The organism is Ruminococcus sp. OM04-4AA, assembly GCF_003462585.1.
Classification (GTDB): Bacteria; Bacillota; Clostridia; order Lachnospirales; family Lachnospiraceae; genus Mediterraneibacter; species Mediterraneibacter faecis.
Genome location: NZ_QTZH01000027.1, coordinates 1 through 44,995 on the forward strand (window position 1 = coordinate 1; position 44,995 = coordinate 44,995).

At 38.6% G+C, this 44,995-nt stretch carries 39 protein-coding genes, 1 tRNA gene and 1 pseudogene; 4 read left to right on the forward strand and 37 right to left on the reverse strand.

The features are described from left to right. Positions 1–238: 238 nt before the first annotated feature. On the forward strand, positions 239–1,090 hold the full coding sequence (locus DXB52_RS09105; RefSeq protein WP_117568780.1) for a formate/nitrite transporter family protein: 852 nt from the start codon (positions 239–241) through the stop codon (positions 1,088–1,090). Between the two features lie 25 nt (positions 1,091–1,115). On the opposite strand, the gene DXB52_RS09110 is transcribed toward DXB52_RS09105, so the two are convergent. The 3 genes from DXB52_RS09110 to DXB52_RS09120 form a co-directional block, all read right to left on the reverse strand. Further along, positions 1,116–1,187 (reverse strand) — tRNA-Cys (locus DXB52_RS09110). Between the two features lie 79 nt (positions 1,188–1,266). Next, entirely contained in the window at positions 1,267–3,015 is a 1,749-nt protein-coding gene (ade, locus tag DXB52_RS09115; protein ID WP_227159704.1) for an adenine deaminase, read from the reverse strand. Positions 3,016–3,182: 167 nt separating this feature from the next. Then, positions 3,183–4,754, reverse strand: a complete 1,572-nt coding sequence (locus tag DXB52_RS09120; RefSeq protein WP_181989187.1) for a sensor histidine kinase — start codon at positions 4,752–4,754, stop codon at positions 3,183–3,185. Positions 4,755–4,956: 202 nt separating this feature from the next. Here DXB52_RS09120 and DXB52_RS09125 point away from each other — a divergent pair, with 202 nt between their 5' ends. After that, complete coding sequence (locus tag DXB52_RS09125) at positions 4,957–6,231, forward strand: M18 family aminopeptidase (protein ID WP_118107041.1); 1,275 nt, start codon at positions 4,957–4,959, stop codon at positions 6,229–6,231. Positions 6,232–6,282: 51 nt separating this feature from the next. On the opposite strand, the gene DXB52_RS09130 is transcribed toward DXB52_RS09125, so the two are convergent. The 3 genes from DXB52_RS09130 to DXB52_RS17065 form a co-directional block, all read right to left on the reverse strand. Then, positions 6,283–7,179 (reverse strand): LysR family transcriptional regulator, encoded by an 897-nt coding sequence (locus tag DXB52_RS09130; protein ID WP_117541431.1) that lies wholly within the window; start codon positions 7,177–7,179, stop codon positions 6,283–6,285. 35 nt (positions 7,180–7,214) lie between these two features. Then, positions 7,215–7,811, reverse strand: coding sequence for a VanZ family protein (locus DXB52_RS09135; RefSeq protein ID WP_118107043.1), 597 nt, complete (start codon positions 7,809–7,811; stop codon positions 7,215–7,217). A gap of 285 nt (positions 7,812–8,096) precedes the next feature. After that, positions 8,097–8,189: a putative holin-like toxin gene (locus tag DXB52_RS17065; protein WP_227159702.1), complete on the reverse strand. Its 93-nt coding sequence runs from the start codon at positions 8,187–8,189 to the stop codon at positions 8,097–8,099. 560 nt (positions 8,190–8,749) lie between these two features. Here DXB52_RS17065 and DXB52_RS09140 point away from each other — a divergent pair. After that, positions 8,750–9,247, forward strand: coding sequence for a QueT transporter family protein (locus DXB52_RS09140; RefSeq protein ID WP_117541425.1), 498 nt, complete (start codon positions 8,750–8,752; stop codon positions 9,245–9,247). Positions 9,248–9,324: 77 nt separating this feature from the next. Here the strand turns inward: DXB52_RS09140 and DXB52_RS09145 are convergent, their stop codons facing one another. From DXB52_RS09145 to DXB52_RS09255, 24 genes are all read right to left on the reverse strand, one after another. After that, complete coding sequence (locus tag DXB52_RS09145) at positions 9,325–11,775, reverse strand: C39 family peptidase (RefSeq protein WP_118107045.1); 2,451 nt, start codon at positions 11,773–11,775, stop codon at positions 9,325–9,327. Continuing rightward, positions 11,775–13,022: a class I SAM-dependent methyltransferase gene (locus DXB52_RS09150; RefSeq protein ID WP_118107047.1), complete on the reverse strand. Its 1,248-nt coding sequence runs from the start codon at positions 13,020–13,022 to the stop codon at positions 11,775–11,777. The genes DXB52_RS09145 and DXB52_RS09150 overlap by 1 nt, the downstream gene beginning before the upstream one ends. Before the next feature lie 815 nt (positions 13,023–13,837). Continuing rightward, positions 13,838–14,380: a transcription repressor NadR gene (locus DXB52_RS09155; protein WP_330378649.1), complete on the reverse strand. Its 543-nt coding sequence runs from the start codon at positions 14,378–14,380 to the stop codon at positions 13,838–13,840. Between the two features lie 61 nt (positions 14,381–14,441). Continuing rightward, complete coding sequence (nadC, locus tag DXB52_RS09160) at positions 14,442–15,296, reverse strand: carboxylating nicotinate-nucleotide diphosphorylase (RefSeq protein ID WP_015528574.1); 855 nt, start codon at positions 15,294–15,296, stop codon at positions 14,442–14,444. After that, the gene (locus DXB52_RS16350) at positions 15,250–15,402 is read right to left on the reverse strand and encodes a hypothetical protein (RefSeq protein ID WP_207661754.1); all 153 of its coding nucleotides are present in this window, start codon (positions 15,400–15,402) and stop codon (positions 15,250–15,252) included. The genes nadC and DXB52_RS16350 overlap by 47 nt, the downstream gene beginning before the upstream one ends. After that, positions 15,389–16,636 carry an L-aspartate oxidase gene (locus DXB52_RS09165; RefSeq protein ID WP_118107048.1) on the reverse strand — a complete coding sequence of 416 codons (1,248 nt, stop codon included), beginning with the start codon at positions 16,634–16,636 and terminating at the stop codon, positions 15,389–15,391. Before DXB52_RS09165 ends, DXB52_RS16350 begins: the two co-directional genes overlap by 14 nt. An 88-nt stretch (positions 16,637–16,724) precedes the next feature. Continuing rightward, the gene (nadA, locus tag DXB52_RS09170) at positions 16,725–17,630 is read right to left on the reverse strand and encodes a quinolinate synthase NadA (protein ID WP_055157069.1); all 906 of its coding nucleotides are present in this window, start codon (positions 17,628–17,630) and stop codon (positions 16,725–16,727) included. A gap of 991 nt (positions 17,631–18,621) precedes the next feature. Continuing rightward, positions 18,622–19,479, reverse strand: a complete 858-nt coding sequence (locus DXB52_RS09175; RefSeq protein ID WP_118107050.1) for a TrmH family RNA methyltransferase — start codon at positions 19,477–19,479, stop codon at positions 18,622–18,624. Between the two features lie 397 nt (positions 19,480–19,876). After that, the gene (locus DXB52_RS09185; protein ID WP_118107052.1) at positions 19,877–20,863 is read right to left on the reverse strand and encodes a LytR/AlgR family response regulator transcription factor; all 987 of its coding nucleotides are present in this window, start codon (positions 20,861–20,863) and stop codon (positions 19,877–19,879) included. Positions 20,864–21,103: 240 nt separating this feature from the next. After that, on the reverse strand, positions 21,104–21,319 hold the full coding sequence (locus tag DXB52_RS17070) for a hypothetical protein (RefSeq protein ID WP_472520060.1): 216 nt from the start codon (positions 21,317–21,319) through the stop codon (positions 21,104–21,106). A 600-nt stretch (positions 21,320–21,919) separates the two neighbouring features. After that, positions 21,920–23,551: a glycoside hydrolase family 13 protein gene (locus tag DXB52_RS09200; protein WP_055157075.1), complete on the reverse strand. Its 1,632-nt coding sequence runs from the start codon at positions 23,549–23,551 to the stop codon at positions 21,920–21,922. Between the two features lie 76 nt (positions 23,552–23,627). Next, a complete protein-coding gene (locus tag DXB52_RS17075; RefSeq protein ID WP_472520065.1) occupies positions 23,628–23,837 on the reverse strand; it encodes a helix-turn-helix transcriptional regulator in 210 nt (69 codons plus the stop codon). Next, the gene (locus DXB52_RS09205; RefSeq protein WP_472520061.1) at positions 23,786–24,478 is read right to left on the reverse strand and encodes a cupin domain-containing protein; all 693 of its coding nucleotides are present in this window, start codon (positions 24,476–24,478) and stop codon (positions 23,786–23,788) included. Before DXB52_RS09205 ends, DXB52_RS17075 begins: the two co-directional genes overlap by 52 nt. 8 nt (positions 24,479–24,486) lie before the next feature. Then, positions 24,487–25,809, reverse strand: coding sequence for an MATE family efflux transporter (locus DXB52_RS09210; RefSeq protein ID WP_118107054.1), 1,323 nt, complete (start codon positions 25,807–25,809; stop codon positions 24,487–24,489). 251 nt (positions 25,810–26,060) lie between these two features. Then, the gene (locus tag DXB52_RS09215) at positions 26,061–27,254 is read right to left on the reverse strand and encodes an ABC-2 family transporter permease (protein WP_118107056.1); all 1,194 of its coding nucleotides are present in this window, start codon (positions 27,252–27,254) and stop codon (positions 26,061–26,063) included. After that, entirely contained in the window at positions 27,247–28,131 is an 885-nt protein-coding gene (locus tag DXB52_RS09220) for an ABC transporter ATP-binding protein (protein WP_118107059.1), read from the reverse strand. Before DXB52_RS09220 ends, DXB52_RS09215 begins: the two co-directional genes overlap by 8 nt. Further along, on the reverse strand, positions 28,115–28,894 hold the full coding sequence (locus tag DXB52_RS09225; RefSeq protein WP_117541380.1) for a hypothetical protein: 780 nt from the start codon (positions 28,892–28,894) through the stop codon (positions 28,115–28,117). The genes DXB52_RS09220 and DXB52_RS09225 overlap by 17 nt, the downstream gene beginning before the upstream one ends. After that, the gene (locus DXB52_RS17080) at positions 28,881–28,988 is read right to left on the reverse strand and encodes a hypothetical protein (protein WP_472520066.1); all 108 of its coding nucleotides are present in this window, start codon (positions 28,986–28,988) and stop codon (positions 28,881–28,883) included. Before DXB52_RS17080 ends, DXB52_RS09225 begins: the two co-directional genes overlap by 14 nt. 11 nt (positions 28,989–28,999) lie before the next feature. Beyond that, positions 29,000–29,419: an RNA polymerase sigma factor gene (locus DXB52_RS09230; protein WP_472520062.1), complete on the reverse strand. Its 420-nt coding sequence runs from the start codon at positions 29,417–29,419 to the stop codon at positions 29,000–29,002. Between the two features lie 141 nt (positions 29,420–29,560). Continuing rightward, complete coding sequence (locus DXB52_RS09235) at positions 29,561–32,110, reverse strand: ABC transporter permease (RefSeq protein ID WP_118107061.1); 2,550 nt, start codon at positions 32,108–32,110, stop codon at positions 29,561–29,563. A gap of 14 nt (positions 32,111–32,124) precedes the next feature. Beyond that, positions 32,125–32,805, reverse strand: coding sequence for an ABC transporter ATP-binding protein (locus tag DXB52_RS09240; RefSeq protein ID WP_118107063.1), 681 nt, complete (start codon positions 32,803–32,805; stop codon positions 32,125–32,127). Positions 32,806–32,971: 166 nt separating this feature from the next. Continuing rightward, a complete protein-coding gene (locus DXB52_RS09245) occupies positions 32,972–33,811 on the reverse strand; it encodes a sensor histidine kinase (RefSeq protein ID WP_472520063.1) in 840 nt (279 codons plus the stop codon). Further along, complete coding sequence (locus DXB52_RS09250; protein WP_118107065.1) at positions 33,808–34,464, reverse strand: response regulator transcription factor; 657 nt, start codon at positions 34,462–34,464, stop codon at positions 33,808–33,810. The genes DXB52_RS09245 and DXB52_RS09250 overlap by 4 nt, the downstream gene beginning before the upstream one ends. Before the next feature lie 239 nt (positions 34,465–34,703). Next, positions 34,704–35,465: a helix-turn-helix domain-containing protein gene (locus DXB52_RS09255; protein ID WP_117568736.1), complete on the reverse strand. Its 762-nt coding sequence runs from the start codon at positions 35,463–35,465 to the stop codon at positions 34,704–34,706. Between the two features lie 359 nt (positions 35,466–35,824). Between DXB52_RS09255 and DXB52_RS09260 the strand changes: the two are divergent. Beyond that, a pseudogene (locus DXB52_RS09260) lies at positions 35,825–36,280 on the forward strand (DUF4143 domain-containing protein); the annotation flags it as partial. A gap of 476 nt (positions 36,281–36,756) precedes the next feature. Here the strand turns inward: DXB52_RS09260 and DXB52_RS09270 are convergent. From DXB52_RS09270 to DXB52_RS09300, 7 genes are all read right to left on the reverse strand, one after another. Then, on the reverse strand, positions 36,757–37,776 hold the full coding sequence (locus DXB52_RS09270) for a virulence RhuM family protein (RefSeq protein ID WP_118107066.1): 1,020 nt from the start codon (positions 37,774–37,776) through the stop codon (positions 36,757–36,759). A 53-nt stretch (positions 37,777–37,829) separates the two neighbouring features. Continuing rightward, entirely contained in the window at positions 37,830–41,255 is a 3,426-nt protein-coding gene (locus tag DXB52_RS09275; RefSeq protein WP_118107068.1) for an AAA domain-containing protein, read from the reverse strand. 316 nt (positions 41,256–41,571) lie between these two features. Beyond that, the gene (locus DXB52_RS17085) at positions 41,572–41,691 is read right to left on the reverse strand and encodes an RNA methyltransferase (protein ID WP_472520064.1); all 120 of its coding nucleotides are present in this window, start codon (positions 41,689–41,691) and stop codon (positions 41,572–41,574) included. A gap of 10 nt (positions 41,692–41,701) precedes the next feature. Then, entirely contained in the window at positions 41,702–43,468 is a 1,767-nt protein-coding gene (locus DXB52_RS09285; protein WP_118107070.1) for a recombinase family protein, read from the reverse strand. Between the two features lie 69 nt (positions 43,469–43,537). Beyond that, positions 43,538–43,687: an SHOCT domain-containing protein gene (locus tag DXB52_RS09290; RefSeq protein WP_117944158.1), complete on the reverse strand. Its 150-nt coding sequence runs from the start codon at positions 43,685–43,687 to the stop codon at positions 43,538–43,540. Positions 43,688–44,074: 387 nt separating this feature from the next. Further along, positions 44,075–44,326 (reverse strand): helix-turn-helix domain-containing protein, encoded by a 252-nt coding sequence (locus DXB52_RS09295; protein WP_117944159.1) that lies wholly within the window; start codon positions 44,324–44,326, stop codon positions 44,075–44,077. Continuing rightward, positions 44,298–44,750, reverse strand: a complete 453-nt coding sequence (locus DXB52_RS09300; protein ID WP_117944160.1) for a sigma factor-like helix-turn-helix DNA-binding protein — start codon at positions 44,748–44,750, stop codon at positions 44,298–44,300. Before DXB52_RS09300 ends, DXB52_RS09295 begins: the two co-directional genes overlap by 29 nt. Positions 44,751–44,995 lie beyond the last annotated feature (245 nt).

Below are 44,995 nucleotides of genomic sequence, written 5' to 3' on the forward strand. Positions count from 1 at the left end.
TACTATTGCTTACGGATGCTTATAAACCATACAAATAACTGTCCTAAAGCAATAAAAATCCCGAATTTTGTATCTATATATAAACATACCTTTCCACTCTTGAAATCCAATATTTTCTAGTATAAAATATTCTCGTTAAATTCTTGACGAATAGCAATATAACAACGGCAGTTCTCTTACTGTGTTACCATTCAAAGCAAGAGGACTGCCGAATTACAAAAGAATAAGGAGTTATATCATGGACAATCATTTTAACACTCCCGCAGAAGTCATTGATCTTAGTATCAAGGCCTGCGAGAACAAAACCCGTCTTCCCCTTGGAAAAATGATTCTGCTCGGCATCATGGCCGGCGCGTTTATCGCTTTCGGCGGTGCTACAAGCAGCACGGCAGCACACGCAGTAGAAAATGTTGGCGTAGCAAGAGCTCTTGCCGGATGTATCTTCCCTGTCGGACTGATGCTCATCGTATTTCTCGGCGGTGAACTTTTCACTGGAAACTGCCTGATCATCATGGATGTATTTGACAAGCGTGTCACATGGGGCGGATTATTCCGAGATCTTTTCATCGTATTTTTCAGTAACCTGATCGGTGCTCTTTGCGTGGATCTGCTCATTGTATACAGTGGAAACCTAAACTACTCAGGTGGGCTTCTTGGTGCTTATACAATCAAAGTTGCTGTTGGAAAGATCGCAATTTCACCACTGCAGGGAATCACTTCCGGAATCTTATGTAACATCCTGGTATGTCTTGCAGTACTGATGGCTACTTCCGCAAGAGATATTGCCGGTAAGGTATGGGCAATTTTCTTCCCGATCTGTGCCTTCGTAGTCGGCGGATTCGAACACTGCGTTGCCAATATGTTCTATATCCCGGCTGGTATCCTTGCTTCACTTAATCCGGCTTACGTTGCGAAAGCAGAAGAAGCTTACGGAATTACAGCTGAACAGATTGCGACTCTGACACCACTTCACAGCCTTGCAAACTTTATTCCGGTTACACTTGGAAATATGCTCGGTGGTATGATTTTTGTCGGACTTCCGCTGTATCTGATTTATAAGAAAAACTGGGAAACGAAAAAAAGAACCTGAAACAAATCAGTTTCAGGTTCTTCAGAGGCGCAGACCGGATTTGAACCGGTGAATCAGGGTGTTGCAGACCCACGCCTTACCGCTTGGCTACTGCGCCGTATTTATTTAACTATTAAAGTATAGCAAAATACACGCAGTACGTCAATGGTGTTTTCTTTGATTTTTAACTTCTTTTATTATTCAACTTCTACAGGAATGAATGAAAATGTTGTCACATCAAATAATCCCATATCTGTCAGCTTAATCTCCGGAATTACTGCAAGTGACATAAAGCAAAGTGTCATTACCGGCTCAACTTCTCCACAGATTCCAAGTTCTTCGTATGCTTTTTCGTGAATGTCTGTTAATTTCTGATCTACCCATTCTCCACTCTGATCACTCATCAGACCGGCAATCGGCATTGGCATGCTCTCAATCACTTTGCCTTCCTTTACAAGAACGATTCCACCTTCCTGCTCAACCAAACTGTTTACGGCAAATTCCATCTCGTCATCATTCACTCCAACAACAATAATGTTATGAGAGTCGTGTGCCACTGAAAGTGCTACAGCTCCTTCTTTGATTCCGTATCCTTTCAAGAATCCGCAAGCTACATTTCCTGTCCCCTGATGACGCTCAACAACAGCTACTTTCACAAGATCAACCTCTGGATTTCTCACAAACTCTCCATTCGCATCCAGTTCAATCTCTGCTATATCTTTCGCTGTTACAACTCCACCCGGGAGAATCTGAATCACATTCACTTTATTGGATTTCAGATGCATTTTAAATTTCTCTTTTGAAAAATCTTTTACGATCACACTGCCTTTAACAGATGCAATATCACATTTCTTAATCTCCGGCAGATACTTTCCTTCTTCTGCTACCAGCTCACCTTCTACAAACACGCGGTTTACATGGAAATCTTTCAGATCATCCAAAAGTACTACATCTCCGCGATAGCCCGGTGCTATTGCTCCTCTGTCCTTCAGGTCAAAGCATTCTGCTGCGTTAAGTGTTGCCATACGGATTGCTGTCACAGGATCAAGACCTTCCTCCACACAAATGCGCAGATGATTATCGAGATGTCCTTCATGAAGAATTGTCTTCGGCTGACGGTCATCAGAGCAGAGCAGACATCTTCTACTGTTATCCGCTGTCACACCTTTGATCAGTGTGCGAAGATTGTGACATGCAGATCCCTGACGGAGCAGAATATACATTCCTCGCTCCAAACGATCATTCATTTCTTCTACTGTAGAACATTCATGATCTGCCGCAATTCTTGCTGACGCATATGCATTCAGTTCTTTTCCTGTAATTCCAGGTCCATGTCCATCAATAAACTTACCTTCCTGCTTTGCTACAACAATCTTATCAAGATCACTTTCTGCCGCATTGATCACACCTGGGAAATTCATAAACTCTCCAAGTCCGGCAATTCCTTCTCTTGTAATCGGCTCTTTCATAGCCTCTGCGTCGATCACCGCACCTGCGTGCTCGAACGGTGTAGCCGGTACGCAAGATGGAAGTTCATACTTCACATCAAGCACTGTATTCTCAGCTGCTCTCATCATATAGTCAAGGCCGGCGATTCCACATACATTTGCAATCTCGTGCGGGTCTGCCATAATGGTTGTTCCGCCGTGTGGAACTAACATGCGTCCAATCTCTTCAGGACTTACATAAGAAGATTCAATATGGATGTGACTGTCGATAAATCCAGGTGCCGCATATCTTCCTTCTGCATCAATGACTTTCTTACCTTCATACGCGCCGATACCTGCAATCTGATTACCTGAAAATGCAATGTCACCTTCCTGGATTTTTCCAGAAAATACATTTACAATCTTACAGTTTTTGATCACCAGATCTGCCGGAACTCGTCCTGCTGCCGTGTCAATAAGTTTCTTTAGTTCTTCCTTCATTGTTGCTACATCTTTCATATCAAAAATCCCCCTCTTTATTTGTAACTGTTCAGAGCCAAGCAAAATTTCATAAAACAGGTGTAAAATGCTTGCATTTTTAAGACTGTTTTTGAGATTTTATTTGGCGGATACGCCACACCGACGAAATGCGTAGCATTTTGGAGGTTGACTCTGAACAGTTACCTTTATTTTTCATCTGAATCCTCTTTGCCTTTAAATGGAATCACTTCGCATTCATTTGAAGCTTCTTCGTCTTCGTCTGAATCTTCTTCGTCATCTTCTTCCTCAAGAAAGCTTTTGATTTTAGATAAACAAATTTTGATTTTCCTAAACGGAATTTCACTCTTTACGTCTGTTTCATCTTTCTCTGCATCCGGCACAAAATTCTCTGACGACTGTTCCTCTGTGTCCTCTGTGTCCTCTGTAATCACAGGCATCGCGATTGTCTCACCCAAAGTTTCGGACTCTTCTGAGCTATCTCTGTTTTCGGTCACTGACTCTGTTTCAGTCGCCGCACTTATTTCTGTAACTCCTTCTGTCTCAGCCGTTTCATTTATTTCAGATGTTACTTCTGTCTCAGCTTCTTCTGTAGTTGCATCTGTCTCAACTGCTCCTTCTGCTTCTGTAGTCAGATCTGCATCCGTCTCCTCTTCTGTTATGTCCGTTCCAGCAATTCCTTCTAACAGCGCATCAACCGTCTTCTCTTCCTCAGTCACTTCTTCCGCTTCAGGCTCCGGCTTCGGTTCACACGGCATCCCCACTGTAAAGCAGCTTCCGGATCCCAGAATACTTTCTGCATCTACCCAGCCATCGTGTACTTCAGCAATCCATTTTACAACAGAAAGTCCCAGTCCAAAATGACCTTCTCCGGCACCTAAAGGATCTCCTCTGAAAAACCGATCCCATACGTGTGGCAGATCCGTCTCCGAAATTCCAATTCCCGCATCTGCAATCTTACAGCTAAACTCACTGCCTTTGCTTTCAACAACAACTTTGATCAGTCCAATCTCTCGACTATAATCAATGGAATTCTCCAGCAGATTTAACAGCATCTTCCGATAACAATTCTCATCCACTTCTGCGTAAATCTCCGGTTCAATCTCATATTCTATCTGCACCGGTTCATCTGCTTCCTGAAGTCTGCTGATCTGACCTTCTATAATTCCTGTTGTCAGTTCACTGATATTCATGCGTTTTTTATAAGCTGGCTGACATCCCTGATCCGCCTTTGCAAAAAATGAGACTTCCTGAATAAAATCTGAAAGAATCTGTGCCTTCTTCTGCACTAATTCAATCTGCCAACGCTGACGCTGGGACAGTCGCCAGTCGCCAAGACACCATGCGCTTCTTGTAAGAATCACACTGACCGGCATCCACATCTCCTGTACAACATTTTCTGCAAAATGTCCCTCTTCGCGCACATCCTCAAGTAATTCATTCAATGTCAGCTGCAGTCTCTCAAATTCCGCATCAGATTCTTCCAGTTCCAACTGTCTGGAGAAATCTTTTGTTCTACAGATTTCCGCCGCTGACTCTGCTAGATCTGCAGTCCGTTTCAGAACCTCTCTTACCAGAAAGTATCCAATTACAAGCGATGCGATGAAAACGATTGGAAGTATCACCTTCGCCATTGCTTTTGCTGTCTGCGCATCTGTTCCACTTATCATTGTAGCAAAAAACAACGCAATGCCTGTTGCCACAAATATGCATCCTGTATATTTTAGTGTTAATTTTATTTTCAAAGATATTTTTTTCATTCGTACTCCTCCAATGGAATCTCTGACATTCCAAATTAGATTATAGCACATTTTAAGACAGTATGTTGTGAAATTCTTCTTAAATAAAAAGTTTTTTATTATGCTTTTCCGCCTTGTATTTCTCTCTGATTTGCCCTATTCTAAAAAGTAAATATATCAGCAAAAAAAGATTTTTAAAACAATTTGAAAGAAGGAAATATCTATGAACAATTCAGTTTCTCAAGAACTATTAAAATTTCTTCAAAAGAGTCCCACAGCGTTTCATGCAGTTCAACAGATGAAATCAGAGCTTCTTGCAGTTGATTTTACTGAACTAAAGGAAAATCAGCGTTGGAATATAGAATGCGGCAAACACTATTTTGTTACACGAAATGACTCTTCCCTGATTGCGTTTACAATTCCGGAAAATGGTATTGACAAGATGCACATTCTGACAAGTCATAGTGATTCTCCGACCTTTAAGATCAAAGAGAATCCGGAGATCGAAGTAGAAAAACATTATGTGAAATTAAATGTAGAAAAATATGGTGGTATGCTCTGTGCACCCTGGTTTGACCGTCCGCTCTCTGTTGCCGGACGCGTTATAATAAAAGATAAGACAAACGGACAATTCACGAGCAAACTCGTCAATATTGACCGGGACCTTGTTATGATCCCGAATCTCGCGATTCACATGAACCGTGAGATCAATAGCGGTTACAACTACAACGCCCAGAAAGATCTTCTCCCACTTTATGGCTGTGGTTCTCCTAAAGGAACTTTTATGGAACAGATTGCTGAAGCTGCCGGGGTAGAAAAAGATGAAATTCTCGGTCATGATCTATTCCTTTATAACCGACAGGAAGGTTCCATCTGGGGGGCTTCTGAAGAATTCATTTCCAGCGGCAGACTTGATGACCTGCAGTGTGCCTTCGCATCACTTCAAGGTTTTCTTTCCGGTGAGAAAAAAGACTGTATGGCTGTACACTGTGTTCTGGATAATGAAGAAGTTGGAAGCGGTACGAAACAGGGCGCCGCATCCACATTCCTTTTTGACACACTGATCCGTGTTCACGAAGCACTTGGATATGATGGAGAAGATTATCGTGTTCATCTTGCAGACAGCTTTATGATCTCTGCGGATAATGCTCATGCGGTTCATCCAAACTATACAGAGAAAGCAGATCCGACAAACCGCCCTTACCTGAACGAAGGAATCGTGTTGAAATTCAATGCAAACCAGAAGTACTGTACGGACGCCGTATCTGCTGCCATGTTCCGTGACCTATGTAAGCGGGCAGATGTTCCGGTTCAAACATTTACAAACCGTTCTGATATGGCCGGTGGCTCTACCCTTGGAAATATTTCCAACACTCAGGTTGCGCTCAATACCGTTGACATCGGACTTCCGCAATTGGCAATGCATTCCCCTTATGAGACTGCAGGTGTGAAAGATACTGAGTATCTGGTACGAGCTGCAAAAGAATTCTTCTGCTAGTAAAGGAAGGAGCAGGGATTTCATTATGACGAAATTCCTGCTCTTTATTTTTTACAAATGCCTTCTCAGCGCCTCTACATAATAAGACGCATAACGACTGAAAATAATATTTTTCTTTTTAATAATACCGATCCTCATCGTTTTATCGACATCTAATGGCTTCGCTATAATACTGCTTCCATTTAATTTCTGGTCGATCACACCACTGCTTACTGTGAATCCGTTTAATCCGATCACCAGGTTAAATAAGGTCGCCCTGTCTCTCACCTGTATACTCTTCGGGAAATCAAGCATACTTATAAATTCCTCCGAAAAATAAAACGAATTATTATTTCCCTGTTCATAAACAAGATACGGATATGGTCGTAAATCTTCCATGGAAATCATTTCTTTTTCTGCCAGTGGATGATCTTTACAGATAAATACATGCGGTTCTGCAACAAACATTTCCTCAAATTTCAACTGATTATTCTTTATCAGCTTCAGAATCACATCTTCATTGTGTTCCGAAAGATAAAGAACTCCAATCTCGCTTTTTCCGCTCGCCACATCTTCAATGATCTCGCCCGTCTGTGTCTCTCTTATAATAAAACTATACTGGTCTGCATCATATTCTTTGATCAGATCAACAAAAGCATTTACCGCAAACGAATAATGCTGGCAAGACACAGAAAACTTCGGTGTTCTTCTCTCTCCATTTCCAAAATGTTCTTTCATATTGTCAGCCTGCTCTAGAAGCATCCTTGCAAAGGACAATAGCTCTTCGCCTTCTCTTGTAACAGTAACGCCTTTGTTAGACCTTGTAAATGCAGTCACTCCCATCTCTTTTTCAAGATTATGAATTGCTGCACTAAGCGACGGCTGTGAAATAAAAAGCTTTTCTGCAGCCTCCGTAATATTCCCACAATCCGCAACCGTAACTAAATAGGTTAATTGCTGTAATGTCATGTTCGCTCACTCCTTATTGAAACTGATATCCAGATTTATCGTAAAAGTATTCCCCATAACCAGGTTGAGACAAATGGCTGTAAGAAAAACATAATAACACCTACTGAACCACATATCAAATAAAAATCATTAATTTTTGAATCTGATAAAGTGCGCTTTGTAAAGTTTTCTGTCACAAAGCGTACGATAAGGTAGCCGATCAAAGTACCGATGCTATTTGTAATGATATCATCTATATCAGTTGCTCTGCCAGTAAAAAGTTGAGAAATCTCAATAAAAGACGTTGCAACAATTCCGGCCAGGGCAACACTTTTTATACTTCTGAACTCTTTCCATAACATTGGTAAAAAGAAACCAAATGGAACGAACAAAAGTACGTTCAAACACGCATTAACAATATCTGACAACATATAAATAAACGGAATCAGACTCACTGTAAACTCTATTTGCAACATCGTAATATTCGGGAATCCCACTAATGCTAATACTACTGCCAGATAAAATCCAAATATCATATAAACCATCGTTCGTTTCCAGCTCTGAAAGAAAATCTTCTCATATATGCACCAAAGCGGAATTATAAAAACTGCGGCTGCAACAAGTTCAATCAGGGCGTTGTATATTCTACTCATTTTCCCCTCCATGAATTATATTTTACACAACTCATAGTCTATCATATCAGGCCTGGTTACAGTAGCTTTATAATCCTTAATTAAATTTAATTTTTCATTAAGATGAAGTTACTGTTCACACGATGTGCGACCAGCAACGCATCTTGCAAGTTTTCATTATCCTCTTGCGTCCTGGTGTCAGATATGTTATATTGAAAATGCAAAGAGGGAAACCGCAAGCGGCTACCCGTAATATTGTATCAAACTATATTTTTATAGTCGTCAACTACTGCGAATAGTTGGCGGCTATTTTCGTCTACCCTTGAAAATCTCATAACAAAGACCAACAAGGGCAACAATGAATATACAAAACTGAATCAGATCAGAATATGTAATCATCTTATCGCCCTCCTTTCTTTCGTTTGGAGGGTGTTTTTATCCCTCCGTAAAAGAAGGGTAGCCGCCTGGCTTTGGTTTCCCTGTCTGTATATTATCACGTTGATACCGGACAGGCAACCGCCTTTTTCTCTTTATTCCGTTATGCGAACGTTCGGGGTTACTGTTCACTCCGTTCACAGCAACTTGGTCAAAATTCATTCCAAATCACCTTCGGTGATGGAATTTTGCCCCGTATGTCTCGGGATTTTGCCATATTCATGGCAAAACACCTCGCGGGATATTACCTGTGAACAGTAACCTCCTGTTTCCTTAGTTGGTACTTCCCTTGATTTTTTCCCCTTACCATGCTATACTATCACCCGTTACAAAACCCTAAAAAACAAGGTCTTATAAGGGGGTCGCCGATTTCCGGCGTAAGGTCATATACTTACTGTATATGACTTCCGCGGCATTCGTCAAATGTCCATGCAAGCATGGCCGCCTGACTCATTGCTGCGCGAAAATGAATCGTGTGTTCGTGACCTTCCACACGTAAAACAAAACTAAAGGAGAACTGAATAATGAAAAACTCAAGTAACAAAGTGCTTTACCTGGCACAGGCAGCTATGATCGCTGCCATCTATGTCGTACTGACTGTTGTCGGTGCATCACTGGCTTTTGGAGAGGTGCAGATCCGTTTTGCGGAAGCACTGACAATCCTCCCGGTATTTACTCCGGCTGCAATCCCTGGATTGTTTGTAGGATGCCTCATCGGAAACACACTTGGAGGTGCAATCCTGCCTGACATTATCTTCGGCAGCCTTGCAACACTGATCGGTGCCATCTTTACATGGTCTTTAAGAAACAAGAGCAAGTTCCTTGCCCCTGTTCCTCCGGTTGTTGCCAATATCATTGTGGTTCCATTTGTATTAAAATATGCTTATATGGTTCCACTTCCGATTCCTTTCATGATGCTGACAGTTGGTATCGGAGAAGTAATTTCCGCCGGTGTGCTTGGTCTGATTCTTTACGGAGCACTCAACAAATATAGAGGAATTATCTTTAAGAAAGCTTTATAAGATTTTTCTTATGCAACCTAAAAACGACAGGATCTTCATTTGAACTATTGAAGAACCTGTCGTTTTTATTTCACTTTCTATTTGATATAACCAATAAATGTATTTCCGCTTCCGGAAACCATTCCTTCCATCTCACTGATGGAAACTGTCTGTGACTCTCCATTTTCAGGATCGATATAAGTAATATCATTCTTCGTATATCCTGTCAGAAGAATTGCATGATCTGCACTTGTAAGTGCAATCACCGGACATCCTCTATTGATCACGTAGAGTACCTGATCCAGCGTACATCCTGTCAGATCTACTTTCTGAACATCATATGTCTTCATATAGCGCTCACATGCTTCAAGGGATGTCTCTTCTCCTTCTTTTGAAAGAGCAACATCCTCTATCGAATACGCAAGATCTCGATTTCCTTTCTCCCAAACATATTTCTGGTCAGAAGAGATCACAACTCCTGAAATCTTCTGTGCTTTCTGAATTGCATAAGAAGCTTTATCATAAATTCCTGCCAGTTCACCAACACCATAAACATAGTATTTCACACTTTCGCTGTTATCAGCAAGAACCATCTCAAGTTCATTCTTTGATGCCAGCTGATTCGGCCGGATCACTTTCACGCTCTTCTCTCCTGCTCCCTCTGCAAATGTAATCCGCATCTGTTTTTCCATCAGTGCTGTTGTGTATACTTCTATTTTAATCGCTGTATCTTTGCGTTCCTCATTATTCGTAATAAACTCCTGTGAAGTAACGTTGTAAATATCCCCGCTTTTCTCTACACGATTCAGTGTTACCATATTGTCATCGATTAAAATATCAGAAATATAAATGCCTTTATCAACAAAGGAATAGCTGGCAACTTTTTTGTTCTTAGAATTACGGATTTCCAGTTCATACATTGGAGTGATCGATTCTCCGGAAGCTTTCTTTCCTGCGTCCTCGGATTTCATTTTTCCATAAATAAAGTCACCATTGACAAATCCAAGTGGACTAATTTTTTCTCCGCTTGCTGCCTCAACAGTATTCGTCTCCAGACTGCTTAGATTCATTACCTGAATCACTGTTCCGCCACTCTTATCTCCTTCTGACTGATATGCCATCAGATGTCCATCATCAGAAACCGCATATTGTCCTTCTTTAAGATTCTCTGCAAGTGTTGTCTGTTTATTCTTTTTCAAATCTACCTGATACAAAGTTCCGTCTGCCAAAACATATAACTGCTCTTCCGCATGATTATAATAAACCATCTTGCCAAGCTCATCCGCTGCGATTGCATAGGACTTCTTACTTGGTATAAATGCTTTCTCCTGGATCAGATTTCTCTCAACATCAAAATAATAGATTCCGACACCGACTTCTCCTTCGTGTTCGCCACGATTCATATATCCATACACAGCAAATGCAAGATTACCACTATTGTCCATACTGATGATACGTACTGCATGTTGATCATTCAGATTCCTTTCATCTGTCGTATCTGCATCTGCAAATCCGAAAATATTTAATAATTCATTCGAACTCTTATTGTACATCCAAAGGTTTCTGGACTCCACAAATGCTGCAATCGTTTCTTTCTCATTTGTCTCATACGGAACATCTGAAGGTGTAACGCCGAGCAGAATTCCGTTTTCATCGATCACGCTTCTGTTCTCACTGAATACTTCCTGCATATCACGATTGTAATCCAACAGGTAAATTGTAGTCCCTGCGATTCTCACACGGAAAAATTCTTTAATATCATAAACTGCATTCTCACCGACATCATCCACGCAGGAAACTCTGTAATTCGCAAGGAGAGAGGTATACACACTATTACTTTCCTTTATGCTCCAACGCACATCACCAAGCAACTGTGGCTGCATAGTCCCCCACTGAATATGAGAAATATCTGAATGGATATTGACTGTCTGATAAGTTGTATTGTCACTTTCATCTCCAGGTTCCAAGTAAATATTCAATGAATCTACATCCGTCTTATTAAATGCTTTCGTATGAAAATCCTGTGCAAATGTAAGACATTGTGATGCTGTAATATCATCTGCTTTCTCAATTCTTGTATAAAAATTAACTTTCCTTGTCTCTTTCTCCTCACCGATTGCAAGCGAAACCTGAAGTACTGCCTCCTGGATTTTATATCCAAGTGATTTCCCCAGCTTTAATGTGACATCTTCGCTTTCTGCAGACTTTAGAGTTCCTTTATCATATGTCTCTGTTCCATCCAGAGAATATACACTGTAACTGATCTCACGGATCTGGTTATCATTTTTCTCAATCTGCATCTTCAGTGTACCATCACTCTCTAATGGTGTAATGGTATCTCGCATTGCGGCAATATCCATATCATCTACATAACCAGACAACGCATTTATCTTCTGTCCCCCCATCATAAATGAGACTCTAGGTAACGTGGCATCTCCCATATCCACAACCTGATCATCATTTCCACGGTTCAGTATCACATTACTGATCACCAGCACAGCCGCAAAAAGAACAACCAGTGCGGCAATCTTTATTACCCTTTTTTTCATTATTTATCTCCCTTTTGCTCTGCCAGAAGCATACCTAATGTTGGCTGAATCTTCAAAAATCTTTCACAATCCTCTGCCTCTTTTCTGCTCTTTGCTGCAAGACTCCCCTTTTTCACTGCACGCAGCAGAATATTCTTCGGCGTATGCTCCATATCAATAAATTCTAATACCTGAGTTTCATATCCCTCGCTTTCCAGACACTTTGCTCTAAGTCCATCTGTCACAAGTGTTGCAAAACGCTCTCGCAACAATCCATAATCCATAATTGGTCCGAGCACTTCTTCCATGGAAGCTAGTTGATCTCCCAGCATTTCTGAAACTTCCATAACTTCCGTCTTCGATTTCATCTTGCCTGAATGCAGATTTCTCTGCTTTTCAAGCTGCTTGTTCACCTCATGCTGACAACATGGAACAGACAAAATCACTTTCGCATTCCAGCCAACCGCTTTCGCAAGTGCATAATCTGTAGCTGTATCACACGCATGAAGCGTCACAACCATGTCAACCTGATCCACACCTTCATAATCCGCAATATCTCCAACAAGGAATGTCAACTTCTCATACCCATACTTCTTTGCCAGTTCATTACAATGCAGAATCACATCCGTCTTCAGATCTAATCCGATAATACGAATATCATACCCTTTCAACTCGTGTAAATAATAATACATTGCAAATGTAAGATATGATTTTCCACATCCAAAGTCCAGAAGTGTAAGCTCTCTGTCCTTGTCAAGCTGCGGCAGAATGTCCTCAACAAACTCCAGGAAACGATTAATCTGACGGAACTTATCCATCTTCGTCCGCACAATCTTTCCATCCTGTGTCATAACTCCAAGATCCTGAAGAAACGGAACCACAATCCCTTCCTCCAGAATATATTTTTTCTTCCTGTTATGAGACAGATCTGCCGCCTTCGCCTGCACCTTCTTGCGCTTTCTCTTAATCGTTGCTTTCCCTTTCTTACTGAGCAATACCGTGATATCCTCACTCACCGTCTCAACCTGAACCTGACGAAACTCTTCCAACAATTTCGCAAGCTCATCCTTCGTCTCTTCCACTGTCAGATTCTTATGAAATGCCTGCGTCTTTGTAAAAGACTCCAACTGAAACAAAAGCTCCCCCTTCTGTTCCATCGGTCGAAGCTTTGCCTTAACTACATTATCCTTTACTCGCGGGTTACTAAACACCGCACGAATAAACTCTCTATTCAAAATCCCAGCTAAAAACTGTATGATTTCTTCCATATAAATGACCTCTTTTTCTTCTATAATAAAGTAGAATCTTGAAAGACTCTTCTTACTATTTTGCAGAATAAAAAGGGAGATGTCAAGGGATATAGGGGACGAAAACTGAAAATATTATTTTAGGAAGTCGCTTGTTAGAAGGATGGTACAGGAACGCCGACTCAGGGTTACGCATACTGTTCATACTAGGAAAAACAACAGACTGCTAAAAGCAAAGAAAGGATTGACAAACTCGCTGCCGCTCAGACAGCTGTCAATCCTTTCTTTAACGCAATCCATTGTTTTTCAAGTATGAGCAAGCATGCTCCACATTCGTCTTGGTCCCTGTACCATCCTTCTAACATGAAACTTCTCGGACTTCATATTTTCTGTTTTCTGTTTATTGAAAAAGATGAATTCCTACGACAAATTTTATTAAATACAAACATGTTTGAGATATGGATATCATTCTATAGAATATCCGGTGCGTCTGCTTCTCAAGTAGAGTTCTTCTTTCGAGAAAGTAGAAATCAGATAGCGACGAAAAATCTACTGATAGACAGATGTTGAGGGATTGCTTCAGGTGACTGTTCTGTGTGCTTGGAAAGACTTAAAAAACGAAAGGTTACGCTAAAGCAATGTGAGGCAGCTGTCTGAAGCGGCAGCGAGTTTGCCGAGCATTGCTTTGTTTTTAGTAATCTTTCGTTTTTCTTAGTCTTTCCTGTATACAGAACCCGGAGCCTGAAGCAATCCCTCAATGTCTGTCTATTAGAATAAACTTTATAAGCGCTATCTGATTTCGTCCGAACTTGAAAAAGAATCCCTACGATAAATCTTTATTTTGCAAAAAGTTCTTTCTCCCACTCTTCTTGCTCCAGCAAAAATCCCTTTTCTTCCAGTGCTTCTTGAATCATATCCAATGTATTTTCACTATCTGCTTCTACCACATGATAATGATAATCGGATGTGATATTTTTCAGCGGAGTGGACTTTCCACTTCGGATGTCATCTATGAACTCTGCTGCATTTCGTCTGGAATTAATATTGAGTGATGCTTCCATATGACCGTAGACTCTATGATTCACCATCACATTACGAACTCTTCCACCAAGGTCTACGATTGTATAGAGTTCATCTTCAACCTGATCATCGGTATGTTTCACTTTGAAGATTCTTTCTACTAAATGTGATTCGTGCAAAATATATCCTCTGTTTGTAGATATAATGTCATGTCCTGCGGCACGGATGAGTGCGATATCCTGCACGATCACCTGACGGCTTACTTCATACTGTGCAGCCAATGCCTTTCCCGGCACCGGTGCTGAGCTTGTCTTTATCTGATTTATAATGGCAGTTCTTCTTTCTGGTCCTGTCATCATGCCTCTTCCTTTCTAAATTGAAATCCATACTAATAATTGTTCTTTAACAATTATATCACTTTTACTCTACAGCATGAAGGTTTTTCATCGAGATATCAAGAATCGGAGCGGAATGTGTCAGGGCTCCACTGGAAATATAGTCTACGCCAAGAGCTGTCAGGCGTCCGATGTTCTCTTTTGTTACATTTCCGGAACACTCTGTCTCAGCTCTTCCGTCAATGATCTTGATTGCTTCCTGCATCTCTTCTGTTGACATATTATCAAGCATGATGATATCTGCTCCGGCTTCTACTGCTTCTTTTACCATCTCAAGATTCTCAACTTCTACTTCGATCTTTCTTACAAATGGTGCGTAGTCTTTTGCCATCTCGACAGCTTTCTTTACGCTTCCTGCAGCTCCGATGTGATTGTCTTTCAGGAGTACCCCATCAGAAAGATTATATCTGTGGTTATAACCGCCACCAACACGAACTGCATATTTCTCGAAGATTCTCATATTAGGTGTTGTTTTTCTTGTATCAAGAAGTTTTGTTTTGCTTCCTTCAAGAAGTCCTGCAACGGAATGTGTATAAGTTGCGATTCCGCTCATTCTCTGAAGGTAGTTCAGTGCTACACGCTCACCGGAAAGAAGTACACGGATATCTCCTGTTACTTTTCCCATCAACTGGCCGTTCTTTACTTCGTCTCCGTCTTTACAGTAAAGTTCTGTCTTTGTATCTGCATCTAACAGTTCAAATACTCTGCGGTAAACTTCCAGTCCGGCAATTATACCGTCCTGCTTACAGATCAGTTCTACTTCACCTTTTACATAGTCTTTCATAACTGAGTTTGTTGTTACGTCTTCGCTTGAAATATCTTCTTTGAGTGCCTCAAGGATCAAATGATCTGCCTGAAGTGTCATTGTAATTTCGTTCATCTTTATATCTCCTGTCCCTGTCTCTATATTCTTTCTCTACTCTTCTCTTAACTTTTATTTTTTCAGCATAGATTAATATTATATCACTATTATTATGCCAATTCACGTACTTTTACTTCATTCTCTGTACCTGAGATTTTATTTGCCGCACGTTTGGCAAATACAAGGCTTTCCAGAAGTGAATTACTTGCCAGACGGTTCGCACCATGTACACCGTTACAGCTTGTCTCTCCTACTGCATATAAATGTTCCATGGATGTTTTACTGTCTGAATCTACCCAGACACCACCCATGAAATAATGCTGTGCCGGAACAACCGGGATACATTCTTTTGTCACATCATATCCCTCTTCCAGACAATGTTGATAAATGTTCGGGAAATGACCCATGATGGTTTCTTTTCCAAGTTTTTCCATAGACAGCCAGACATGATCTGTGCCTTCCTTTTCCATCTCTTCTCTGATTGCCTTAGTCACAACATCTCTTGGAAGAAGTTCATTTACAAAACGTTCTTTCTTGCTGTTAAGAAGAACCGCACCTTCTCCACGGACAGACTCTGAAATAAGAAAGCGTCTTCCTGGTTTCTTGGAATACAATGTTGTCGGATGAATCTGTACATAGTCCAGATGCTCCAGACGGATTCCGTGTTTTTCAGAAATTGTAAGCGCATCTCCTGTCAAATGTGGGAAGTTTGTAGAATGTTTATAACGTCCACCGATTCCACCGCTTGCCCAGATTGTATTCTCTGCATGGATTTTGAATTCATTTCCGTCTTTATCCTGTGCAAGGATTCCTTTGCATTCATCATTTTCTACAATGATATCTGTCATCGTTGTATATTCAAGCAATGTTACATTAGAAAGCTGCTTTACCTGTGCAAGCAGTTTACTTGTGATTTCTTTTCCTGTAATATCTGCATGAAACAGAATTCTCGGACGTGAATGTGCTCCCTCACGAGTAAATGCATAAATATCCTGAATCTCTGCCTTTTCACCACCGTTGTCTGCGGCTTCATTTCCAGACTCATCTGTCTCCTGTTTTTGGAAATCTACACCATAGCCAATCAGGTCATGAATGATCTCTCTTGAGCTGCGGATCATAAGATCAACAGATTCTTTTCTGTTTTCATAATGTCCCGCTTTCATTGTATCTTCAAAATAACTGTCATAGTCATCTTTGTCATGCAGCATGCAGATTCCTCCCTGAGCCAGGAATGAATCACTGCTCTCTAAATCTGACTTTGTAATCATAATGATCTTCTGATCTCTCGGAAGACTCAGTGCGCTGAAAAGCCCTCCGACACCTGTTCCGACAATGACTACATCTGCTTCCATTTTCATAATAAATATCTCCATTCCGACAGCATTAGTCGATTTGATCTGTATTTTCTATAATCTTCGATTGCTGTCAATCCTATCTGCCCTCTGTTTACTTGGCCAGTTCTAACATTCTCTCTAACGGTTTCTTAGATTCTTCGCGAAGCTTATCATCTACAAATACTTCATTCTTGCCTGTCTTTAATACGTGAAGAACTTTCTCAAGTGTAACCTTCTTCATATTTCTGCAGATTGGAGTTGTCTCTGTAAAGTAGAATTTCTTCTCCGGGTTTCTCTTCTGAAGTTCGTACAGAACTCCACTCTCTGTACAGATGATAAATTCTTTCGCGTCTGATTTTCCTGCCTGCGCGATGATTTCTGAAGTACTTCCAACAAAATCAGAAAGTTCCAGAACTTTTGCCGGACATTCCGGATGTGAAAGAACCTCTGCTTCCGGATGCGCTGCTTTCGCTGCTTTGATTTCTTCAACCTCCATATATTCGTGCACAATACAGAATCCTTCATTATATATAAAGTTCTTTTCCGGTACCAATCCTGCGATGTAATGTGCAAGGTTACGATCCGGGATAAAGAAAATATTTTTATTCGGAAGTGCTTTTACAATCTTCACTGCATTGGATGAAGTTACACAGACATCAGAATGTCTTTTCAGTTCCGCTGTTGAATTGATGTAGCAAACAACAGCAAGGTCATCATACTCTGAACGAATCTTCTCGATTGTCTCCGCAGATGCCATATGTGCCATTGGACAATCTGCTGCCATATCCGGCATAAGCACTGTTTTCTCAGGATTCAGGATCTTCGCACTCTCACCCATGAATGAAACACCGCAGAATACGATTGTCTTCTCTTTCAGACCAACCGCAACTTTGCTTAAGTAGAAAGAATCTCCTACATAGTCTGCAATCTCCTGAACTTCCGGTCTTACATAATAATGCGCCAGAATTACGGCATTTTTTTCTTTCTTTAACTGTTCTATCTCTTCTCTGATCGTCATAGCACGTACCTCTCTTATTCTCTCCTGACATAAAATTCTGCTGTAACACACTTTCATGTCTATTGCTCTGTTGATTTATTCTTGCCCATTATAACACTGTCGTTTACAGGTGACAAGACACTTGTTTTACAAAAACTTTACACCAGCAAGGTTTCTTTTGTGAAAAATGTAACATTTTATATGACATTGTTCTTTTTGTGGGGAAATGATGAAGGAATTTCCTCTATAAATTGCCAGGAAATAAAGATTTATCGTAGAAATCATTTTTCGGATATGCGGACGAAAACTGAAAATATTATTTTAGAAAGTCGCTTGTTAGAAGAATGGTACAGGAACGCCGACTCAGGGTTACGCATACTGTTCATACTAGAAAAAACAACAGACTGCTAAGAGCAAAGAAAGGATTGACAAACTCGCTGCCGCTCAGACAGCTGTCAATCCTTTCTTTAACGCAATCCATTGTTTTTCAAGTATGAGCAAGCATGCTCCACATTCGTCTTCGTCCCTGTACCATCCTTCTAACATGAAACTTCTCGAAGTTCATATTTTCTGTTTTCTGTTTACTGAAAAAGGATCGTCTTCTACGCTAAATTTTATTAAAGTAAACACGCTTAAGAGATGGGAATTATTCTATAGAACATCCGGTACGTCTGCTTCTCAAGTAGAGTTCTTCTTTCGAGAGAGTAGAAATCAGATGGCGCTGAAAACTTACCGATAGACATACATTGAGGGATTGATTCAGGTGACTGTTCTGTGTGCTTGGAAAGTCTTGAAAAACGGAAGGTTACGTTAAAGCAATGCGAGGCAACTGTCTGAAGCGGCAGCGAGTTTGCCGAGCATTGCTTTGTTTTTAGTAATCTTTCGTTTTTCTTAGTCTTTCCTGTATACAGAACCCAGAGCCTGCATCAATCCCTCAATGTCTGTTAGAAGAAACTTTATAAGCGCTATCTGATTTCGTCCGAACTTGAAAAAGAATTCCTACGATAAATCTTTATTTTCTCAACTGCCAAAACGCCACTGCGCTTGCTGCTGCCACATTCAGAGAATCCACACCATGTGACATTGGAATCTTCACAGTATAATCGCAAGCTTTAATTGTCTCCTGCATAAGTCCGTCCCCCTCTGTTCCAAGAATCACTGCCAGTTTTTCTTCGCTCATAAGTTGCGGATCGTCAATACTTACGGAATCATCTGTCAATGCAAGTGCTGCTGTCTTATACCCAAGTGCTTTCAAGTTCTCGATCGCCTGAACCGGCCAGATTTCTTTCCTGTCACATCTGCGTTCTTTATCATCCTGAATAAATGTCCATGGAATCTGAAACACCGTTCCCATACTCACTCTGGATGCTCTTCGATACAATGGATTGCTGCATCCTGAAGTCAGTAACACTGCATCCATATGCATTGCTGCTGCCGATCGAAAGATTGCTCCGACATTCGTTGGATTCATCACGTCTTCCAGAATGGCAATCCTGTTCTTTCCCTCGCAAAGTTTCCTGAAATCTTCCAGTGGTCGGCGTTTCAATGCACAAAGCATTCCTCTCGTCAGCTTAAATCCTGTCAATTGCGTAAGGACAGCAAACTCTGCTGTAAAAATGGAAGTGCCTGTATTCTCAAATCTTGCAAGAACTTCTTGCGTCTCTTCATTTTCTTCCATCTGTTTCTTTTCAACCAGAACAGATATTGGAATATATCCGGCATCCAACGCCCGTCCAATCACTTTCGGACTTTCTGCAATAAAAAGTCCATCTTCCAGACGGTCTTTATTCAGAAGCTGTGCTTCCGTATAACGTGCGTAGACGTCCAGTTCCGGTGCGTTAAAGTTGTTGATTTCTATAATATTTAACATATTCTCTCCTTAACCTGTAATAAACTGTATCTTCATATGAACTCTAAATTCTTGTAACGTAAAAAAGCACAATCTTTTTCAAGATCATGCTATGACATAAACACTTGGATGGGCGGCGTATCCATCATATCAGGTTCCCTAAGGAGCGCAGGGTGCCTTTCCTGCTTCTCAAATGATTATATAAAAAGAATACCAATGGATAAATCTTATTGTATATTATCCATTGGTTTCCGTCAAGCAATTTTATCCTTTGAGACTCTTTGTGAAACTCTTTGTTCCGCTCTTTAAATGATACCGTGATCCTTCGCCAATGCTTTAATACTGCGATCATAAGTTGCTTCTGCTTCTTTCGAAAAGAAACATCCCGGCACGCCTTCATTGTGATCACGATGATGAGCTACACAGGCACAACATTTCCCGTGACGCGGACAATCGTATGTACAGGGACAATTCCGTTTATTGTCACATTTAATCTCCATAGTTCACCTCTCCTTTTTCTCCTCTTCCGAAACCTTTCATACAGTTCACCATTTTTCCTATAAATGTCAACATCTATCTGAGAGTTTCTAATTAACATTAATACTAAAAGAAACACGCAGAAAAAGTGCTTTCTTTCGTGAAACAGCACTTTTTCTGCGTGAAATAATAAAATTTTATGCATGCGACATATATGTAAAATAACTATTTTTATTTCTCCATATCTACTTTGAGAAATTGGAATTCTCTTCCCATCTGTCAGCAACAACTCACGGGCTGTCAGCCGGCGGATAAAGTCCATATTAACAATATACGCTCTATGCGGCCGGACAAAGACCGAAAAATTCTTTAGTTCCTCCATCAATTCCGACAAAGTTGCTGATGCCTCTAACATAGAACCGTCTGACAAAGTACATACCTGATTATGATTAAAGCTCTCAACACACACCAATTCGCAAATTGATATACGGTGAATTCCCTCTTTTGACTTCAACAAAAGAGAGGGATTATTTTCTGGTGACAATCGATGAATACAGTCAAGTACCGCATCCTCAAAAGCGGATTGGTTCACGGGTTTTATCAAATATCCAGAAGCTTTTACGCTAAAAGCTTCCACGGCATATTCTTTAGAAACAGTCAGAAATAAAATTTCTGCTCTCTCTTTTCGCTCCCGAATCCGTCTGGCCAACGTTACACCTGTCATATGTGGCATAACGACATCCAATAAATACAGGTCAAACCCACCTGTTTTTTCTATATCATCCAATAAATCATATGGTGAGCTGTAAGCCTGTATCTGTACAGGCATTTCCGGGTGTTGTTCTGAAAATCTGACAGCCAGTTCCTGAACTCGACTGATATCTTTTTGGTTGTCATCACATATACCTATGTGCAGCACACCCCTCACCTCGCTTTTACCTATAATGTGTGTAACTGTTCAGAGCCAAGCAAAATTTCAAAAAAGGTATAAAATGCTTGCATTTTTTAGACTATTTTTGAAATTTTATTTGGCGGATACGCCACACCTCCGAAATGTGTAGCATTTTGGAGGTTGGCTCTGAACAGTTGCTAATATGTAAAAGCATATCATAAAAGGGCGAAATCCTCAACCATACGGCAACATGAGTTTTGCTCATTTTTGCTCACTTTAAATAATCGCCAGTAGAACCGTTCCTGCTGTAATCAACAAAACGCCTGCCGCTGCTAGTCCCGACAGGCAGATAAAACATAATTCTTTCTTCTCTATCGCCTTTATCTCTTTCTGTTTTCCGGTAACAAACACCATGAGCCACGCCATAAGCAGCACTACCGTGGTACGGATTGCCGTACCGAGATTGGAATCAATCCCTTCGATTCCAATCAACAATACGGATACTATTTTTGTCCCTGTAATCCCTTCACGAAGGAATATAAGTGCCAAAAGAATGGAAAGCACGATACTGGATTTATCAATGGGTACAACCTTATTGATATCATCTTTCTGAAGGACATGAAAATTAAAAACCTTTAACTAATCAAGAATAGCAAGCACTGCCTGTGTCATGACACAGGCGAAATCCCCCACACTTTCCTATCGTCTTTGCTACAATTTGCCTTGGGTAGTTACACCTAAAATTGAATTACACACGAAACAGACTGTTGTGAAAACCGAACATTTTACTACATGAGATGCCTCCAACGTCTCACTTAGTACCCAGGAAATGATTTTTCTGAAATATAGATCCATAATACTGGTAAGATATGCAAATCCGCCTTTATCACATATTTTAAAATGCTACTGTAAAATAAGTAATCGAGTAGGAGGGAGTGATTAGCTCCCGTCCTCTCACACCACCGTGCGTACCGTTCGGTACACGGCGGTTTCAATAGTTATTATCTTACACTTATAATAAGTTGAAATCCACATAATTTCACTATCACTTATGCTAGTAAGTGAATTTTGATGCCAAAAAAGAAACTCAATCTATTTGCCAGTAAATGCAATTATCACCGCCTCATAAGGACGCAATATATTTCCTTCTCTGTCATCCTCATAATTCCGGATCCAGACTTCCCCGGCTTTCCACTCATCAAGCAATGGGCAGCTAACTTCCTCATCCGTAAAGTTTGTACATACCAGCATCTTTGTATGCTCATCTGTTCTCGTATAGGCAAAAATTCTCTCATCTTCCGGCAGAAGAAGTTCAAATTTTCCATTCACGAATATTGGATTTTCTTTTCTTAAACGAATCAGCTTCTGATAATAGTAAAATACCGAATTTTCATCTTCCAGTGCCTCTTTGGCATTGATTCTGGTATAATTTGGATTCACGGCAAACCATGGTTCTCCTGTTGTGAATCCTCCGTTCTCATCCCCGCTCCACTGCATCGGAGTACGGGCATTATCACGGCTTCTTGCGTAGATAGACTGCATGATTTCTTCTGGCTGATATCCTTTTTCCAGACGCTCTTTGTACATATTCAATGTCTCAATATCTTCATATTCCTCAATGCTGTCAAACTGCACATTCGTCATTCCCAGCTCTTCTCCCTGGTAAATGTAAGGAGTTCCCTGCATTCCATGAAGCATTGTCGCCAGCATCGTTGCCGACTCTTTTCTGTATTTTCCGTCATTTCCCCAACGCGACACGATTCTAGGAAGATCGTGGTTATTCATGAACAGACTATTCCATCCTGTCTGATATAAAGTATTCTGCCACTTTGCAAGGCATTTTTTCAGCTTAACCAGATTCAATGGAATCGTATCCCATTTTTCTTTTCCTTCTTCCTGATCAAGCATAATGTGCTCAAACTGAAAAACCATAGAAAATTCACTACCATCCGGATTACTATATTTCTTTGCAATTTCCGGTGTTGCTCCCCAGGCTTCTCCAACAGTGATCATATCCCCCTTCTGAAATGTTTCTCTGCTTAGTTCACGCAGAAATTCATGCAGCTTTGGTCCATTATTTGTGATCTTAAGATCTGGCTCTTTTGCAATCTGATCGATTACATCCAGACGAAATCCACCTGCTCCTTTTTCCATCCACCAGAGAATCATATCATAGAGCTCTCTTCTCACTTTCGAATTCTCCCAGTTCAGATCTGGCTGTTTCACTGAAAACTGATGAAAATAATACTGTCCCAGTTCTGGAACCCACTCCCATGCCGGTCCTCCGAACACAGAATTCATATCATTTGGATAAATACCTTCTTCTCCGTCACGCCACACATAATAATCATGATACGGATTGTCTTTGCTTTTCTTTGCCTCCAAAAACCATCTGTGTTCATCTGAAGTATGATTCAGCACAAGATCCATCATAATTCGGATTCCGCGTTTCTTTGCCTCCGCAAATAACTGTTCCATATCTTCCATTGTTCCGAACATCGGCTCAATATCCTGATAATCTGAAATATCGTATCCATTGTCATCCTGTGGCGAACGGTACACCGGTGAGAGCCAGATTGCATCTATTCCAAGTTTTTTCAAATAATCCAATCTGCTGATAATTCCTGGAATATCACCGATTCCATCTCCATCCGAATCTTGAAAGCTTTTCGGATAAATCTGATATACAACTGCATTTTTCCACCATTTATTCTTATTTCCCATACTTATTCTCGATATCTCTCCGGCAGATTTTCTGATTCTACCGGGATATCCTCTCCTTTCTAACCATATACCCGGCTTATTTTTTTCTATATTTTAACGGAGAAACTCCATATGTTTTTTTGAAGCTTCTGATAAAATAGCTTACATTCTGATATCCACTCTGCATTGCAATCTCTGTAACAGGAATATCCGTATCTTGTAACAGCTGTTTTGCATGCTCTAACCTTAAATGTGTTATATATTGCGAAAGGGTAATATGAAAATGTTCCTTAAAATATCGCGATATATATTTTCCGAAAGATGAAACTGCTCACTAAATTCTTTTAATGATATCTTTTCCATAAAATTCTGCTGTATATATGAAATCATTTCTTTTTCTATCGTATTTCTCCCGCTTTTATCATTTTCAATTACAAAGCCCTTCTCCCACATTTCAAGAATAAACTGTAAAAGAATTATTTTTGTCTTTATCTGAGCAGTTATTTCGGACTCAATTTTCTTATTTTTTGCCACATATATTTCAACCAACTGCTCACATAGTTCTTTTGCTGTATCTTTTACTCTTGGACTTATCATCAGATGACCATTTTTTAACGGCTCCAATAATTTATCATCCAACATGTCATTTATGCAAAAAGATATGTATTTTAACGGAAAAAGGAACGTAAAATAATCCACTGTATCAGTCTGTGAACCCATAAAATGCAGATTACCCGGCGACACTACAAAAGCATCCCCGGGGGTTCCAATATAATTTTCTCCTGATATACTAACAGTCAAAAAACCGCTTTTTACATATATAATTTCCAGTTCATCATGCCAATGAACCGGTATCTGAAATGATCGTCCTTCATTTTTTATATGATATATACTAAACGGATCATCCTTTGTACCATGTGGTTTATTTTCCTTTAATTCAAAGTACATACTCTCTCCTATACTTCTACAAGACCTTTACTCTTCCATTTTCCACTCTTCCATCTAAGTACCATTCCCACTGCTCTCGCACATTCGTCACCTGCCATAGCAATATATGCTCCTACAGCCAGAAGTCCCATATGTATTCCGAGAAAATAGGTTCCGCCAACTGCAAACAAATACATAAATATCGCACCTAATATAACCGGAAAAAATGCGTCTCCGCTCGTTTTTAACGCCTGCCCATATACAAGGTTTGTTACCCTTCCAAGTTCAAGAAATATATCTACTATTAACAACTTTACCACAAGATTTATCATCTGTATATCATCAGTAAATATATGCACTATAAAATGCCCGGCAAATGCAAAGGTCACGGAAAAGCATGTCGCTGTGATGATACCATATATCGCAGCTTTTCTCGTCCCCCTGTTACATTCCTCAAACTCTTTTGCTCCAATTCTCCAGCCGGTCATAATTGCATTTGCCTGAGCAAGGGCAGCTCCCACGCAATACGAGAAATTTGCAATCTGTATCGCATATGAACGCGCTGTAACATTCATTCCATCCGCATCCATCTGATTCATAAAACGCACTATAAATGTCATTGCGATGTTGTAAAGTGCTGTTTCAAGCGCAGAAGGAAAACCAATCTTAACAATCTGTGCAAATATCTTTCTTGATGTAATTCGCTCAGGACTCTGCTTTGCTTTTATAAGTACAGCCCCCATGCCGGCTACAATAATAAGATTTACAACTCTCGAAATAACCGTGGCAACAGCAACTCCCATCACACCCCAGTTGAATGCAAATAAAAATACTGAATTAAGTATTATATTGAGAACATTTCCAACAACAGTTCCTATCAAAGAATGTTTTGTATATCCAAACACTCTCAAATAACTGGAGAAAATAGGAATCAGTGCATTTAAAAAACATGTGCCGCCAACAATTCTAAGATATATTTCAGCCGGCTCAAGCAAAGCCTGAGCAATACTTACGATTCTAAGTATCCCACCAGAAAAAGTAGCAAGAACGACAGACATTACGATACCTATCAATGCGTTGAATATAAGTCCAAGTTGCCTTGCCTGATATGCTATCCCCGGTCTTCCAGCTCCGATATTTTGTGACATAACGGCTATCATACCCGATGATATTACTCCAAACATAATAATAAAAACGCCTATATATGTATTGGCTGTTCCCACTGCTCCTACAGCCTGGTCACTTACAGATGATAGCATAAGCGTATCGACCATACCGGAAAGCATGTAAAATAAAGTTTCTAAGCATATTGGCACAGATAGCTGTGTTAATGTTTTTCTTTTAGCTTCCATGTTTTTCTCCTCACATACAATTCAAGACTACCCTATCAATAATACGATATATTTCTATGTGATTCTTGTATAATATCATGTGAAAATTGCACTATTTCTACTTTAGCTTGAAGAGTACTCGGGGGAAGCTATACCATTCCGATGACTGTCTGGATTATGCCAAAGTACAGGAAATTCAGAAGTTATATCCACAGATTGGATTTTCCATTGGAAAAACTCTATCCGGTCTTTTAACAAAATAAATACAATTTTTACCTATTTCCATATCTGCGAAAACTTTTATAAATAAAAGGCAGTAAGGCTATTGCCATCACGGTATACATTACCATTACAAGCGGAATTTGTCGAAATACACAATTCCCAATCTGATAAATAAGTGGGACTTTTACACTTGCCTGTACATTTGTCAAAATTGTTGGTATCAAATTGAAAAGCGTTGTATACCCAGAAAGTGCCCGTCCTATAAATGGCAATAAGCAATATAAAAAGAACGGAATGCAAACAGCGACACTAATTGTATGCATTTTAGCCGCTACTAACATAGACACTGAAGCCGCCAGCATACTGGCTATAAATCCACATACAACTGTCAACAAATAGTATTGTCCATATGACATAATGTAAATACTATATGCCTGATACATTTGATAGGGTGTATTCATACCACTGGTTCCCATAATTCCAAAACAAATCACACTAAGTAATATAATTCCCATACAATAAATCATAACTGTCGTAACTATTCCTGCCAGTATTTTTGTTTTAACAGCTTTTGTACGTCCATACTTTGTAGAGAAAAATACTGCATCTGCTTTTGTCTGAAAATCATCTGCAAATATTCCAGCACAAATAAAACCAACTATGATTGCCAGAATAATAGAATACGTTTCTACATACATAATCATAGTATCCCATGAACTATAAGATTCGTATTCTACTGGTAATTTTATTTCATTATATTTCTTTTCCAAGTATTTTTTCTGAACAGCAGTCTTTCCATATTCTTCTGCCATCTTTTTCATATTTTTATGATAAGTGTCATAGAACTCTTGCACATTTTCTTCTGTAATTTGATTCAGAACACTTTCATCATATTCTGCATCCGGTGTTAATACCGATATTATAAACCCCCTAATATCATCTATCGGTTGCAATGTCGTTCCGTAAATTGCATTTTCTTCCTCTGAGGATTGGGCCATCGCATTTTTATTTTGTTCTATAACTTTTCCAAGTTCATCTTCTGTCAATGTACCTTTCCATGCTCGTCTGTTATCTGTAAGTTTTCTTGTTGCCATAATTCCAGTACTAGCATTTCCATTCTCATCCACATAGCGATTACTTGTAACTGCAAATCCGCTAAAAATGACAGCAAGTATCAATGCCAATCCGATTGCAAACACATTAATTTTCTTTGAAAAAATTCGTTTTAATTCTAATTTAAGCATCTTGTTTTTCCTCCGATTTTTCTCCAAAATAAAATAGAAATGCATCTTCCAGATTTTTTTCTACAGCCACAGCATCTTCTGTTGGCTTTTCTATTGAAATAATTCTAAGCTCTGCTCCTTTTTTTGTTGTTTTTATATTTCCAATCAAATATTCATTCATATATTTGTCTATCATATTTCTCGAAACATTACATTGCCATACCTTTTCTTTCATAGAAGATACTAAATCTTCCGCAGTACCTGCATAAAAAAGTTCTCCATCTTTCATTAACATAATGTTATTCGCAATGTACTCAATATCCGATACAATATGTGTAGACAAGAGCACCAAACGTTCTTCCGACAATTCACTAATTAAATTACGAAAACGTATTCTTTCATTCGGGTCTAATCCAGCGGTAGGTTCGTCCAGGACAAGAATTTGCGGATCGTTTAACATCGCCTGTGCTATTCCTACACGTCTAACCATTCCTCCAGACAAATTCTTCATTTTTCTTTTACTAAATTTTTCCATTCCTACTTGATTTAATAATTGCTTCACTTTTTTTCTGGCAAACGGCATTTTTAACCCTTTTATAGAAGAAATGTACATCATATAATCATATACGGTCAAATCTGGATAATATCCAAAATCCTGTGGTAAATATCCCAGAACTTCTCGGTATTCACCTCCTAGTTTCCATATATCTTTACCATTCCATAATATTTGTCCTGCTGATGGTTGAACAATCGTACAAAGCATACGCATTAATGTGGTCTTTCCTGCTCCATTTACTCCAAGCAGTCCATAAATTCCTTTTTTCATAACACAATTCACTTTATTGACAGCATTTACTTCTCCGTATTGTTTTGTTACATTTTTAATTTCTAATTTCATACATGTATTCCTCCAAAATTTTTTCATCAAATACCAATGACTTCTGAACACAAAAAATAAAATATACAAAAGTCAATATCAGCATAGCCACCCATACCGGAGTTACAATTTTCTGATAAATAACATCATTTGCAACAATCATCATCCATAAACCAACCCATACCAGACAGGAAAGCACTGCTATATATTCTGATTTTTCCCATCTGCTGTACAATACACGAAAACATATACAACATGAAACATTTACTGGAAGCAAAAAATTAACCACCAAATCACTTAACGAGAGTATTGTTGTTTGATATGTAATTGCCAAAAACACCATAACGATCACCAGATCCACTACTCCAAACATTAACATTCTTGCTGTACAAATCTGACGCAGTGTGTAATAAGACGCCTGCTCAATTTCAATCGCACCATTTCTTCTGTTTTTCCAAATTTCCGGGACAATCAGAACCACAAATATTGTGGCAGATATTCCCATAATCCTCATCATATCTTTTATGTCTGACGTATAATTACTCAACCATATCCATAGACACATAAGAATACAACCTTGTAAAATCCACCATCTTTTTTTTATGAATTTTGTCTGCTCATACAAAAATTCAAAATAAGATGTTCTATGTGATTGTTTCGATAAAACCGACTCTGCCAAAATATTTTGACATGCTTTTACTGTTCTGTTTTCTGCTTCAATCCTTACATATTTTTCTTCAATCTCCTCTTTATATTCCTTTATTTGTTGCTTATATTTCATCATAGTTTTTCACCTCCAACTCTTTCATTAAAAGTTCTTTTGCTCTTCCAATTCGATATTTTACAAGAGAAAGTTTGATATGAAGTAATTCTGCAATTTCTCTTTGTTTTAATTCTTGAAAAAAATATAAACTGCCGTTTCTCTAATTTCTTCCGGTAACTTTCTCACTGCCTGTTCAATAGTTAATCGGACTCCTAGCTCTTCTACATGATTTTTACCACTGTCCTCTGATTTTAGCAGTTCCTCTGATGGAATATCTTTTTTCTTTTTGTAATAATTTTTAACGGTATTTCCGGCAATTGTATAAAGATAATTCTTAACTTTTCCATATTCTTTATATCTATATAAATTAGAAAAGAAACATGTAAATACTTCTTGGGTCAAATCCTCTGCCTCATAGGAATCATAGGTATGTAGCAAACAATATTGATATATACTTGAGTAATATTTTTTGACCAGTTTTTCACACGCATCTTCATCTCCTGCTCTTGCTAGATGTACTAACAAAGAATCTGTTTTGTATTCCATTCGCAAATTTGCTCCCTCTGTTTTCTAAATAATATAACAATCCTACTATTAAAAAAGTTAGGATTCTTTTGTTTTTATTTATATTTTTCTAAAAAGGCGCATGGATTCATCAAATCCATACGCCTAATTTACATATTGTTATTATTCTTTCCGAATCCTTTCAACAATGCTTTCCCGACTCATCTTTTCAAACTGATACTTTGGTATCACATACGCAATCCCAACCAAAATTGGAATCATAAGCACACACGGTACTATCGTAAGATGCATCCGGAAGAAAAATGCCGTACCAAGTGTATTTGCTAAAATCTTCTCTGCCCCAAACACAACTAATAATACTGCAATCACAAATGCACCTCCCAAATATAGGAATCCCTCAGCCACTAGCATTTTCGATACCTGTTTTTTCGTCATTCCCACAACTTCCAAAAGTGCCAGTTCTTTTTTTCTGCTAATTACAGAGGTTGCTGTTGTATTAAAGAAATTCATAATGCCAATAAAAGCTAAAATAATGACAAGAAAACTACCGATCATATAATATTTGCTGACATACCGCTGAAAACTCTCTTTCATATCCAATACAGAAAACACATTGATCATATCATTTTCTTTCAAAATATTTTTATCAATGTATTCTTTTATCTGCTTGTCCTCGCCCTTCTTTGCATCAATGGCAGCATACATGGCTGATTCATTTCCTGTCTGGGTGATATACTCCTCTTCGGGAACCAATACCGTGATATAGATACAGTCCGCATACGGATAATCCAATGCATATGGCATCAGTGCTTCTCCGATGACTTCATAATCTTTTTGGTTTCCATTTTTGTAATCCATCTGAAAACTATCCCCAGTCTGATAATAAGAAACCGGATGCTCTGCATATTTATCACCATAATCTACAAGCACATAATTTCCGCTTTTAAATGTATCCCAAGAGCATTTTTCCCCTCTCCATTCTAATTTGTCAAACACTGACTCGCTGATTCCGAGAAAATGAACACTTACTGTATTGGAAGCCTTTGCATCTTTCCAAACCTGTTCTTCATAATCGGTCCAGTTTTTTTCATATTTATCTGCGAATGCTTCCCATGTTTTCAGAAGTTCCGGCTCCATCTTGTGGGTTTCCTCAGAATAATACACATATCCTGTCTTAGCACTATCAGGACATTCGTCCAGAATCTCTTTGATTTCAGGTGTAATACCGTTGAAATTCGTATTTGACAAACTTCCCGTCATCTGATCCAGTTGAAAATCGGAAGCTAAACGCACTTTTCGGTAAGAATCAAAATCATATCCCTGCACCAGCATCACGATACAGTTGACAACCACCATAGAAAGGGCGATAGAAAGCATAACAATCAATCCCTTTTTCCAATTTCGTAACACATTTTGAACTGCCATCCCCCACCAGGTTACAGAAGTATTCTTTTTTATTTTCCTATGTGCCTGTTCTCCTTCTGCCAAACGCAGAGCTTCCACAGGCGAAACTCTTTCCACCATTTTACAAGCCTGCAGACTGGAGAGATACACCGTTAAAAGCGTTAAAAGCGCTGCTGCAAGAAAAATCAGAGGATTTGCTGATACTACTGCCTGAGCAGTCTGTCCTGCCTGCGCACTAATTTCAGCATCTGCTGTCAAGGACGGAGCCATGCAAAGACCTGCAAGATAACCACAAAGCAATCCGATTGGAATACCAATAGCTGATAATCTCCACGCCTGCATACGTACAATTTTCTTCAACTGCTTTCCCGTTGTCCCCACATTCTTTAACAATCCGTAAGCCCGGATATCCGTTTTCACAGAAATGTTAAAAATATTATAAATAATCAGGTATCCAGCTAATATGACAAATAGAATCATTATAATTAAAGAAGAAAATGAAAAAGAATCCTCTTCAAAGAGATTATATGCCGGATTGACTTCCATTCCTGTCCCAGCTTTCGTAAATCCCGCTGCTTTGGATATCTTTTCCGTTTTCTTTTCCAGATTCCAAAGGTTCTTGTACCAGACAGAATACTCTTTCCCTCCATTGTAGATGCCATTTTCTAACTCTTTCTGCGTAACGGGATAACGATTCTCCTTTGCATAGGCTTCGGATACCCAGACCATCTGACCTAAAACAGCTTTATCCCCCTGCCAGAATCCACATATCTGAAACGTATCTGTCTTATATTGTTTCAGCATGGGATTTACTTCCCAGGTCAGCGTTACTTCTTCCCCAATCTTTGGTGTAACACCCAGAGATTCCAATATCGTGCTGCTAAGTGCTACTTCATTTTCTTTCTCCGGCAGTCTTCCTGTAGTTGGCAGACAATTAAAACTTTCTGCCATATTTTCATCTGCATATCGGACCTCTACGGAAAATCCAAACCGTTCGTCCATTCCAGCTCCCAGAAAAATACCGGAACCATATCGTTCCACATCTTCATCCTGTTCTATTGTTTTTTGCAATCTCTCCGCATCTTCTTCTGACAAATTCTGCGCAATAGCATGGGATGAATCCATAAATTGCTTAATTTCCGTTGCTCTTTTGGAAAGTATCATGGATACACTCCCCACAAAGATACTTGTGAATAAAAGGGAAGTCAGCATGATTGCAATAACAGCAATAACATTCCTGGCGCGATTCATTTTCATAAAACGCCTCGTTAATAATCGTAACGTCTCTTTATTCTCTACTTTTACCATAAAATCGCCCCCTGCTATACCAGACCACTGTCTGAAACAATTTTTCCATCTTCTATCTGTAAAATCCGGTCTGCCATCTGGGCAATCTCTTCATTATGGGTAATCATAACGATGGTTTGGTGAAAACGCTTACTTGTTACTTTCAGAAGCCCTAATACGTCCTGACTTGTTTTTGAATCCAAATTTCCGGTCGGTTCGTCAGCGAGCAAAATAGCAGGTTTTGCAGCTAAAGCCCTTGCAATTGCCACTCTCTGCTGCTGTCCACCGGATAGAGCACTTGGCAGATTTTCCAATTTTGTCCGAATACCAAGTGTATCAATGATTTCGTCTACATATTTCTTTTCAATCTTTTTTCCATCCAGCTTCACAGGAAGAATAATATTTTCCCATACATTCAGCATCGGAACTAAGTTATACTGTTGAAATACGAAACCAATATTCCTGCGTCGGAAAACGGTAAGCTCTTCATCTGTCATATGGCTTAAGTTCTGTCCATCCACAATTACCTGCCCAGATGTTGGATTATCTAATCCTCCAATGATATGAAGCATCGTAGACTTTCCGCTCCCAGAAGTTCCAACAATCGCTACAAACTCCCCCTTTTCCACTTCTAAATTTACACCATCAAGGGCTTTGACTTCTGTTTCTCCTTGTCCATATATTTTTTGTAAATCTACCGCTTTTAATATATTCATGCCATCCTCCCATCAAAAAAGCCTGTATTGCTCTTTACAATACAGACTTTATCATAACAATGTCTCCATCTGGTTTCTGAAAGATCACAGTTTTGATACTATTCCTTTTTTGATATCGGGAGAAACACAGAAAAGGTAGAACCCTTTTCTCTCTCTGATGTCACTTTTATATACCCTTTTGTGCCTGAATAATCTCTCTTGTAAGGAATAAGCCAATTCCTACTCCTGGCTGGTCTGCCACTGACAGGCTCCGATAAAACCTTCCAAATATCTTTGGTATTTCTTCTTTTTCTATTCCAATGCCATCATCAATGATATCAATCTTTACAAAAAAAGAATACTGCTCAGCTTTTACCTGAACATTTCCCCCACATGCTGTGTATTTAATCGCATTATCTACAATATTTCCGAGTGCCTCCACGGTCCATTTTGGATCACATAGAACATGCAAATCCGTGTCACATAGGCTCAGAGTAATATTCTTCTCCCTTACTTTTACGTTAAACTGCTGCTGTATGGATTCAAGCATCTGTGTAATAGTAGTATCCTCCGAATGTACTGCGATAATTCCACTCTCCATCCGTGATAATTTGACCAATGATTGTATCAGGAAATCTAATTTCTCTGTCTGCTCCAAAATGGTAGCTATCTCCTCCTGATTTTCATGATTCGTTTCAGAGAGTATTTCACCATAAATTTTCAAATTTGAAATAGGCGTCAAAGTCTGATGCGCAATGTCGGAAATAAGTTTCTGTATCACTTCTTTTTGTTCCTGTTGGTTCTTTCTTGCCAGAAAGCTACTGTCTAAATGTTGTTTCATGCTGTTTTCAAGAGCAGAATACTTTTCTTCTGATATTTCTGTCCGTTCCAGTTCTCCATCTATAGCACAATCCAGCATTTGCTGCAGCCGGTTCAAAAGCTTTTTTTCTTTCTGATAAAAAATGCTATGCCAGAAGATTCCACTTAAAACAAATATTCCTACAATCAATATAATTATTTCTATCATCCATTCACCGCCCAGGTATAACCAATTCCATAAACCGTTTTGATATATTTAGGCTTCTGCGTATCATCTTCTAATTTGTCTCTGAGACGTTTAACTGCAACAGTATCGCCCTGCCATACCTCGTCAATCAGGTATTCTCGCTTCACTACTTTTCCTCTGTTTTCGCACAGCACTTTCAAGAGTTTTTGTTCTGTCTTACTCAGTTCAATAAGCTCTCCATTTTTGAAAAATTCCATTTTATCGAAATAGAACTCAAAGCCATCAAGCTCCATAGAATTTTTAGCTGCTGCCTCTTTATTTCTAAGCTGCACAGACACTCTTGCACGCAAAACCATCAAACTAAACGGTTTCGTAATATAATCATTTGCCCCAGCGTCCAATCCTGTTACAATATCTACTTCCATGTTATTTACTGTAAGCAGAATAATCGGCACCTGACTATTTTTCCTTATTTCTCTTACAAAATCAATCCCATTCCCATCCGGCAAGTTCACATCTAATAAAACCAATGTGATATCTTCCTTTTTCAAGATTTCTCTAGCCTCCTGCAAAGTCTGGCACTGATAAAAGAGATAGGAATCATTCTTCAATGCGAGACGTATTCCATCATTTAATTTTTTGTCATCTTCAACAATCAGTAAGTTTTCACTCATATTTTCTCTGCTTTCTTTCAAATTACGCTAATTGTATCATTGCCAGTTTTATAAATCAAATCATTAAATCAAAATCTCTGGCAGAAATTAACTTATAAACAGCAAAAAGCTCCCGAAGGAGCTTTCCACGTTTTAAATGTACACTAATTCTCTTAACACAACCTCTTCTGCATCATTCCATATTTCCCATGAAGAATGTTGTAAATTAGTACTATCCACAACGATAACAGGTAATTTAATTATTCGTATTTTTTCCCGATAATGTAAATCGAAACTACCATACCACCTAATATCATAATTAAGAAAATTTTATTCAAAAGATCCCATAAAGCTATATTGAAACAATTGATTATTATAATACCTGCAAGAGGATATAGAACAACCGTTGCAAGTGTCCATATTTTTAAAGTTGTGCAGATGTATATCCAATTTCCATTGTTAAAAGATAAACCAACTAGATGTATTCTAAAAATTCCTTGTGAAACATAATTTATCTTGTTGGCATCATAATATGTTGGTAATATGTCTTTTGCAAAGAAACAAAACCATGCACCAAATAAAAGCATTCCCCCGGTAACTAGCAATATATCCCTTTTCATCTCAGCTAATGAACTTCCAGATACAACTAACATAATAATTTCTGTAATAGATATAAAAAAACATAACAAATATGCTAATATCCAGTTTTTTCTATGCTGGTGAATAGAATCCCTAACAGCCATATCGAGAGAGCCTACTACCAATTCCTCGATTTCTTTTTTATCAATATTTTTCTGTGTATCTATTTTTTCTCCACGTAACAATTCTGTAACGGTGACATCTAATATATCAGCTATTGGTATGAGTAATACGACATTGGGCATACTAAGACCACGTTCCCATTTGCTAACTGTTTTATCTGATACATATAATTTTTCAGCCAAATCCTTTTGAGTTAAATTCTTTTCCTTTCTTAATTCGGTTACAAATAAACCAAATTTTTCATTACTAATCTGATACATATATCCACCTCCTGCACACATATTATAATGAGAGTGTGCATAAATCAATCGACCAGCAGTAGAATTGCAGAATATTAGCACATAATTCATCAAATAATCTCCCCATCATGAGCTCGACCGTGCTATCCGCTGTGGAAATAATACCGGTGCTTCTGTCTACGATGATAGAGGCATTCTCTTCTTGTAAAATGCAAAAATTGTCAAATTTTAATAGTTTCTGCATTTCAGTGCATAAACTTGAATAAGATTATAACATTCCATGATTTTGAAATAAGAGAAACCAAAAGTGCGTTAGGTGGCACACGCAGGCAAGCATTTGATAAAACCGGCGAACACTATGAACTCCAAGCGCTCACACTGTTCAGGCCTATGTGAATGCGCTACTGGAAGCATACTTCTTCTATGACATCAAGAGATTTAATATTAAAGGAAAGGAATTCTTACGTACTCTTGGAAAGTATTACATTGTTGATATCGGACTTAGAAACTATCTGCTTGGATTCAGGGATCGTGATAGCGGACATGCAATAGAAAATGTTGTTTACTTTGAACTGCTACGTAGAGGCTATGATGTCTCTATTGGTAAAGTGGATAATTCCGAAGTGGATTTTATCGCAACAAAAGTAGATGACAAACTTTATGTTCAGGTCACAGAGACCATGACCAGCAAAGATGTTCGCAAGCGAGAATTACCACCACTCCAGAAAATCAGCGATAACTACGAAAAAATAATTCTATCCTTAAATACCGGAATGGATTCTTCCTATGATGGTATTAAACCCATCAACTTGATTGATTGGTTGATTTCAGAATAAAAAAGAAATTTTTAAGAAAGCATCTCTTCAGAGGTGCTTTTCTTATACCCATTTTTAAAAGGAAGTGATGACCTATGGGATTCTTTCTGAATCTATTGCTGGTCTGCCAGTCCATGTATATCAATACACCGGTACCAGTGGCAAGGAAAAAACTATCAAACATCCGCTGTATCGACTGATTTACAATGAACCAAATCCGGAAAAGCTAACATCTAATCCACAGCCTAAACCCTACCGCAATTTTCCGGCCATCCACTTTTTCTCCAATCAGACCAAAAAATAGATATGTTTCCATATAATAAAACCGAGCTTTCCGCAAGGCTTCTCTGATGATACCAACCTTACAAAAAGCTCGGAAATACGCTACTTTTCAGTACTTGATTTTATTTTCTTGACAGCAAACAGACCGTCTCGACATACTCATCATTGTCCAAACTCGTATTTTTACCAACTTCTAAAAATCTCTTTTATGAAAATTAATTCTTACTGTTTTTCTTTACTGTACTGTGAATATTTTTAATGCTTTCCAAATATTCTTCTTCAACCGGCGATAAGTTCTGCACCTGATATTTCCGATATTCTTCTGTTGCTTTTTCAATTGCCTGTGCATGACTAATCGTTCCGGCTCCTTGCAACACTTTTTCATCTGTAGTTTTCAAAACATTATCAAGGTGTTCCACATAATCTTCCATATGCATGGGATTGTGACGCATAGCTTGAATCTCCGCAAAATCAAAATATCCCGATACAATATTATTTAGGATCTTTAACTCTTCATCATTGAGATATTTTTTGGCAATACTGATATCTTTCAATACAGGAAAATCACCAGAAAAACTTTTTAATCCCATAAAAGGCTGACTGGCGTCCGCACGCTCGTATATAACTTCTGCTGCTGTATGTCCATGTGCTGCATAGTGTAATTTATTTTGTACCATTTTAAAAAATGCAATGGATTCACTACTCTTGGGATCATAATCAACACTTGTTGCATAAAGGTCAAGTACCTGTCGGTACATCACTTTTTCAGATGAGCGAATATCCCGAATACGGTCTAATAACTCTTTCCAATAATTACCCCCACCCAGATTTTTTAGCCGTTCATCATCCATTGTAAAGCCTTTTATCATGTACTCTTTTAATCGTTCAGCAGCCCACCGACGGAAATTTGTAGCAATCTTGGATTTCACTCTATACCCAAGAGAAATAATCATATCAAGATTATAATGAATTGTATTATAGTTTTTTCCATCAGCTGCAGTTGTTCGGAATTTCCGAACAACTGACTCTTCATCCAATTCTTCCTCTTCAAAAATATGCTTGATATGCTCGCTGATATTAGATTTACTTGTCTGATACAACTCACATAATTGTGCCTGTGTAAGCCAAACGGTCTCGTCTTCAAATTTAACGTCAATTTTTGTATATCCATCTTCCGTTTGATATATGATGATTTCACTCCCAATAATATTAGGATTGTCTCTTTGATCCTCCATCTTTTCCCCCTCCCTTTACCGTTCCATTAAATTCCCGATAACCTCTCTCTTAATTAAACATCTATCTTCACCTCTGTAGCAAATAGTTTCTTATTCCCTTCTCTTGGAATAAAAGATATTTTTTTACCCTTTTGAATCACTTCTATTGCACTCTCTGTCTTAGAATAAATACTTTCGGTAATGGAATATTCTTTTCCATCAGCACCAACTACATAGGCATAAAAACTTTCTGTTCCCTTTCCAACATATTTAACCGTTCCTGTAATGCGTCTAAAATCCGCATCAATAATGAGTGTCCGTGTCTCGTCATCCTGCATGCGCAACTCATTCTTGTGTGCATGATCATCCACAAGATACTGATTTTTATATTCTCTGATAATCCGATCTGTATCTGTTGCAACATCACATCCAAGCCCAAGATACAATTTCCTATCACTAATAATATAAAACTCCTCTTTGGCCCTCGTCGCCGCAACATTCATTATGTTCGCTTCGGTTACTGCCCAGCGTGCCGCCCCGCTGCTCTGCCTGTCGGCACCGAGTACAAAAAATACGATTGGAGCCTCTTTCCCCTGAAACGTATGGACAGTTCCGACATTTGTCGGTTTTCCCTGTTCATCATATCGGGTAAAGTGAATTTTCCGTAATTTCTGAGAAAGCTGATATGCCACATTGGAAAACGGTGTAATTACATAAACCACATCTTTTTCTTTTTTATCTAAGATTTTCGGATTTTTATCTATCATCTCCTTGAGCTTATGCAAAAGGAATTCTCCCTGTTCCTCGACATATTTATTGTTCGCCGTTCCACCAACATCAAACCAGTCTGTTTTTCCGTACTTTTCCATTCCCTGCACCATAAATCCGTCATAGGAAATCATGTTCGAAATTGTAAACATCGGATACCGACATCTTCTATGCACCCATAGCGGAATTCCAACCCATGAATCCTCCGCCTTGTCCTGTTTTCGATAAAACCCGTATTGACTTGCCGCATCTGCTAAAATCTGTGCGGATGCAGATGCAGATAAATATTTTTCTGTCACTCCAAAATGCTCCCCCAACATATATAGGGTATTAGAATCCAACGTAAGAACCGGTTTAATCTGCAACGGATCACCGACCACCATTACATGCCTGCTGCGATAGATTGCACCGACAGCCGCCTGTGGCAGCGCCTGTCCTGCTTCATCGATAAAAAGATGCCCCAGTGTCTCAGCTCCAAGATTTTTGCACATACGCGAAAAACTGGCAAACGTAGAACTAATCACCGGAATTGTCATATTAATCCAGTTCCATGCCGCCTCAATCACATGCTTTCGATCCAAATACTTCTCCTGCTGATCCCAGACGATAATGGCCGCCTTTACATTTTTTCTGTTCTCATAAAGAAATTGTTTTCGAATACGTAATGCCATAACAAACAATTTTGACTGTGCGACACGATACGCTTCGTCAAACCACGGGTTTGATATCTGTAAATCTTCATACTCCTGATTCATATTCAGCGGTTCTGTCTTACTGTCGTTTTTTATATTTTCATATTCGCGGACTCTTTTCTCCAAATTTGAAATTTTACCTGTTTCCACCGTCTTCCAACTGTTAAACTCCTGCTTAAGCTTCTCCTGTTTTTCATTACTTTTACTCAGCCTTGTTTGCCGCAAATGAATATTTTCATTAATTTTTTTCTCCTGTTCCCTGCATTCTATATCTTCATCATTTAATTTTACTAACTGATCCGTAATCTCATTTAATCTGCTCCTATATTCCTCTTTCTTTTTCTTTCCCGCAAAGAAGCAAGGACGTTGCTCCTTGTGTACTTGAAGGCACTGGTTCATACTGTCCATATTTTTTCGGACAGCTTCTGCCCTGTTTTGTACCTCTTTCAAACTGAGATGTAACTGTTCCAACTGCTGCCCGCATTCCTGTTTATTTTCTGCAAGCTTCTTAAGTTCTACGCACAATTCATGCTCTTTCTTCTCTAATTTTTCTTGATAGCTGCCACGAACCTGTTCCATCTTTTGAGTATATTCCTGATACATCCGAACGCTATCTGCAAATTCCTGCCTTTTTGTTCGAATCGCTTTTACTTCCTCATAATGACTCAGAAATTGTTTATATATACCTTGATTCGGCAGATAATCTTCTTCCAAATATTTGTGGATATGCTTCATGTTCGTGAGGATATTGCTCATATTATTCGCTTTTCCACCTTCAAGTGAAAATACTCCCCAAAACTTTTCTTCTCCCGGAACAGATTCTTTTACCAGTTCCTCTCTTTTCTTCCCGTTCTCATCTTCCAGCCACTCTACCGACACCTTCGCATTCGATATCTCACAAAAATAGTCCGCTTCTTTCAGTTCATTGATTAGAAAATTGTCAATCTCCTTACTCAACGGAAGTTCGTTCACAATATTTTGAACCGCACCATTATTCGAACTTGCAACCACGATATTATTTTCGATAATATGTTCCGGGATCTCTCCAATCGATGCATGATTAAAATAAATTGTTTTCTCTGTTCCTTTGATAAAATGGTCCGAAAGTTTCGCAATACTATACGCCTGCTGTACCACTAACTGCGCAAATATGTCCTTCAAAAGCGTCGTTTTTCCGGTTCCAGGCGGACCGTTGACACTTCTCATCTGATTGTTGTCAAAGCCGATGGATAAGTTTACCGCAACTTGCTGCATCAGAGAAAGCGCATATGTCGTATTGCTTGGAAACCTTCCCAGGGGATAATTCTTCGGCTGCAGAATTTGTTCAAACAGATGCGGATGAAAATTCACTGAATCTTTTTTGCTGTCAAGGTTCATGCGTTCCTTTTTATTTCCATACAAATAAGCATTCAAATTAACCGTTTCGATTTTTTTTGCTTTTTCCAGATCATCGATGAAAAAAGAATGCAGATTCGTCGCTTCAGTCTCGATATTTCCCAAAATCTTCATCCGGCAATTTATTATATTAACCTCATGTCGCAGGAGTTCCTTTTGCATCGCAGCATTAAACTTCGCCGAATCCCCTGCTGTCTCATCAAAATCCTGAGCAAGCTGATTTTTAAAATCTTTCTCAAATTCCCGAAACTCTTTCTCATAGGGAACTTTTTTGAATTTCCGTATGTAAGCACTTTCTGTAAAGAATGTCATATCCTCCAGAAAATTAAGATTCTTATCGAAATACAGCGCAAAACTGAACTTGTCTCCGAAACGAATATCCTCATCCGTCGCTTCCAAACCATACTCTGCATGAAGTATGTCCACAACTTCCTGAAATTTAAAAATATCAAAATAGACAACGACTCCTCCTTTTTGCCGTCGATTCCATTTCTTTTTCTCAATTTTATGCAGAAACAGAGAATAGAAATCCTGTTCCTGCAAATCATTCAGAGTGAGAATAGCCTTATCATTCAAACCGATGTCTCCCTCCGATAAATGTTCCACCATTATCCATGATTCTAAAATCTTATTTTTTTCTATCATTTATGAACAAAACTCCTTCGTATCTGTTTGAACTCTCTATCTATCTTCCGATACGTATTCACGTTTCTTCAAATGTAAAATTATGTCCCACTAACCAAAACTAACAAAGGGACTTAAAGAACCAAGTCAAAGAAAAAGGATTCTCCTATTTCTACGATATCGTCATATCATCCGAAAATGTTCCAGTGCCTCCCTTATAGCCGCTTCTTTCCCTGGCGGACACTTCGGCTGTCTAGAGTTTTCCAATTTTGACAGGTTATAATTTGCCCTCTCAATAATGCCGCATTTCTGCTTCACCTGTGCGATATACAAGTTGCTAACTTTCAATCCGCTTTGCTTTAGAAACATAATCCTTGACTTCCTCATAGGTCGCTTTACTCTCCGCCGCCATCAAATCAAGCTCATCCATCTCTAATTCCACATTGATATGCTTCAACTTATTTGATTTAAATTTGGAAAGCAACACGATACTTTCCACATGTGTTGTCACTAGCATAGGAACACACATTCTTTACCTCGTCTGCGATATGGGAACACATTTCTTTCGCTGTTTCTACTGCTTTTGATTTCTTCCCAAATCGTTCTTTTGCGTTTCCAATTTCATTTTTGAATCCTGTTTTATATATGAAAATAATTTTATAGGGATCTTTCTCTCCATTTTCATCGTAACCACCGACAATAACTTTTTCGATGGTACTTTCAAATATTCCTCTGTCAAATTCTTCTAAAACTTGATTTTTTGACAATGCCTTCTTAAAATCTGCAAGTCTTCTTTGTAAGCTTCCCTCATTGTCATATTGCTGTTCCAACATACTCAGCTGTGATTTTGCTTCAGACAATTTCTTTTCATATCCCATATCTGTTTCCTCATAAATGTCTTTAGCTACAACACCTTCTAAATAATTTTCCAGCAACTTTTTTCTCTTATATTGAATATTATAAACGCTTCTATTAAGCTTTTCAATTTTATCTTCTATCGAATCTTCCAATAAAGTTTTCTCAACTCTCTTAATAAATTCCTCCAACACGTCTTTATGATCCATACATAACATGCGGTAAGATTCAATAAAAGCATCCTCTATAACCTGCTCTGGAATTCCTTTACTGTCTGGGCAAAACCTTTTACCATGCTTCGTTGATTCCACGCATTGCCAAATAGTTTTTGTATATTTTGAGCTGCTATGCCACCTTCGCCTTGATAAATTCGCACCACAAAATCCACACTCCAACATACAGCTAAATGCATACTGTCTACTGAATTTTTCTCTTTTCCCAGGAACAACTCCCTTTTTACGTCCTCCATTACGACGTTCTCGTATTTCCTGGGCTCTTGCAAAAGTTTCCTCTGATATAATTGCTTCATGATGGTTCTTTATATAAAACCTATCTTCTTCACCAAGATTTTCCAACCTTCTCTTTGATATTGGATCTACTGTAAAAGTCTTTCCTAATAAAATATCTCCTTTATATTTTTCATTATTAATAATTCCCATCACACTGGAAGAGGTCCATGGATTTCCCCTAATGGTTGGTATTCCCTGTTCGTTTAATTCCCTTGCAATCATCGTACTTCCAGCTCCTGCAACATATCTATCAAATATGTATCGAACCGTTTCCGCACCTTCTTCATTAACAGAAAGCGATTTAGTCACCACATCATAATCATAACCTAAGCATCCCTGAAATCCAACGAGTTCTCCTCGTTTCATTTTCATCTTTAAGCCTTTTTTTACATATGCAGATGTATTTTCCACCTCTTGCTGTGCAACAGAACTTAAAATAGTCAGTAAAAATTCGCCATCCTTTAAGGTATTAATTTTTTCAACCTCAAAATATACTGCTATATTCCTTTCTCTTAGCATTCTTACATATTTTAATGTGTCTAAAGTATTTCTTGCAAATCGTGGAATACTCTTTGCAATTACCATATCAATATTTCCTGAAAGGCATTCCTGAATCAGTAACTGAAATTCTTCACGTTTATCTGTTTTCGTTCCTGTGATAGCTTTATCTGCAAAGACTCCGGCAAATACCCACTGTTTATTACTTTTAATCAAATCAGTATAATACCTGACCATTGAATTATAGCTTTTAATCTGATCTTCATCATCAGTACTAACACGACAATATGCGGCAACTCTTAATCTGTCAATCCTTCTTCCATTAGAAATATCTTCACCAGAACTATTCGCTTTAATGATTTCAACTTCCATTTCACCGATCCTTTCTTATGTATTCCTATCGTAGTGTTGATATTATTCTACAACGCAACTCTGTGCTAGTCAAGCAGTAATATTGGAAATTACACCATAATCTTTTTTTAGTTTTTTCTCTATTAAGCGATATTCATTTTCATTGATAAGTTTTAATGTTCTAAGTTGCTTTAGCATGGATAGCTGCATACTATATCTTAATAATTTTGTACTGTTCATTTTCCCTCCCTTATTTATTTTATAGATAATCCTGCAGGTAGCTGTCGGGTAACAGCTTCATTGGTATTTCACCATCTTTTCAGACCGGGCAGCCTTCCCGGAAGTATCATTATCAGAAACAGTCTCTTCGCAGCAAAAATCCCACTTTCTGATCACAGTCCAATATTTATCGCTCGTGCCTTTACTTCAATATCCCTTTGATATTTCTTCGTTTACAACATTTCCTCTTTGCGTCACGATGTCGCAAAGTAATAATGCAGACAGTCCTGGCGTATCCGCTGTATAGCTTCTCTGTTTCATATGTCCTGCAGGATAAATATTAAATTGTCAAGGTACAAGCAACGCTAAATATTCTTATCAGCAGAAAGGGATGCTCTTATACATTATTTAGCGAACCATTTTAAATCCCAGAATTGTTTTTATCAGTTTTGTTTCCAAGCGTCTGCGAAGCGTTTCATCCACACAATAATGAATACTTCCATATTCGTCATACATTTTTCTAATTGATAATTTTGCAATGTATCCCTCATAATGTTTCAATACTTTATTTATCGCCTGGATATCACCTTCCAATGCTCTTTCAATCACGCAAAGCGGTATCAATTTTTTATTACTTACACTTTTTTCTTCTGTTTTCATTTACATTTTCCTCCAGCATAGCCTTTAGTATTTCAAGTGATCGTGTTCGATGCTCATGTACCGTACTTCTGACAAGATTCAATTTTCTTGCTATATCAGCATCATTCATTTCCATAAAATACGACAAAAGAATAACATCCCGTTTTCTTTCCGTCAGTGCTTTCAATGCTTCTGCCAAAAGAGCATCTTTTACCACCACATCATAACCGCCTGCACGAAAATAGCTTTTTTCCAATGCATACTCATTGATTATAGAAAAATTCTCTATTTCCCGTTCCGATAATTCTGAAAACAAAACTTCATGTTTTCTAAGATATGCCAAATGTCTTTCATAATCCACCACTTCGCCTTTCAATGCTAATTTACATTTTCGATCAAATTGATGCCTGACTGTTTTTTCATCATAGGAAGAAGATTGCTCCATAGAGTTCACCTCCTTCCCGACCACAAGATATGAGCAAAGGTCTTTTTCCCTTTCCCCCTTATCCCGATTGAGAACTTCTCATTGTTCGGGTTTAAAAGAAAAACTCTATAAAAAGTTTTCGTAATATATAAAAAACGTCCTTACGGATTGAAACCCATTGGACGTTTTTATATAAATAATCTAATATTCAAAAAGTAATCTTCTCCCTTCTTTCTATGTAATAAAAAAAGCGGAAATAATAATTT

Bases quoted from the DNA above. Each gene is read 5' to 3' on its own strand.
- DXB52_RS09220 (WP_118107059.1), bottom strand. From the start codon at position 28,131: ATGAAATTAGAAATTAAAAATGTAACAAAACAATACGGAGAAGTAAAT.
- nadC (WP_015528574.1), bottom strand. From the start codon at position 15,296: ATGAACGAAATTACAATGACACTTCAGGCAGATCATTTGATCCTTGAG.
- DXB52_RS09205 (WP_472520061.1), bottom strand. From the start codon at position 24,478: ATGTACTTTGAATTAAAGGAAAATAAACCACATGGTACAAAGGATGAT.
- DXB52_RS09300 (WP_117944160.1), bottom strand. From the start codon at position 44,750: ATGGAGCAATCTTCTTCCTATGATGAAAAAACAGTCAGGCATCAATTT.
- DXB52_RS09275 (WP_118107068.1), bottom strand. From the start codon at position 41,255: ATGATAGAAAAAAATAAGATTTTAGAATCATGGATAATGGTGGAACAT.
- DXB52_RS09145 (WP_118107045.1), bottom strand. From the start codon at position 11,775: ATGAAAAAAAGGGTAATAAAGATTGCCGCACTGGTTGTTCTTTTTGCG.
- DXB52_RS09150 (WP_118107047.1), bottom strand. From the start codon at position 13,022: ATGGAAGAAATCATACAGTTTTTAGCTGGGATTTTGAATAGAGAGTTT.
- DXB52_RS09255 (WP_117568736.1), bottom strand. From the start codon at position 35,465: ATGTATCAGATTAGTAATGAAAAATTTGGTTTATTTGTAACCGAATTA.
- DXB52_RS09295 (WP_117944159.1), bottom strand. From the start codon at position 44,326: ATGAAAACAGAAGAAAAAAGTGTAAGTAATAAAAAATTGATACCGCTT.
- DXB52_RS09270 (WP_118107066.1), bottom strand. From the start codon at position 37,776: ATGGAGGATCAAAGAGACAATCCTAATATTATTGGGAGTGAAATCATC.
- DXB52_RS09230 (WP_472520062.1), bottom strand. From the start codon at position 29,419: ATGGAATACAAAACAGATTCTTTGTTAGTACATCTAGCAAGAGCAGGA.
- DXB52_RS09175 (WP_118107050.1), bottom strand. From the start codon at position 19,479: ATGTTAAATATTATAGAAATCAACAACTTTAACGCACCGGAACTGGAC.
- DXB52_RS09130 (WP_117541431.1), bottom strand. From the start codon at position 7,179: ATGACATTACAGCAATTAACCTATTTAGTTACGGTTGCGGATTGTGGG.
- DXB52_RS09200 (WP_055157075.1), bottom strand. From the start codon at position 23,551: ATGGGAAATAAGAATAAATGGTGGAAAAATGCAGTTGTATATCAGATT.
- DXB52_RS09225 (WP_117541380.1), bottom strand. From the start codon at position 28,894: ATGATGAAATATAAGCAACAAATAAAGGAATATAAAGAGGAGATTGAA.
- DXB52_RS09240 (WP_118107063.1), bottom strand. From the start codon at position 32,805: ATGAATATATTAAAAGCGGTAGATTTACAAAAAATATATGGACAAGGA.
- DXB52_RS09215 (WP_118107056.1), bottom strand. From the start codon at position 27,254: ATGCTTAAATTAGAATTAAAACGAATTTTTTCAAAGAAAATTAATGTG.
- DXB52_RS09165 (WP_118107048.1), bottom strand. From the start codon at position 16,636: ATGAAAATGGAAGCAGATGTAGTCATTGTCGGAACAGGTGTCGGAGGG.
- DXB52_RS09140 (WP_117541425.1), top strand. From the start codon at position 8,750: ATGAAAAACTCAAGTAACAAAGTGCTTTACCTGGCACAGGCAGCTATG.
- DXB52_RS09210 (WP_118107054.1), bottom strand. From the start codon at position 25,809: ATGGAAGCTAAAAGAAAAACATTAACACAGCTATCTGTGCCAATATGC.
- DXB52_RS17065 (WP_227159702.1), bottom strand. From the start codon at position 8,189: ATGATTACATATTCTGATCTGATTCAGTTTTGTATATTCATTGTTGCC.
- DXB52_RS09235 (WP_118107061.1), bottom strand. From the start codon at position 32,110: ATGGTAAAAGTAGAGAATAAAGAGACGTTACGATTATTAACGAGGCGT.
- DXB52_RS09250 (WP_118107065.1), bottom strand. From the start codon at position 34,464: ATGAGTGAAAACTTACTGATTGTTGAAGATGACAAAAAATTAAATGAT.
- ade (WP_227159704.1), bottom strand. From the start codon at position 3,015: ATGAAAGATGTAGCAACAATGAAGGAAGAACTAAAGAAACTTATTGAC.
- DXB52_RS09105 (WP_117568780.1), top strand. From the start codon at position 239: ATGGACAATCATTTTAACACTCCCGCAGAAGTCATTGATCTTAGTATC.
- DXB52_RS09120 (WP_181989187.1), bottom strand. From the start codon at position 4,754: ATGAAAAAAATATCTTTGAAAATAAAATTAACACTAAAATATACAGGA.
- DXB52_RS09135 (WP_118107043.1), bottom strand. From the start codon at position 7,811: ATGAGTAGAATATACAACGCCCTGATTGAACTTGTTGCAGCCGCAGTT.
- DXB52_RS09245 (WP_472520063.1), bottom strand. From the start codon at position 33,811: ATGATAGAAATAATTATATTGATTGTAGGAATATTTGTTTTAAGTGGA.
- DXB52_RS09285 (WP_118107070.1), bottom strand. From the start codon at position 43,468: ATGGAAGTTGAAATCATTAAAGCGAATAGTTCTGGTGAAGATATTTCT.
- DXB52_RS09125 (WP_118107041.1), top strand. From the start codon at position 4,957: ATGAACAATTCAGTTTCTCAAGAACTATTAAAATTTCTTCAAAAGAGT.
- DXB52_RS09155 (WP_330378649.1), bottom strand. From the start codon at position 14,380: ATGATGACAGGACCAGAAAGAAGAACTGCCATTATAAATCAGATAAAG.
- nadA (WP_055157069.1), bottom strand. From the start codon at position 17,630: ATGACGATCAGAGAAGAGATAGAACAGTTAAAGAAAGAAAAAAATGCC.
- DXB52_RS09290 (WP_117944158.1), bottom strand. From the start codon at position 43,687: ATGAACAGTACAAAATTATTAAGATATAGTATGCAGCTATCCATGCTA.